Origin of the sequence: Leptospira ognonensis (genome assembly GCF_004770745.1) — a bacterium.
Classification (GTDB): domain Bacteria; phylum Spirochaetota; class Leptospiria; order Leptospirales; family Leptospiraceae; genus Leptospira_A; species Leptospira_A ognonensis.
On sequence record NZ_RQGD01000002.1, the window covers coordinates 115,343 to 169,374 of the forward strand.

Here is a 54,032-nt window from a genome sequence, read left to right on the forward strand (position 1 = left end):
TTTTGATCGCCTCATATTCAGATTTAATCGCCATCGTGTAAAGTGCAGCTTGGATCCCATGACCAGTCGCGTCGGCAAGGAAGAATCGAATGATCCCACTATCGAGTTCAAAAACATCATAAAAATCTCCACCAACTTCATCTTTGGGAAGGAAATGCAAATGGAATTTGATTTTTGGTATTTTTAGATCTGTTGTAGGTAGGATTTTTTGTTGGATCTTTTTTGCTAGCTGAAGGTCTTTTCGTAATCTTTGTAACGTGGAATTTAATTGGGAGGTTCGATCCAAAACCATAAACTCTAAATTTTCTGTCAGTGCCTTTAGAGATTCATTTGAGATTTTTAAACTTTCCGCCAATTCTTCTGCTCTCGTAAAGGAACTTGCAATTCGACTCGATAAAATGAGTGACTGAAAGAAAATAAATATCAAAAGTCCATAAGGTGTTAATGAAACGCGTTGGTCATTGATATTTAAACTATGGCTGATGATATCATAAGATACGAATACGGCTAGAATGATCAGACCCATCAGAAACAATTTTGAATTCGGTCTACTATTCGATACGGCTTTGGCATTCACACGGATGACATAAGCAATCGTAAAAAAAGCAACAAATTGAAAACCGGATAAGAGAATCGTGAAAATCGCAACAGGTAGAAATAGAGTGAGAACAAATAACAATGATATGTATAAAATCCATTTTATTAGTTTTTGATTAGCATCTAACGGAAACAAGTTTCCTATAAAAAGTATAAATATCGGAATGGCAAGGTAGTAGGCGGCAAATTCAATTCTAAATGCTAACTGCCAAGGAAAATTAGGATATAAATCAAATATGTAACGGTTGCCAGTAAAAGCAATCCGGAGTCCTAGAAAAATGCAGAGAAGTGCAAAGTATAAAATGGACTTCTCTTTTCTGCGGTAAAAATAAAGTCCCCAGTGATAAAATCCTATGATAAGTACCGCACCTAATAAAAATAATTCCCGTGCCGTTGTAATCAGACGCTCTCTATCAATGGCATATTTATTGCCAATCATAGGAATGCCCCAAAATCCGCCGAAATTATTTTCGAAGTTGGAAATATGAAAAACGATTTCTATGATTTGTGAATCAGGAATTAAAGTGAAATATTTAACCTGTATTTTGGGAATGTCATCAAAGCGATTGATCCCAGGTTTGCCTTGACCTCCAAGTAACACACCATTGGCGAACATGCGATACGAGGAAGCTACGTCTGGAACATAGATTCTTAGTTCTTGGCCTACTGTCTCCTGATTCAAAAGGATAAAACCACGAAGCGTAACATGTCCGGTCCTCGGAATTTTTTTACCTTTAATTTCCATCCCTTGCCAGGACTCGGGAACATTTAAATATCCTGAGAGCTCTTTTTTCCCTTGAAAGGGCGGATAGTGAAAGTCGTTATAAAAAAATTCCCATTCACCTCGCATCTCAACAACACTTTGTTCGGTAAATTGCAATTGAGAAAGATCAAGAACTCCTTTTTTGAAATTCACTCTTTCTTCGGGAACAATATCGACCTCACTGCACGTGTTTATGCATGCAAGTGAAACCAATAAGGTAAAGAAAAATCGAGTTAAGGAATGGGATCTCATAGGCGAATCTTATCGTCTAGAATCCTACAAGACACTAATTCCGTCCAGAATAACCTATTACATCCATGAAAGCAGAAACTGAAAATACAGCTTTCCCTGGTCCTGGATCGCCGTAGCCTGGAGGGGTGGGAAGCTGATAGGTTTCAAATGTTTCCTTCCATGCTCGAAGAAGTTCACAAAAATAAACGAGTGGGGGGCCTGCTTGTTGTCCAAGAGTCGTAAATGGTTCCGGGCACCACGCTGTGAATCGTGGAACAATTCCTTTCGACATAAAAAAATCTAACCCTTGTTTTGTTGAATCAATAGCTTCTTTTACTGTTTTGAATCCGTAGGGTTCTGATAGCTCTACGCCACCCACAAAATTTGGGATCACGTGACTCGGACCAAAAACTTCTGCGGAATCGACTACGCGACGAATCCAATTGTCCCAACCGATAAAACTTGCTTTGCCTGGACAAATTTTCTCAAAAAGATTTTTATCCCAAACTTCATAATTTGGATGATAGATGGCAATGCCTGAGTCTTTGAACTTTTGACAGTCCTCTTTCTCAAAGGCTTGGGCGACAAGTTTTCCCATCCAACGATTGGGGAAGGCACTCTCAATGGCCTGTGGGTATTGCAAATAGAAATCAACTTCCGATTTTTTCTTAAGCGAAGTTAAAACCGATCCGCCTGTGATTGTATAAACTTTCGCTATTTCATCCTCGGCGGCAATCCATGACATCACTTCTAAAATGTCTTCGACGTCTTTGACACCCGTGTAAGGTCGTCCAGCGCCTTTCTGTTGTCTGTAATTATGATTGATATCGCAGTAGGCACATTCCTCGTCTTTTCCAAAGTACTGGCAATTGCGAAAGACGGTGAGATAGATGAGGTAGCCCCATTCAATCACGGGAGCGATTTCGCCCGGAAGTTTTCCGCTTTTTGTTTTGTGGCGATACCAACTCGGAATGGGTGGGTACTCTGCCTGCCCAATTTCGGTTTCTTCTAAATAGAGAGTCGGGACGCCCTCTTTTGATTTCATTTTATAAGGAGAATGTGGGTTATTCCGGGTAGAGATGACTGTCTTTAGCAATCCGAAGTGTCCGCCGGAGATTTTAATTTCCTCTGGTGCCTTCGTATCTGCGCCATCTTTCAGATCCGCGAGGGGGATATGGTCAAAAGAGAAGATAAAGTAATCTTTTGCCTTATAATTTCCGACACCGAGGAAGGACTCGGGTAAAAAATGAATGCCTTGCCTCAGAATGTCCTGCTTTACGATGGCTTCCATCGGTAGGTCTTTGTAAATTCTTTCTAGAGATTCTAAAATGGCAACGCTTGAGGGTGGACGTTCTTCCAATGTAGTATTTTCCGCCATTGCTGATCCTTTCCTGTTTCTGCCTAATTAGACAAATTTAGATTGCCTACCTCTCCTGTTTGCTAGAATTTTGCTTGTTATCCATTTTTTTTCTCAATCTCAAAAAAAAATACAAATCGCTGGTGATTTCAACGATCCGATTTGTTTACTAAGATAACGAAAGTTGAATTTCACTAAGGGATAGGAAGATATGAAAGCATCGAAATTAGCCATTACTAGTGCTCTAGTTGCCGTTCTCGGCCTTACAGTTTGTAAGAAGCCAGACGTTGACGTGAGCGAAAACTCAAAAAAATCAAATGAACTCTCTGCAGTTGTCGTTTTTGCTGTGGGCGATTCTAGCATCCAACATGCTGATAGCACACAAGAAAAAGCACAATTGGGAACCGCCCTAAAAGCTGGGGACCATGTTGTGACAGGTGACAATGGAAAAGTGGATGTTCAGTTTCCTGATGGATCGAGCATTCGTATCTCTCCAAAATCCGTAATTGATTTCAGTAAATTATCGCAAAACAATGCTGGTACGACAGAAACACAAATCGCACTCGTATCTGGAAAAGTATTCGCGAAGGTCAACAAGGCAAAAAAAGAAGACAACTTTACAGTTGTAACGCCAACAGCCATTGCGGGTGTGCGTGGAACTTCTTTTATCGTAGAGTCTGAAAAAGGAAAACCATCCTCTGTGAAGGTTGTGGATGGAGCAGTTGCTTTCTCAAACCGAGTTCCAGCTCTTGAAAACCTTTCCGAAGAAGAAATCAAAGGCAATGCAGATTTACAAAAACTCCAAGAATCTGTCAGTGCAAGTTCTGTCGTTCTTGAAAAAAACCAAGAATCGACTCAATCTGTTAAAGCACTTGAACTTTCCAAAATCGAAAATGTGAAATCAATCGATTTCGAAAAAGCAAACAAAGTTGCTACAGCTGAGAAACCAGCCGTTGAAGTGGCACATCTAACTAAAACAGAAGAGCAAGAAATCAAAACGATTATTTCTGTTGATAAAAAGACAGCAGAACAAATCGCATCTCTCGGCGAAGGCGGAACACTCGACGAAGCTAAGAAAAAAGAAATCGAGAAACAAAGAGCTGAAATCGAAAAATCAGTAGCAAAACAACAAGACGAAGAAAAGAAAAAATTCGAAGCAAGTCTTGCCTCTGAACCAAAAGATTTCAAAACTAAAAAAGACATCGTAAACTACTACGAAAGAATTGAAAAGATCGTTCTTGTAGATGGGAAAACTGTAATTGGTGCCATCATCAACCAAGAAAACGGTAAGTTGATTGTTCACACAGAAAATGGTGTGAAAAACATAGATATGGAAAATGTAGAAGAAGTCATTTACGACCTCCAAACAAAATCTAAATTCTAAACTAAAAAACCCTTACGTAGAAAAGAAGCTCAGTCTTGATTGACTGGGCTTTTTTTATGCCCTCTTACTCGATTTGATTTTTTGATTGGTAATCATTCCATAATACACGTATGGTGCTGATAAGCGGGGTGGCTTCGATCACTAATAGGTTTGAGTTTTGTTTGATGAGAAGTGTAGATTTCCCGAAGCGATCCATCTCTCCCCATTCCACTTCCATGCCGGGGATTTTTTTTAACCCGCCGATAATGAGTTGTTTGACTTCGAAATCAGTGAGTGTTTCCTGTACTTCGCTTAGATCGGATAGAATCGAAAGAAAAAAAGTTTTAGCTATTTCCTCCTGCCATTCTTTGTCCGCTTCCATTGTCACTCGACATACTCATCGGCATGATAAGAGGATCGCACGAGAGGACTTGAAGCAACGACCTTAAACCCTAGAGAATAGGAGAATTCTTTCCAATGCGCAAAATCTTCAGGTTTTATATATTCCTGAACAGGGTAGTGGGTAGGAGTGGGCTGGAGATACTGACCAATCGTTAACATGCGTACACCGGCTCGAAAAAGATCTCTCAAACATTCTTCCACATCCTCAGCGTTTTCACCGAGCCCCAAGATGATGCCACTCTTTGTTTTAAAGCCCTGCCCGGCAATCTCACGGAGTACCTCTAAGGATCTTTCGTAATTTTTTGAAGGAGCAACGGTAGGGAAGAGGCGCCGTACGGTTTCAATGTTATGGTTTATGATATTTGGTTTGGCGGCAAAAATCAAATCCAAGGACTCTCGTTTCGCCTTAAAGTCAGGGATGAGTACTTCTATGATACAGTCGCGCCGGGAACGGATTTGACGGATCGTCTCCGCAAAGTGAAAAGCTCCACCGTCTTTCAAATCATCTCGGTTGACAGCCGTCAAGACGACATGTTTTAATTCCAATTCGGCAACAGATTCGGCGACCCGCTTTGGCTCCTCCATGTCCAGGGCAGCTGGTTTCCCAAACGCAACATCGCAGTAATGGCACCTTCTGGTACATATATCTCCCGCGAGCATGTAGGTGGCCGTCCGACGGTTCCAACAATGATTGAGGTTCGGACAGGAAGCGGATTCGCAGACGGTATTGAGCTTCTTGCCTGCAACTTCGCTACGGACTTTCGAAAGCGCATCTTCTTCCAAGGGAAAGCGTACAGGCACCTTCATCCAATCAGGGTGGGCAGGAATGGGGTGAATTTCCTGGGTTCGGGCCTTTTTTTTAAGGGGATTCATTTCTCGTTTAGACTTTTTTTTAAGAGGTAGGTTTGTAAAATGGAAAAAGATGAGAATCAATCAATTTCTAGCGCGAGCAGGTGTGGGATCGAGAAGGAAAGTCGAGGAGATAGTCCTGGCAGGAAGAGTCAAGGTGAACGGATCGACATTAACGGACCTTTCTTACCGTGTCGAAGACAAAGATGAGGTGCGCCTTGATGGCAAAAGGATAGAAATCAAGATTGATCTCGACTTACACAAAATCATCGCATTTCATAAGCCAGTCGGCTATCTCGCCTCCCATGAAGATAAGCACAACGATCATGTCATCTTTGACTTGCTCCCGAAAGAATACCAAAAATACAATTATGCTGGAAGGCTCGATCTTGACTCAAGAGGACTTATGTTTTTATCCTCAGATGGGGACTTTATCCAAAGGATCACGCATCCCAGCAAAAAAATTGAAAAAGAATATATTGTTACATTAAATAAAAATATCGATTGGAAACCAATTGCCGATGAGTTTATGTTAGGTGTTAGGGAAGGTGGCGAAACATTAAGAGCAAATTTTGTATCGCCAGCTTTTCCGAAATCCTTAAAGGCAGAAGAACAAACGAATCATTTACGAGTTGTTTTAGGTGAAGGGAAAAAACGCCAAATTCGCAGAATGTTTCATTCTAAAAATCTAAGTGTCATTGATCTATTTAGGGTACGTATCGGCGATTTTAGTTTAGAAAGAAAGCCCATCGATGAAGGTAAATTCATCGGTGTGAAAGAAGAGCAGATCATTAAAAAGTAAAGTGTTTGTAAAGAGAAGGAATTTGTTTAAGATTGTGCGAGGAGTAACCGTCATTGTTATCTAAAAGATTTTTGTTCTATCCGCTGTTTTTATTTGCGGCCATCCTTCTTTTGGATAAGGTCTTTCTGCTACCGCTCTTTCATAAGGAGTTTTTACAGGCGGGAAATTCCGTCTTTTATCATCATAGAAAAGTTCTCAAGGAAAGGCTTGTCTCTGATATAAATCTAAAAGATAAAAAATTGGCAGTGGTTTTTGGAGACTCTCGTTCTTACCCTTTTTCAGAGAAGGGAATCCCAAAAGACAAGCAGAAAGATTGGACACTTTATAATTTTAGCGGACCGCAAGGCATTCCCATGTACTCTTACTTTACCTTAAGAGACATTTTAAACAAGGGCGTTCGTCCAAATTTTGTCATTCTCTCGTTAAGCCCGGAGGCCTTCGACGATTCCAAAGGGTTTATCAATTCTCCCTTTCTGAGATTGGCCTGCGATGACCAATGTCTAAATGAGGTGTGGGGGCATTTGGGATGGAAGGATAAATACGAATTCTTGCTCGATCGCCTATTCTCGATTCGATCTGTCGAATTGAATTTTGGACTCTTCATGAACCGACTGAAACGAGGAAAGTTGAGTGAATACAAAGCCTCGAACAATCCCGAATACCAAGTCATCAATTACGGTAAGGGTGAGTATTTGATGTATGCGACTACTGCCAATCCGATTGAAAAACTGGAGAAGGATACACGTCGAGTGAGTGCGATCTATATGAAGTCCTATACACTTGGAGACTCACAGATCGCGTATGTAAAATCTTTTTTGGCACTCACGAGGGAACATCAAATTCCGACGCTTGTCATTTGGCCAAAGGTATATCCAAAGTATTATACCAATTATATTAAATTTGATTTAAAACATGTTTGGTGGGAAAAAATAATTACCTTAGCAAAAGAGGCGGGTGCTTCAACCATTGATATGAATGAGTCCGATACATGCGATCTCTTTAACGACGCATCACATCAATCTGTTTATTGTTTCATTGACCAGATGACGATGATATGGAAAACATTTGCCATCAGATCGAATTAAAAAATTCCCCGGGAAATGGAAGCTCCCCTTTCGATACTCATACATTACATCCGCCTGGATGTGCAACGGCTCTCATTGGAGTCACAGGTGGGGTTGGGTATGATTTTATCTTAATGCCAGTGTTAGTGGGTGTTTTGATACTCTTATTAAATGCAATGATCGTAAATAATTTTGTCCACCATCGAAAATATCCGAAAGTTTGGTTTTAGGTCATTTGGTGTTCGAAAGTAGATAGGAAAGACCCAAGGTCTCAGTGTTACCAATACCTTGGGTAAATGCGGGTGATTGGATTACCAGGTCAATTTTTTAGAATCCTCTATGAATTTTGCGAGACCACTATCTGTTAGTGGGTGTTTGAAAAGCATTTCAAAGACTCCATAAGGAATGGTCACACAATCAGCACCTCTAAGTGCTACTTCTTTGAAGTGAATGGGGTGACGAACCGAAGCAGCTAAGATTTGTGTTTCGTATCCATAGTTGTCATAAATCTCTCGAATTTCGGAGATAAGTTCAAGTCCATCATAACCCACATCGTCTAACCGGCCAATGAAGGGGGAAATGAATGTAGCTCCTGCTTTTGCAGCAAGGAGTGCTTGGTTTGCGGTAAAACAAAGGGTTACGTTTGTGGAAATACCTTTCGAGGTAAACTCGACGACTGCTTTGATCCCTTCTGGAATCAGCGGAACTTTGATCACTACATTTTCGGCAATAGCAGCTAGTTCTAAGCCTTCTTTGATCATCGTCTTCGCATCTGTTGCAAGAACTTCCGCGCTCACAGGGCCTTTTACAAAACTACAAATTTCTTTGATGACTTCAGTAAATTTTCTACCTGATTTGGCAATGATGGAAGGGTTGGTGGTGATACCGTCTAGAAGGCCCATCTCGTGGACCTTTTTGATTTCGGCGATGTCGGCAGTGTCTAGAAATAAATTCATAGACACAGGGTGACTATGGGATTAAATCCCGCAAGGTTTTTGTTTCCTGAACACTAAAGAATTCTTTATAATCTTTTCCTATCATATCCCGAATTGTTGCGGAAAAGTAGTCGATTCTACGAGTATAAGGATTTCTCTTGTAACCTTCTCGCCATTGTACAGCATAACCGCCTCTAGGTGGATTGTCTCGCTTGTCAACAAGCTCCCAGATAGATGCTCCTGAGACCTTGTCATCTCCGATACTCTCTTTTTTGGGCTTTCCGTATTTCTTTTCTAATTTTTCTTTGATTTTCTCAGATGGCACAAGATTGAAATTGACTCCCACAGAAAACAGGATGCCACTTTCACGGTATTCTGTTTGTCCTGCAATGCTCGGGTCAGACTCGGCTCCGCCTGTTTTGGGTCTGACTTCTTTTAGAAGATCAGGGGTTTTGTAGAAGCGGTAGAGATAAAAAATACCGTTTCTTTTGATGAGAAGTTGCGCATCTTTTTTTTCATTTACGATCTGGATTTCCTCCTTGGCTTCGGGATTCGTTGCCATAGACAGAAATTTTTCACGTATCGATTCGAAGGTCATCCCCCACGAGGCTTCAGCAAATCCATCTAAGCTTGTGACCCCTTGGTCAACCTGAGCAAAGAGAAGAGACGGTGTCAGAGAAAGAGCAGCGAGGAGTAAGAGGAACTTCTTCATAGTAATTTTATCGGAAAAAAACCAAAAATCCAAAATCCATTATTTCGGATCTTCGAAATCATCCAGAGATGGCGGCTCGTCTCCGAGCCCCCCTTCTTCAATATCATCCCAATCCCCAAGGCCTGTAGGCTCGGCCGAAAAGGTATCGTCTGTGTCATTTAGGAAGGGATCCTCGTCGGTAAAGTTAGAGTTCTTGTTTTTCGCGGGCGAGGGTGGACTGTCAGGTTCTGCATAGATGTCCTCATCCCAGTTTGGAACAAATTTCTCCTTGGGTCCAATGTGAATCCCAAAAAAAGCTCTTCCCTGCCAGAAATAACAAAGAGGCAATACCACTACCACTCCTGAAAGCAGGACAAACAAAAAATAGAACTCATGATAGAGTCCCCATGAAGCAAGGCTTGCTGACCAAGCACCGAGTCCTAGTCCAGAAAGTACGGCTCGTCCTGCATCAAAAAATTGTTTTAAAGGGCCAGGTGAGGAAAATCCTTCTTTTAAAAATGGAAATCCAAAAAGAAACACAACAAAAAGTAGGGGAGCGTTAAAAAAATAATTACCTGGCGCATCCGTGTAATGCGGGGTTCCCACAGCGCCACCGAGTAAGGACCAAAGCCATGCTAGTAGTGCAAATCCGAAAAAAAGTCCCCCGCCAATCACGAGCTCACCACCTGATGTGAGCACACCCATAAAAATCTTTAACACGGGATCAAGTATTTCCGTAATCTCTTCTCTATCGTAGACGTCCTTCTTATGGAAAAAAAGTAAGTCCGCATAATAGCTAATCACCGCCGTTAAGGCGGTCGTAAAAATTAGAAAAAAGAGAAAGAGAGCAAACTCCATCTTTAGTGTCTAAAATGTCTCATGCCCGTGAAAACCATAATCAGCCCATGCTCATCTGCTGCCGCAATGACCTCTTCGTCACGAATGGATCCACCTGGTTGTATGATGGCCTTTGCTCCTACTTTTGCAACCGCATCGATGCCATCGCGGAACGGAAAGAAGGCGTCGCTGCCGACATAGGAGCCGACAACAGATAGACCAACTTTTTGTGCTTTTACGGCACCGAGTTCCACAGAATCAATCCGTGACATTTGGCCGGCACCGATTCCCAGTGTTGAGTTTTGGTCTGTATACACAATCGCGTTCGACTTGATAAACTTTACGCAGTTCCAGGCAAAAAGTAAGCCTTCCAAATCTTCTTCCGAAGGTTTTAGTTTAGAGACAACTTTTAGATCTTTTTTACTCACGAGATCAAAGTCTCTGTTTTGAATGAGCAGTCCATGGTGGAGGGATCTCAAATCCATTTCTTCTAAGGCTTCGCTAAATTTTGCAATGGGAATCAATCGAATGTTTTGTTTTTTAGAAAATACTTCCAAAGCTTCGTTTGTGAAACCTTCTGCGATCACACCTTCAACAAAGTTCTTTGTAATCTCTTCTGCTGCCGTTTTATCTACAATCCCGTGGATTCCTATGATTCCGCCGAAGGCCGAAATGGGATCTGTTTTGCGAGCAAGTTCAAAGGATTCAAGCACGGTTTCACCAAACGCAATCCCACATGGATTTAGATGTTTTACGATAGAAACTGCATTTTTGGGAAGCAAAGATGCAACATGAAATGCCGCATCAAAATCTAACATATTATTGAATGATAGTTCTTTCCCTTGCAAAGCTTCAAATTCAGATTTAGCAAATATGGGTTCATAAAAGGCTGCATCTTGGTGAGGGTTCTCTCCGTACCTCAATTTCTGTTTTTTCGTAAACGCAAATGAAATTTTTTCGGGGAATTTGATCCCTAGTTTTTGGTTGAAGTAAGTGGAAATGGCAGTGTCGTAGCTTGCCGTTTCAGCAAAAACTTTCGTGGCATATTGAAATGAAGTTTCTGGAGAAATCTTGCCTTTGTTTTGATTCCACTCTTCCATAAACGGAACGTAATCACGTGGATCTGTTATGACGACCACGTTCTTATTATTTTTGGCCGCAGAACGAAGCATAGATGGACCGCCAATATCGATGTTTTCAATCGCATCTTCAAGTGTACAGTCTGGCTTCAAAACTGTTTTTACAAAAGGATAAAGATTCACTATGACAAGCTGAATGGGAACAATTTGGTTTTGTTCCATTTGTTTGACGTGATCGGGATTGGTAGTATCTCCAAGGAGTCCTCCATGGATTTTTGGATGGAGAGTTTTCACTCGACCGTGTAAAATTTCTGGAAAACCGGTGAAGTCTTCTACTTTTTGAACAGGGATTCCAGCCTTGGAAAGTGCGTCATAAGTGCCCCCCGTGGACAATATCTCAACGCCATTCTTTTGCAGAAAGGCACAAACATCTGCGATTCCTGTCTTATCCGAAACGGATACAAGTGCTCTTTTAATTTCTATCATTTTAGGATTTCAACCTTTCTTCCCTTGATTTTTAATTTATTCTCACAAAATAGCTGTATGGCGGTCGGAAGCAGTTTATGTTCTTCCGCTAGGATTGCCCGAGAGAGTTCAATTACTCCCCACTCAGGTTTAATTTCAATGGATTTTTGTAGGATGACTGGACCTGTGTCCACTCCCTCTTCGATAAAATGGACAGTACACCCAGTCACTTTGGCCCCATACTCTAGAGCCTGCTTTTGTGCATCCAGACCAGGAAATGCTGGTAGGAGGGAAGGATGGATGTTCAAAATTTTAAAAGCGAAGGCCTTTACAAATTCTGGTTTCAAAATGCGCATATATCCACAGGCAACGACAAGGTCTGGAGCTAGCTCGCGGGCTTTTTGGAGAAAGGCATCGTGGTAACCGACTTTATCTGTGAAATCTGCATAGGAGACAAGGTAGATCGGGATTTTTAGTTTTTTAGCAATCTCTATAGCTTTCGCTTTCGGATTGTCCGTTAAAAGCCCCAAAATCTCCATCGGGAGCTTTTTTTTTCTCAGTGTTTCTACTGCTTTCTCAAAATTTGAGCCCCTACCAGAGGCAAGAAAGAGGATTCGCTTCGATTTTTTCTTAAATCCGATTGCCAGCAGCTTTCTCATTGGATAATCTAAGATTATTCCATTTGATCATTAAGCAAGTATCCTTTTTGGTCGATGGGTATAGTCAGGAGAAAAAAATGTCACTTGCGAGAAAGACCGGCGGTTATTCCGGTTACAACGAATACAAGGCGAATGAGATTTCTACTGTTAGCCAAGTGAAACTGATCGTTATGCTCTTTGATGGTGCGATACGCTTTTTGGGCGTGGCTATGGAAAATATGACCCCTCGCAAATATGATGTGGTCAACAATCATATTATCAAGACACAAGATATCATCACTGAACTATTACTCTCCTTGAATATGGAAGAGGGGCAAGAAATTGCAAATAACCTCCTTTCGATTTACATCTATTTAAAGAAACGACTGCTCGAAGCAAACATGAAAAAAGATAAAAAGATCATTGCAGAGTGTGTCAAAATTCTTACCGAATTAAAATCTTCTTGGGAAGACTTGGATAAAAAAGAGGGCACACAGAATCAGAATGCCCCTGGCCGTTCTACGGGAATCTCCATTTCAGGTTAATCACATTGACTATGAACCCAGTGACATCTTATTATCTTAAAAAAATCAAACTCCTCGAGGAACTCCTCCAAAACTTAAAACAAGAAGAATCCTTACTTAGTTATGGGGATGCAGACTCGGCAGTAAAAATAGAATTCAAAAATGAACCCATTTTAAAGAAATTAGAAACTCTCGATAGAGAATCTCTTGAAACAAATAACACTATGGGAGTTACGAGTGAGGAAATTGCACTCTCCGAAAAAGTGTTCCTTCTTTTGGATGAGGCAAGAGTGGTGCAAATTAGGGTACAGAGTAAGCTCGAAACCGAGATGAATTCGGCAAAAAAGGAACTTTGGGAGTTCCGGATCAAACGTAAATTAAAAAGCCATTTTTTACAAAATTCAGGTCTCTCTTGGATCAAAAACTACTGCTAAATGAAGCTCTCTCTTTTTTACATCTTACAGAGAGTAGCACCGAACAGGATTTAAAGACTACTTACCATCAACTTGCAAAAAAGTACCATCCCGATTCGGGTGAGTTTGACTCGGATATTTTATTTCATGAATTACAAAAACATCATGAATTTTTAAAATCATATCTCTCTGATCATGGCAGTTTCCGATTTAAGTCAAAAGAAATTCCAGGTCATAATAAAAAGGAACCTAAAAAAGAGGGCAGTGATCCAATTTTTAATTTATACAAGCTCGCCAAAGAAGAAGAAACAAAGGCGATTCTAGATTATTTTGAAAGGACGAAAAACACTCCTTTGCATCTAGATGAATTAAAAAATAAAAACTTAATCGAACTTCGGTTTAAGCTAGAACCAGTCCGTAAAAAATACCAAGAAATCGTATCAGAACATCCCGATAGTATCTGGGCAAAAGACTCAAAAGACTCCTTGCAAAGAATTAGTGTTTGGTGGAGGTAATCCGGTCTTAATAGAATCTTAATCCCTTCTTATTCCCTCCTAATCTCCTAGAAATTGACCCTAATCAAAATGCATGCGATGATTCTTGTATGGATGAACTTTTTTATTTCCCCGTCTATTTCGGATTTCTGATCCTACTTAGTCCTCTCTTCGGTTACTTTATGGCTTATTTATTAAATGCGAAATCGTTGCCTGGCGAAAGCTGGATTCTTAGTTTTTTATTCTCGGGAGCTCCCAAAGAACAAACCTCTAAAGAATACTTAAAGAGTCTTTTTACCTTTCATCTCCTTTTGGGTGTCTTTTCATTTTTGATACTTCGCTTTCAAAATCGTTTGCCACTCAATCCGATTCATCTACCTGGAATGAATTGGGATCTAGCCCTAAATACCTGTATATCATTTCTAACAAATACCAATTGGCAAGCCTATTCAGGGGAGTCCCAACTTTCATATTTTTCCCAAATGGTAGGACTTGCTCCGTTAAATTTCCTGAGTGCTGGTGTCGGACTATCTGTACTCATGTTTGTGGGTCGAGCCATCTCTGCTTCCTCAGAATCCGTTTTTGGAAACTTTTGGCGAGACCTTTATCGGTCCGTATTTTACATCCTGCTGCCTTTATCTGTAATCATAGCATTTTTGTTAGTTGGAGAAGGTGTCGTTCAAACTTTTTTGGATCCAGTTGTAATTAATGGAATTAGCGGAAATGTGCAAACTATTCCCCTTGGACCTGTCGCGTCCCAAGTAGCCATAAAACAGTTAGGTACAAATGGAGGTGGTTTTTATGGAGTCAATAGCGCTCACCCTTTGGAAAATCCGACACCAATCTCTAATTTTATCCAATTGTTTGCGATTCTTCTCCTGCCGGGATCCTGCGTTTTTTTATACGGAAAGCTAGTCGGATCCTTTCGTCATGCTTGGACCATTTTTTTTGTCATGCTTCTTTCGATCACGCTTGCTTTTACAGGGGCGTATCTTTCGGAAAACACAGGAGCCTCGGCTTGGGAGGGAAAAGAAACCCGATTCAATCTGGTTGAATCCACTCTTTGGATGACAGCAACCACAGCTGCTTCTAACGGCTCTGTCAATTCTATGCATGATAGCTTTTCCCCGTTGGCTGGAGGAATCGGACTTTTTCAGATCATGTTAGGTGAGGTGATTTTTGGTGGGGTTGGGGCAGGTATGTATGGGATGTTCTTGTTTTTAATTTTGACCGTGTTTTTGTCGGGACTGATGACTGGAAGGACACCAGAATATCTTGGCAAGAAGATCGGAAAGTTTGAAATCAAGTGGACTCTCGTTGGAATTTTAGCACCAACTTTTTGTATTCTAATCGGCACGGTTGTTAGTATTTTCTTAAAATCCGGCTATTCCGCTCATGGCCCTCACGCGTTATCTCAGATTCTTTATGCATTTAGTTCAGCCTCGAATAATAATGGTTCTGCTTTTGCTGGTTTTTCAGCGGACACCTTATGGGGTAACCTTTCTCTGGGATTTTCCATGCTGATTGGAAGATTTGTTGTGATCGCTTCCGTTATATTTGTCTCATCAAGTTTAGGAAAAAAAATCAAAGCAGAAGCTTCAGAGGGAAATTTCAAAACGGATACTGCCTTATTTGGAATTTTACTTCTCTCTATTTTACTCCTTGTGTGCGGACTTTCCTTTTTTCCAGTCATTGTCCTTGGACCAATATTTGAACATATTCTCATGTTAAATGGAGATCTTTTTTAAACTCATATGAACAAAACGAATCCAATTTTTAATTCCAGTTTAATGATGCAAGCGATGAAATCATCGCTTTTAAAACTATTACCAAAATACGCTTTTTTAAATCCCGTGATGGGTTCAGTCTGGCTGGGAACTTTTGGATTGTTCCTTCAGATGTTATACGATATAGTAAGAAACATACCACTTACTAATGAAACTCCCATCTTTATCTGGTTATTTCTGACGGTTTTATTTGCGAATTTTGCAGAAAGTTTAGCAGAAGGACGAGGGAAGGCACGGGCCGATAGCCTAAAAAAAGCAAAAGTATCGACACTCTGTAATTTAGTAAAAGATGTAGGTGATAATCATTTTCTTCAGAAGTATGCCAATGAATTAGTGTTAGGAGATATCATCTTTGTAAAAGCAGGTGAATTTATACCTGGGGATGGCGAGGTTATTTCAGGGATCGCGAGCGTAGATGAATCCGCGATTACAGGTGAATCTGCTCCGGTGATTCGAGAAAGTGGAGGAGATCGTTCTGCGGTGACTGGTGGTACCAAAGTTTTATCGGATAGTCTTTATATTCGTATCACGGCTGTTCAAGGTTCTAGTTTTATTGATAAAATGATTTCCATGATCGAGGGTGCATCTCGTCAAAAGACTCCGAATGAAGTGGCGCTAGGCATTTTACTTTTTGCTCTCACTTTTCTATTTGGGATTACGGTAGTCTCGCTCATCCCCATAGCAAGATTTGTGGGTGAGGCAACAGGTAACGATTGGAATTTTCCATTCTCTACTTGGCTTGCCTTATTTGTATGCTTGATCCCAACAACGATTGCTGCCCTGTTAAGTGCCATAGGAATCTCTGGAATGGAAAGACTGATTCGATATAATGTGATAGCAAAAAGTGGGAAAGCTGTGGAGGCAGCCGGAGATATCCATGTTCTGCTACTTGACAAAACTGGAACGATCACTCTTGGAAATAGGGAAGCAAGAAATTTTTTCCCCGCGGAAGGCAAAACCGCACAAGAATTAGCAGATGCCGCTCAATTGTCCTCTCTCTCGGATGAAACTCCCGAAGGTAGATCCATCGTTGTACTCGCAAAAGAAAAATTTTCCATACGAGAGCGAATTTTACATGAAGTAGATGTTAGGTGGATTCCTTTTTCAGCCACCACCCGGATGAGCGGCGTCGAAATTTGGCAGAAGGGAATCTTACAAAGAGGTATCAGGAAAGGCTCCATTGATGCCATTCAAAAACATTTAGCTTCCATGAATGCCTTAATCCCGGAACAGATAATTCAGAAAGCGAGTGAGATCGCTCGTAAGGGGAGCACTCCGATTTTGGTTTCAGAGGGTAAGGAAGTGCTTGGAATCATCGAGCTAAAAGATATTGTTAAAGGTGGATTGAAAGAAAGATTTTCATACCTCCGTAGAATGGGAATCAAGACAGTCATGATAACAGGTGATAACCCTCTAACAGCTGCGGCAATAGCTGCCGAAGCCGGCGTAGATGATTTTATTGCCGAAGCAACTCCGGAAAGAAAGTTGAATCGTATCAGAGAAGAACAGGCAAAAGGTTATCTAGTGGCAATGATTGGAGATGGAACTAATGATGCTCCCGCACTTGCCCAGTCGGATGTCGGCGTTGCGATGAACACGGGAACGCAAACTGCCAGAGAGGCTGGCAATATGATCGATTTAGACAGCAATCCGAGTAAATTGATCGAAATTGTAGAAATCGGTAAACAGTTGTTAATGACTAGGGGCGCTCTGACTACGTTCAGTATCGCAAATGATGTCGCAAAGTACTTTGCTATACTGCCAGCCATTTTTGCACCACTCGGTCCGATCAATGTTATGAGATTGTCAAGCCCCGAACACGCCATCCTGTCGGCAGTCATTTTTAATGCCCTTGTCATACCAGCTCTCATTCCGCTGGCACTGCGAGGAGTAAAATACGTTCCGAAATCTGCTGATGCCGCACTTTTACGTAATGTAATTTTATACGGTGGGGGCGGGCTCCTATTCCCTTTTATCGGTATCAAAATCATCGATCTTATATTGTTAGGAATAAATGTATGAATCAGAAAAATAACGTAGGTGATGTGGTCATTGGTATACGATTACTCGCACTTTCCCTTTTTGTATTAGCAGGTATTTATCCGATTCTGATCACACTCTATGCGACTGTTTTTTTCTCGGAAAAGGCAAAAGGTAATATGTTTGGCGAGACTGCTTACGGGATGGCATCCAAAAATATTTCCCAAGATTTCAGCAGCAAGGGGTGGTTTCAAAGTAGACCCAGTTCGTCAAATTACAATACTTTACCAAGTGGTGCATCGAATTTGAGCAGGACCAGTCGAACGCTACATGACCAAGTAATTAAAAGAGAAATATCGCTACAGGCGCAAGGTATCGATCCCAAAAAATGTCCAGAATTACTCTATACCTCGGGATCAGGTATCGATCCGCACATCACACCCATTTGTGCTTTAGAGCAGGCAAACAGGATCGTAACAAAATTTGGAATTTCGAAAGAAGCGCTCGCTACTCTTATCACTCAGAACACCGAATCTTCTTTGCTTGGTATTTTAGGTAGAGACCGCGTAAATGTAGTGAGTCTCAATCTAGACCTCAGGAAATTATTGAATGTCAAATAAAAGTCCAGAAGACTACTTACGTATCGCTGAACAATCCGAAGAAAAAAAGAAAGGAGTTTTGAAAATTTATTTTGGAATGTCGCCAGGAGTAGGTAAGACCTATGCCATGTTATGTGAAGCACAAAGATTAAAAAAAGAAGGTTCCGATGTTCAGATTGGTATCGTTGAAACTCATGGAAGAGAGGAAACGAAAGCCCTACTCAATGGACTCAGAGAAATTTCTTTGAAGGAGATCTTATATAAAGAGATAGTTTGGAAAGAGATGGATGTAGAAGCGGTGATGGCAGCACGGCCAGAGTATGTTCTAGTCGATGAACTTGCGCATTCAAATATACCAGGTTCACTTCATAAGAAAAGATACCAAGATGTTTTTATGCTTCTCGATGCTGGTATCAATGTCCTGTCCACTGTAAACGTCCAACATTTAGAAAGCCAAGTTGACTCCGTGGAAAAAATCATCCAAAGTGCAGTGAAAGAAACAATACCAGATATTATATTGGAACGTGCCGATGAACTTGTTTTAATCGATGTGATACCTGACGAACTCTTAAAAAGATTGGCTGAGGGAAAGATTTATATCGAAGAGAAAATCAATTCTGCAAGAGAAAACTTTTTTAAAAAAGAAAATCTAACATTTCTTCGGGAATTATCTTTAAATTATACAGCCAGGTATGTGGAAAAAAGAATGCCACATGGCAGAGATAAAATTATGGTTGCGATCTCAGCCAGCCCACATTCAAGAAATTTATTGCGTCACGCGAAGAGACTTTCTTTGGAACGAAATGCAGAGTTATTTGCCTTTTTTTCAGAAAAAGAAGAACAGAGAGATCCTAGGTCAGAAGAATTGATTCGGTCTCATATTCGTTTAGCAAAAGAATTAGGTGCTGAAGTGATCCATTCTTATGAATCAGATCCTGTCATTGGAATTATGAATGCTGTACACGGAAAGAGAGTGAATCGGTTAGTCATTGGTGGTTCTGTAAAACCGAATTTTTTAAATTTTTTTCGAAGCAATATTTCAGAAAAATTAACACGGAATCTACGAGATATCGAAATCATCATCTTGCCGACTTCAACAGAAGAATTAAAAAGGGTTGACCTATTTCAGCTGTTAATCCCTTCCTCAAGTTTACGCCAGTATTTGAGTATTTTACTTCTAACCCTCTTGATTACATTACTCAATTTACCTTTGTTGCCTCACATTGGTTATTGGCCCATTTCGATCTTATATCTATTTTACGTTGCTCTCCTCGGAATTTTCTTTAGCCGAGGGCCAGTACTCGTCGCAGCACTTCTATCTGCATTGTTCTGGAATTTTTTATTTATTCCTCCTCGATTTACCTTTTTCATATCCAAGTTAGAAGATGCATTGATGTTTTGTATTTTCATACTCATCGCTCTGATTAATGGGGGTCTTACCTCCAAGTTGAAGCGCAACGAAATGAAATTAAGGTCAAGAGAAGAAAAATTATCGATCTTATATGAATTGACTCGAAATCTCTCAAAAACTTCTCAAAGTAATGAAATCATTCGCATCGGTGAGTCTTTTTTTAAGAAGATTTTTCCTTTCCCTGCAAATTTATTTTTTTATAAACAAGAAATTTTTAGTCCAGAAATTTCCGACGCAAAAAAACTTGCCGTTGCTACAATCGCACTTAAAAGCGGTAAACCCGCTGGCAGGTATACGGAAACACTCTCTCTATCTCCTTCTACTTTTTACCCATTACAATCACCAGGGGGAACAACAGGAGTCATAGAAGTTGAATCTGCTTCCGAGCCAACTCTCGAACAGGAAATTTTATTAAACACCATTGCCAATCAAGTATCTCTTGCCTTGGAAAGAGATACTTTGTCGGAGGAGGCTAAAAAAACATTTCTTCTCAAGGAATCGGAGAAACTTTACAATCTAGTCTTTAATTCCCTTTCACATGAATTGAAAACTCCTCTGACTTCCATTAGAGGTTCCGCCTCTGCACTCTTGGATACAGACATTGTTGAAGATCCCGAGGCGAGAAAAAGCCTATTAGAGGAAATTCAAGAAAGTGCCCTGATCTTAAATTTGCTTTTGGGAAATCTGCTCGATATTAGTCGAATTGAATCGGGATATCTCTCCTTAAAAAAAGAAAAAGTCTATCCAGCCGATATCATTCACGAGGCGATTTCCTATTTAGGAAAGAACAAATCGACGCATGAAATTATTACAGAAACTAATGATTGTAAAATGGAGATTGATTTAGACCGCGTTCTTTTTGCGCATGCCCTCTTTAATTTGCTTTATAATGCCTGTTTGTACACTCCCCCCTCGTCAACAATCTGGATCAAGTTGGTTCAAAAGGAAAATCATCTAATTTGGAGTGTCGAGGACAATGGAAAAGGTTTGCCGAGTGATGCCTCTCGTATTTTTCAAAAATTTTTTAGAGGCGAAGCAACTGGTAAAATTGGAACGGGGCTAGGACTTGCCATCACAAAATCCATTGTTGAGTTACATGGTGGATCCATTTCTGCGATGAATCGCCCAGAGGGGGGAGCAAAATTTGTAATTGAATTACCAATTTCAGATCGTATGGTGTAAGAGACCATGGCAAAAGACTTAATACTCATAGTGGATGACGAAGAAGCAATTCGCAAGATGTTGAGAATTGCATTGGAAGCTAAAGGATATGAGACAAGAACGGCAATCAGTAAAAAAGATGCCATTGAAGCTTGTGCACTTTATAATCCCAAGTTGTTACTGCTTGACCTGCAACTTCCTGATGGAAATGGACTTGATGTCATCCAAGAGGTTAGAACTTTTACGGAAGCGCCTGTCATTATCCTATCTGTGATGAGTGGGGAGGAAGAAAAGATAAAGCTTCTGGACGCGGGAGCTGACGATTATATAACAAAGCCTTTTAGTATGGGTGAATTACTCGCTCGCATACGAACGGCACTTAGGCGAGTTCCTGCGGAGGACGCTCTTCCACCTTGGTCAAATGAAGATTTATCCATAGATTTTTCAAATCACAAAATCACGAAACAAGGGGAACAGATAAGACTTACACCTACCGAGTTTCAAATTTTGACCTTACTCATAAAACATGTTGGAAAAATTCTTACCCATGAATTTCTCATTAAAACGATTTGGGGCGATAATGCACAGAATGAACTTAATAGCCTCAGAGTTCATATCACACAGCTGAGAAAAAAAATCGAAGATAAACCTTCTCGTCCGAAACATCTTTTAACGGAACCAGGGATCGGTTATCTTTGGAATTAGATATTTTGTAGGGGATTGGTAATCTCCCCTACAAAAAGATATTGGTTACGGACTAGGAGGAGCTACCGCATCTCCACCAACAAGGCCAAGAGAGATCTCAGGAATCCAACTGATGAGTATGAGCCCGATGAGGAACAAACCGACGATAGGTGCGACGGATTGGATGACCTTTCCTAACGGCTGTTTGAAGATTCCCGAAGCTACGAAGAGGTTCACTCCCACAGGCGGTGTCAAGTAACCGATCTCAAGGTTCACGATCATGATGATTCCAAAATGTACTGGGTTGATACCATAGTTGATGGCCATCGGCGCAAGTAGTGGCGCAAGAACTAGGATCGCACTCATGATGTCCATAAACATACCTACGATGAGGAGCAAGATGTTTACACCGATAAGAAAGGTTACCGGGCTTGAAATCATCGTCGACATTTTCGCTACCAAATTTTGAGGAATCTCATTCTCGATCATAAACTTGTTCAGACTCACGGCGAGAATTAATATCAGAAAGAGAACACCCAACATTTCGGCACTCTCAGCCATGATTTTAGGGATTTTAGGAAAGCTTAGTTCTTTATGGATAAAAACTTCCACTACGATGGCATAAAAAACCGCAATCGCAGCAGATTCAGTGGCAGTGAAAAACCCAGAGTAGATACCGCCGAGAATCACGACTGGCATCATAAGAGCGAGAAATCCTTCCTTCCAAGAGGCAATCACTTCTTTCCAGTCCCACTTCCCTCGACCCACTTTACCTGCTCGGAAAACGGAATAAATCATAAGTAAACTCATAAGCAAAATGCCAGGACCGATCCCTGCGATAAAAAGATCCGTCACAGAAACACCTACCATAATCGCATAAACAATCATGGGAATGCTAGGAGGGATGATGATTCCCAGAGTTCCACCAGAAGCGAGCAAACCCATCGAAAACTGAGAAGGGTAACCTGCTTTTGTGAGAGATGGATACATGAGTCCACCAATCGCGATGAGAGTCACGGGAGAAGATCCGGAAATCGCAGCAAAGATCCCGCAAGAGAAAACGCCTGCGATGGCAAGTCCTGCAGGGATTGGCGCCGTCATTGCTGCTGCCATGCGTATGAGTCGTCTGGCAATGCTACCATGAGTCATTAAATTTCCTGCAATGATAAACAAAGGAATTGCGAGTAAAATCTCTTTGTCTCCTGCAAAAAATAAATCTCCGATGATGCTGTTTAATTCATGAAACGACTCGAGCGGCGGATCAGGAAGGAAATAATAACAGAATACGGTCACAGCGCCCATGAGGATGATGAGCGGTTGTCTCAGTAAAATGAGGATTAATAATAATCCAAGTATGCCCCAGGAACTCATTTGTTTGCCTGCCCTTTATCAGTATCAGATATTACGTATTCGTCTTTCAATTCCTCTAATGCTTCCGTAGCTTCATCCATATCCGCAGGTCGGAGTGCTGGGAAAAATCCATAGGCTAGATGTCTTAGTCCCATGGAGGTAAAGACATAAGGAAAAATCATTTGTACTTTCCAAAGTGAAATTTCCGTAACGGGATTTACTTCATCAAGTGAGATGCTCTCTTTAACATAGATAAACGAGAGAAATGCTAAAAACAAAAAGAAAGTTGAAACGACAAACTGTTCAATCACCTTGATGTAAGGTAAAATTTTCTTAGGCAAAAGTTTATCTGCGATTTCTGGACGCAAATGTGATCCTTTCGCACTCGCGAGTGCAGATCCAAACAGGCCACCCCATAACATGAAGTAGAGCGAAAGTTTTTGTGCCCAAACGATACCACCACGTCCTAGCCATTCCAGAAGGTCTGAGGCTTCCGTTCCGATGGCGCTAACAATGTATACGCTCCAGCCACCTAAAAAATCAGCAACGCCAGTCTTTGGATATGCATCCGAAGAATCTATGATCCATGATAAAAACTTATCAATGGCTTCTCTTTTGGAGACATCGGCAATCATGACGAGTGTGAGCAGAAGGAAACAAATCCCTCCTGCCCATTTTTCTCCGAAACTCAGGTAGTTTAGAATCCTATCTACGAATTTCATTTATATTTTCCTTACTCTTTTTAACACCTAATCTTTAACCGCCGCAAGCTGCTTTAGCTTTTTGAATTTTATCGTAGATCTGCTTCGCTTCCCCACCGATTTTTCCATTTACTTGCGCAGGAACACCTGCTGCCGCTGCCTTGAATGCTGCAATTTCAGAAGAGGAAGGCTCATACACTTGCACGTCCGCTTTTTTTAAAGTCGCGATCATGTTTTTTTCAATGGATCTCACTGCCTTACGGGCTCCAGGAGCTAGATTATTGCCTTCACCCATCAGCAAAGTTTTTTGTTCCTCATTCAGAGTGTCCCAAAACTTTTTAGAATACACGATAGCTGCGGGCTGGTAGATATGGCGCGTCAAACTGAAATGTTTGATGGCTGTTTGCCACTCTGCTGCAAGAGTAAAGAGAGGTGTGTTGTCAAAACCTTCCACGACACCTGTTTGGAGTGATGGTAATACCTCTGGTATTGCGATCGGGATCCCACTCACGCCCAATGCTTTCCAATAGGCAATATGCACTGGAGACTCTTGGATGCGGATTTTGATTCCTTTTAAATCTCCAGGAGATTTCACAGGATTTGACTTCGTTCCAATGGAACGGTATCCATTCTCTGCCCAGGTAACAAAAATAAGTCCTTTAGCTTCGAATAATCTTTTGAAGTCAGCAAGTAAGTGCGTATCTAAAACACAATCTGCTTGCGCAAAAGAATCAAATAGATACGGCATTTCCAATACGTTTAACTCTTTAACAGTATTTGCAAGAGCACCCGCAGTAAGACCAGCACCTTGTAGTTTTCCCCGAATGACTTGTTGGAGGATTTCGTTTTCTCCACCCATTTGCCCGCCAGGATAGAGTTTCATTTTGATCTGACCCGAGGACTCGGTTTCGATTTTTTTCTTAATTTTGGAAAGCTCATTGGCCCAAGGAGAACCATCGGGTGCGACGGTAGCAAGTTTGACGACTGTTTGTGCAAAAATGCCTCCACTGATAGTGAAGGCAAAAACTGCACCTGTTGTTAATTTAACAAGTGTTTGGAACATGATATCTCCTTTAACTACATTTCATCGAGCAATTTTTTAGCTTTTCGTTGCTCGACGATTTGATCTGATTCTATTTCTGGTAACGACTTCGCATTTCCTTTCAGGACATATTCAAGTTGTGATTTGAATTTTGTTTCATCACCTTTTAGGCGTGATTCAGCATACAAAACTCGAACCGCAAAGTAATTTGGATGTTTTTTAATCGCTTCTTCAAATAGCTTATCTGCAAGTTTCTTATCTCCCGTAGGTGAGAGAGCATTACTTGTCGCATCATAACGAAGAGTGGCTGAATAAAAATATTCTTTGCCCATAGTTTTTTCTAGTTCACGTACTCTGTTTACCATCGCTGTAAACTTACTTCTGTTAGCAAGGATCGTTGTGAATCCTGAAAGTCTTGACCATTTGCCTAGTGAAGCGTATCTCCAATACAAGGCATCAATATCATCAACGTCTAACACATCAAGTGCCTTCTCAACTTCTAAGCCATCTTTTACTACTTTGTCACGAAATTTTGGATTCATGGCAAGGGCAGCTTCACACCAAGATACAGCGGCATCATAAAATTTGATCGATTCTGCTTTTACAGGTGCATCTGTATCGGCATCTCCTGTTAGCTTCAACCAAAGGTGTCCATCTCCCATCAGGTAATTTGCTCTGCAAAGAGTAACCTTCACATCTTGGTACTGTGGATTTTCATTTGAAAACTGTTCCAAAAGAACAATGGCTTGTCTAAGGTCGGCTTCATTGTGTTTGGTTTTGAGTAGCTTTTCTATGTCTGCAGGAAGCTTCGCAGGAGTTTTTGATCTCTCCACTTCCGAGGCGACTATTTTTACTGATCTAGATTTTCCGCAGGCGACTACAGAAACTAGCACGAGAACTGCAATCGCAGCTCGTTTCCAAGTGTACGTTTTGTTCATTCAATTACCATCCGATATATTTTGGGGGAGTAGGCTCCCCTCTCTATTTGTCAAATTTGACATGTTGAGACTTAGACTCGTTTCCAATCATTTAGGAAACGAGATCTCAAAATGTTCTGTGAAAATTTAGTGGAATATGTCGGAAATGCAAGTAAGTTTTATTTTTAAGGCAATATTATGGCATTCGATGGGCCAGAGATGTTCAGTCCGCTCGTTCCTGATCGGATTCTAACAGAAAGTCCTAGGGCTCGTACGGATACGTAGGTTCCCGAAGTGAGCGAAATACGAAATTTACAGTCAATTCCCGAGCCAAGTGTGGGAAGGGAGGTGGAGGGATCGATGAGAAAGACATAATTTCTCGGCTGCACAGGAAGCACAGTCATGGTACCACCACTGATGGAGCAATCCGTTCCTGCATTCAAATCTCCTTGGTTCCGTGCATCATTTTCAGTCGGACCTGCATACAGGCGGTATCCCTGGAAGATGAGTTCTGGGTTGGTCGCTCTCACATCAAGCGTGAAATTGGAATTGCCATTGTTTGTCGCTGAGACAAGTAAAGGAGGGATTTGAACGCTCGCATTGGATGTATAATTTGTGCAGTGAGATAAAGGAAACACCAGAAATAGGATGAGAGAAAATCGGAACATTTCTAACTAAGAATTCTCCGCTTTCTTCTCATTTCTTTTTTTGTTCCAAAGATACCCTAAAAGTACAACGATACCCATGGCCACAATGGAGAGGATGATGGTTTGTCCCTGGCGCACCCAACCCATAAGTTCATCAAAGTTGTGTGCTCCGTAATAACCTAAATAAACCCAAATGGGAACGGAAATAAAAGCAGCAAAACCATCGGTAAATAGAAAGCGTAGAAAGGAAATTTGCCCCGACGTGCCCGCGGTGAAAAAAATAGGCATGCGCAAACCCGGCATAAATCGACCGAAAAAAACGACCCATTTGCCATGTTTTTTGAATTGTTCCTGAACTTTGCCAAATCGTTCGGGATGGAGCACTTTTTTTAAGATGGGGAGCTTGAGGGCTCGTTCTCCGTAGTGGCTTCCGAGCCAAAAGACAAAGCTGTCGCCAATGAGTACTCCCGCCATACCGACAAAAAACATAACATGGACATTTGTATATCCCAGGCCAGAAATGACACCTCCTGCGGTGAGAGAAATGTCCTCAGGAACGGGAAGTCCAAATCCGCAGAGGATGAGAACTCCGAATACGGCAAAATAACCGTATTGCATAAAAAAGGTTACAAGGGTTTGTAGAAAGTCCATGCAGTGATATATACTGTTTTTATGATTTCACAGAAAAAGGAAAGAGAATTTATGCTAAAAGAAAGATCAATCCTTCTCGAAGAAGAAGAAAAATTACTCGCGCCGTATGCTCAGAAAAGCTCGCAAACGGGAATCCGTGAGTTTGCGGAAGCAGAACATCCCTATAGACTTCCATTTCAGCGTGATAAAGATAGGATCATTCATTGCCAAGCATTCAAACGTCTTGAATACAAAACCCAAGTTTTTGTTTATTCTGTCGGAGATCATTACCGTAATCGACTGACTCATACTTTGGAAGTTGCGGGGGTATCGAGAACAGTTGCTAAGGTACTTGGTTTAAATGAGGACTTAACGGAAGCCATAGCGCTTGCACACGACTTAGGTCACTCTCCCTTCGGACATGCGGGACAAGACGCTTTAGCAGAACTGATGCGGTCAAATGGCGGTTTTGAACACAATAAACAGTCGTTACGAGTCGTCCAGAAACTGGAAAGAAAGTATCCAGAATTTCCAGGCTTAAATTTATGTTACGCCACCTTACAAGGAATTATGAAGCATGGTGGCGATTATGAAAAGAGTTTTGCAAACTTAAAAAGACAAGAAGACGGACCATCTCTAGAAGCCCAAATCGTGGATTTTTCTGATGAAATTGCCTATTCTAGCCATGATATCGAAGACGGATTGGAAAAAAAATTCATTAGTCCAGAGGATCTTGTGGACATCCAGCTATGGAGAAGGAATTTCCAAACGGCAAAAAAGACGTATCCAACCGCAAAAGAGGAATTGATACTTCGAACTACATTTCGAAATATACTCAACGAGATCGTCTCAAATCTAATCACAACTACAGGTTCAAAATTAGAACTCCATCAGATAGAAACCGAAGAGGATGTACAAAATGCCTATCGGAAAAAGGTAAAACTTGTTAGCTTTTCAGAATCCATGATCGAGGATATGAAGGAACTGAAACAATTTTTATTAGTTCATTTGTATCGGCATAAGGATGTTGAGAAAATGAGCGACCAAGGAAAGGAGATCATTTATGTTTTATTTGATTACTTTATGAAACATCCAGACAAGATACCAGACTCTTATCTCGAGCGCGAAAATGAGGAAGGAAGGCACAGAATCGTTTGCGATTATATTGCTGGTATGACGGATCGGTATGCGATGGAAAAGTTAAAACAAGAAGGAATCTTATGGTCGCCATATCTGTAAAATTCTTTGACTAGCAGCAATCATTCCATAATTTATAGAATATGTTAGAATTGTACAGCCACCCGAATTCGACTTATACGCATCGCGTAAGAATCGCACTGATTTTTAAATCGATAGATTTTACGATCAATCACGTCGCTTTGGATAAATTAGAAAATCGAAAGAAACCGTTCCTTGCGATCAATCCCTATGCAAAAGTTCCTGTTTTGAAGGATGGAGACTTTATACTCAGTGAATCATCGGCCATCCTTCGCTATCTTGAGGAAGCATACCCTGATACAAAAAAACTCATCCCTCTTGATACCAAGGCTAGAGCCACCATGAACCAATTTGCCAACCAATGTGAAACAGAATTCTGTTTTCCTGGTAGTTTTGTGTATTTTGCGAAAAGATTTATAAAAGAGGAGAAATGGGATGTGCCGCGCATGAAGGAATACTCGAAAAAAATAGGAAGGCACTTGGAGATATTTGATTCGTACCTTGCTGATAAGAGTTATGTGATTGGAAACGAGTTCGGTTTTGTGGAAGTGATGTATGCTCCCTTTATTTTTAATATCGGCTACCTAGATGTGGAAATTCCCATTCATTTTAAGGCTTGGATGGATAGAGTTCTTTCTCACGATTCCGTAAAACAAGTATTAGGCTCGAATTAGATTTCTTCAAAATGGTCAAAGCTAAAGGAATGATTTACATCATCGATTGAAATGATCAATTGATTTTCGTTCGTTGTGAGAATCTTTTTAGGAAATTGATATATATATTTCTTAGATCGAAGGAGATTTACTTGGTTCGAGAATTTTCTTGGCACATTATATAAATTTTCTGTGGAGTCATTTCTCTTAATAGGGACCATTTTCTCGTTTATGTGGTGGTTGCGTTCCCGTTTACCGGAGTTTCGAGAATTGTTTACGACTGTTTTAATCAACAAGTGGTCGTAATCTGCAAGGAAGGATAATTTGCCCTTTTCTCCGTTGAGTAAGATTGTCTCAATTTCAAATAAATCTGGTTTATCTGGATTCTCACTTTCTGTGATCAAAAAATAAACAAATTCCCTTATATTGGGACTTAGCTCGGATTTCTCTGTAAATTGAATTTGATTGTTTTTGTCCTTCGTGATGGCATAAAAACTTTCTTCATCATGAATTCGGAAGATTTGAAACTGTTGTTTCAAAGTTTTCCCCATAGATTTTGGATGAATGTAATTTTTATCTGCGTGAATTTGATTTGATTCTGCAATATTCTTTTCTTCGGTCGATGTACATTTTGAAATAGTGATGGCGAATGCAAAAATAAATGCAAGGTAGCTGATTGTTTTCATAAATTAAGAAATTGATTCTGTAATTTGTTGGACAATTCGCGCCAGTTTTTTTGCCAATCCCTTGACCCGTTCGGGCCAACGATGTTCGTGACAGACATATATGCGGATAATTGTATATTCTTTATTTCACACACACGCGCAATTCCATACAATTCTAAATTCTCAACTCCAAGATCCTTCCAATCCTCCGAAGGAGGTGTAATGATATTGAGTAAGGTCAATGTACTCGGTGCATTGCAAATTGCTGTCGGATGGATCGCTAATGGTTGTAGGAAATCGATTGCGTTTCGATTGACAAAAATTTGTTTTGTTTGGCCGAGTGCGGCTGATATTTCTTTATTATGTGCGCTTGTGACGCTCACGAAATCACCTATCGAAAAGCGAGACCATGGGTAAGCACCACAAGAACCAAAAAAAATCACAGATTCAACTTCGGGATAGGTGAATAGATAAGATTGTAAAGAGAGAGCTGCCTCTAAATTTCCGATGCCTAAGCTTTGGATATGTAGGAATTTTTTAGAGGCGATGAGTAGGTCGATCTCTCCTACAAAAGCAGAGCAGAGGAGTGTCTTCGAATTATCTTCCAACCAAACCCTTGCCCTCATCATACCCATGCATCAGATTCAGATTTTGGAGAGCTTGGCCTGCAGCCCCTTTCCCCAAGTTATCCAATGCGGAAACAATCACTAACGTGTTTCCTCTCATTCGGAAACCGATATCAAGAAAGTTTGTGTTTTGCACATTACGTAGCTCCACAGCCTCTGGCGTCGGTAGGAGTCGTAAGAAAGTTTCTCCCGCCATGCTCTTCTGGTACTGCGTTAAAATCTCTGATTCTGAGACATCTTCCTTGAAGTTGATATAAATCGTGCTGAGAATCCCTCGGTAAACGGGGAGTAGGTGAGGAGTGAAAATCAGTTCTAATGGTTCGCTACCAGTTGCCATATATTCTGAGATTTCTGGCTCATGTTGGTGTGAGAGGATTTTGTAGGCTCGAAAGTTTTCATATACATGGGTAAAAGCGAAGGTAATTTCTTCGGTTCTACCGCCAGCTCCGCTCACACCCGATTTCGAGTCGATGATGACAGGCCCTGCAATCTTTTTTCTTAGGTCTCCCAAAAGTGCCACGGGAAGGATGGCAGAGGTAGAAAAACAGCCCGGATTAGAGACAAATTTTGCGCCCTTAATTTTTAAACGAAAGAGCTCAGGGATACCAAAAACAACCTGCTCCATCAAATCAAAAGCTGTGTGCTGAAACTTATAAACAGCCTCAAATTTTGCCTTATCATGCAAACGAAATGTTCCGGATAGATCGATGACTCGATGTCCCTTTTTTAAAAGTTTAGGAGCCATGTCGAGAGAGGCTTCATTCGGAGTGGCAAGAACGACAGTGCAATCTTTCGGAATTTCTGAATCATGTTTGGCAAAAGTGAGATTCGGCAAGTAAGCTTCGCTTGGAAAAACTTCCCGTAGGGTTTTTCCGTTTACTTGATTCGATGTTATGTGAATTATTTCAAATCCGTCGTGATGGGATAAAAGTTTTAATAGCTCTCTTCCCGTTAGCCCACCTCCACCAATGATCGCGAGTTTCTCTGTCATTCCAATGTCCTTGTTTGATAATAAAGGACTCTGTAGTCACTTTGTCAATGAAAGCTTGCTTTATTTTTTTAGTTCATAGGTGTCACCTATAGAAAGTATCTCTGCTTTATTTCCAAGGGGTGCTAATGCTTCTTGAATCGTCTCTAATTCAGATTCCATCGTGCGATAGAATGTTCCGTAATGCATCGGAATCATTTTTTTTGCACCTAAATCTAAAAACGTATCTACGGATTCGATTGGATTGATATGGACTGGATTATTTGGACCCTTGCTTGGTCCAACGGGAAGAAAAGCAATGTCAATCTGGAACTTTTTACCTATCTCTTTAAATTGTGCTTTTTGGTAACCAGTATCACCTGCAAAATATAAAGTGATTCCTTTGTATTCAATCACGTAACCAGTGTAAGGATCGTGGTCCCATAAATTATCAACTAGCCAACGCCCACCGAAATGTCTTGCAGGAACAGCTGTTATTTTTATTTGATTTGAATCTACTTCTTGCCAGGGTTCCATTTCTACTTTTTTCGCTTCATGCAAGTTCGGAACATAAACTCCAGCACCTTTCGGAACAAGAACTTTACCTTTAACTTTTAATCCTTCAAGAGTGTTTTGGTCCAAATGGTCGAAATGGGTATGCGAAATAAGCACACAGTCGAGTTCGGGAACATCGCCAAGTGAAATCGGAGTGCCAATGTGTCTTTTGACAATCAGGCCAATGCTATCAGAAAAATTTGGGTCTGTTAAAATCCATTTGTCATAAACCTGAATGAGAAGTGTTGCATGGCCAATCCAATGCACTTTTACTTGGCTTGGGTCAAAGCCAGAAAGATTTAAGACTTTTGTCGGCCTTTCGATCGTTCGAAACAAAGAACAATGGTTCAGCGAAAGGAGGATAAGAATGAAAAGAAAGATGGGTCTCAAGGAATTCATGTTTAGGGATTAGACCCATGCATTATCAAAAAGTTCCAGGGAAAGAGTTTCGATTTTGCTTGCCATTTTTTAAATTTGACTCTATATATTGAGAAGTTCATGACCTCTCACCGTAACAGAAATGCACTCCTCTCTCAATACATAACCGTTAAAGATTTATTTAAGAACCTTCCACATGCGGTGATCCGAGAAATGATGGATTGTACAGTAAGAGAATATTTACCGAGTGGATCTGTATTATTTTCGGAAGGCGACTTGGGAATGGATTTATACATTCTGGCACAAGGCAGACTTCGTTATGAGAAGACAAGTCCGGATGGAAAAACAGACCTGGGAGAATTCCAAAAATTAGATATTTTAGGAGAGTTGAGTTTGTTTACTGGAGAGCCGCGATCTGCTACGGTTGTTGCGATTCGAGATTCAGAAATCATTCGTGTTCCGAGAGATCTTGCTCTAAATATCTTAACGAATCATCCCCAAGCATTACTTCAAGTAACAAGAATTATAGCGGAGCGATTGGCGCGGGCAAGAAATCGAGATCAGAATCAGAGAGTAAATTCTTCCAGTTTTTGTTTTATACCAACAAGTCCTGATATGAATTTGGATGAATTGATCCAAGCGGTTGAGCTCTCGGCAGGACAATTTGGAAATTATAAAATTATAACCTCGAAAGATTTTTATGATCAATTTCCGAACCTTGGAGAAGATACAGACCTAGAACACAATATCTTAGATTGGTTTCAAAAATTAGAAAACAACCACCAAAACATTTTTTATGTAGGAACTTACGAGGAAGCCGCTTGTTCAAAGAGGTTTGTGAGACAATCTGACCGAGTCATTTTGGTTCAGGATAGTAGTTTACCACCAAACAAAAGCCCTATGGAAGCGTATCTTGATAAAACACGGCAAAAGAATCGAAACATAGATCTTTTGTTATATCATGCTAAGTTTGATTCTCTGCCAAAAAATACCTCCGCTCACTTACGAACTCGATCTGTTTCTAGGCATTACCATGTTCATATCCCAACGAAACAAACGATTGATCGTTTATTAAGAGGTATCTTAGGTAAGTCCATAGGGCTTGCCCTTGGTGGTGGAGGTGCGAAAGGTTTTGCCCATCTTGGCATATTGCGGAGCATCGAAGAAAGTAGGGTTCCGATAGATATGGTATCGGGAACGAGCGCTGGTTCCATCTTTGCTGCCCTGATTTCCATGGGCTATGATTCAGAACGAAGCAAAATCCAAGCAAAAAAACTTTGGGTGGACCGAGACTTACTGAATGAATACACGATTCCTGTTCTTTCTCTTGTCGCGGGAAAAAAGTATACAGAAGCGATTCGAGATTTTTTCGGAGAGATACAGATTGAGGACTTATGGATTCCGTACTATGCGGTCTCGACGGATCTTTCCAATTCCGAAAGCCATATTCACTCCGATGGATCGCTTTGGAAAGCCATACGTGCAAGCACATCGCTGCCAGGGATCGTCCCTCCTTTCATTGAAGAGGGAGTTGTGTTTGTCGATGGGGGAGTCATGGATAATGTTCCAGGACTTTTATTAAAAGAAAAGGGAGCAGGGCCTGTTATAAGTGTCGATGTGTTTGGCGACATCTACCCTGACCAAGATAAGGAACTCACGAATTATTTTGATAAATCCAGTCCTGGAGTTTTGGACCATCCCATTGTCCAACTTACGAATTTGATTAACTTTAAAAATATTTTTCAACCGAAATTTCCACCTATTGGAGATATCATCATTCGGTCCATTCTGGTTTCCAGTCGGGAACGAATCCGACAAACGGAAAAGGTGTCGGAGTTGTTTTTACAAATCCCAACAAACAACTTTGGAGTTCTGGAATGGTTCAGTTATGAAAAATTGATTGAATTAGGATACATCTGTTCGAAAAGCAAAATCCAAAACTTTAAAAAAGAGTATTTTCGAGATATTTAATATAGGTAAGGTTTTTTTATGATACAAACATTTAAAATTATATTGATCCACCTCTGCTTGGTTTTTTCTTTTTCTATCTTGTATGGCCAGGATTTAGAAATATTAAAAACTACAGATTATAGCAACCAACAGAAGTTACTGATCAAACACGAAGTTCGAAAACGATTAGGTGACGAGGCAAATGAAAAGGAGGTACGTGATCTGACTTTGGCACTGATTCCATGGGCCATGATGGAAGGCTTAGAGCCCAGTGAATTTGCGCGAGACATCTATTTGTTCACTCAGGCACGAAAGGCAGGAATCAGTTTCACTTCGGTGGAAGATTTAATTCCTGTGCTTTCAAAATTCAAAGGAGATGAAAATGATTTTGTTTTGCTCGCTCTTGCTATGCACGAGTCGGAAAAGGCAGAACTCCCTTTACATCTAAGGGATAAATTCCTATCTGGTGTCATTTCTAAACATTGGGAAGGTCTACGCATTTTGACAGGTATGCGCATACTTATTTTATCCCGCAGTGAAAAAAAGAATTCAGAGGAGATGCTAGATTCCATCCTAAAGGGTCTTTCCCTGCCTCAAAACTCAAAAAACAAAGATCTACTTTTATCTGCATATCGTGAGCTCACCTTGGATTTCCAATCTAAAAAAGCAAGTGAGGCGAAAGCTAAAATCGAAACAGACCTGCAGGCCTTGCAAGGGAAAGAAAAAACAAAGATCGCAAAACAAGTGCTTATTTCAAAAAGAAATTTAGGGGAAGAGTTTTCTTCTTTTGGAGCTTTAGAAATCAAAGAGCGTCCAAAATTAGAATGGAGTCTAGAGGACTTGCAGGGTCCAGGCCCAGGAGAAGCGGTCGAAAGTAGTGATTGGCGAATGCTATCTGCAAAGGCAATGAAGGAAACGGTAAAAGGTTGGATTGGAACTCGGTATGTATATGGTGCCTCATCAAAAGCCGGGACAGATTGTTCTGGTTTTACCCGCTCTGTTCTCACTGATAAAGGGATTGCCGTTCCAAATCAGATGGTACCAAGATCCGCAAGAGACCAGGCAAAAATTGGAAGTGCGACATCAAAAAGTCAGCTTGCACTTGGTGATCTCGTTTTTTTTTCCGCATCTCCAAACCAATCTAAAATAACACACGTTGGACTATCAATGGGTGAGGGAAATTTCGTTCATGCCTCTAGCAGTAAAGGTGTGATCATACAAAGTTTAAATGAGAAGTGGTGGACCGACAGGTTTACTAGTGCTCGAAGGATATTCGTTAAGGTGGGAAAATAATGGGAAAAAAAGCATTAGTATTGTCAGGTGGTGGCGCTAGAGGTGCCTACCAAGCCGGAGTTTATAGATGTCTGGAAGAAATGAAATGGTCACCGGATATCATTTGTGGAACTTCCGTCGGTGCGATCAACGCGTGTGCTATGGGTTCAGGACTTAATAGCCAAGAACTCATCAATCTATGGTTAGATCTCGATGAAAAGAAAGTAATGAAATATTCATTTAAAAACACAATACGGGAGCTGTTTAGAAAGGCATATGCACCTCTTGCTGATACAGCGCCATTACATCATTTGATTAGAGAAAAACTAAATTTCAAAACCTTAAATGAAAGCCAAGTCAAGGTGGTGATATCGGCAGTAAATATTCTAACTTCAGAACTTCGTTTTTTTGAAAATCCTGATCTCAAAATAGAACACATTCTCGCATCCAGTGCCATTCCTTTATTTTTTCCGTGGCAAATGATCGAAGGAGCGCCTTATTGGGATGGTGGGGTCATGGCAAATACACCTATTTTACCTGCCATCACAAGGGGAGCGGAAGAGATACTTGTGATTTTACTTTCGCCCGTTGGTGCAGACGTGATGATGCAAGCACCGACAAACAAGACAGAGGCGTTAGAAAGGCTGTATGAGTTATATCTTCTGGGTTCTTATAAGAACATTGAGCAGGGGATCGAATTCCAAAAAGAAATGAGTCGCCCTAAATCTCCGATAGAACATTTTCTCGGTTATTTTACCCAACAATTCCAGAATGTAAATATCAGAGTCATCGCTCCCAAAGAGATGCTAGGGCTTGGAAGTTTCTTGAATTTCACAAGAGAACAGGCTGAAACTTTAATTGTGAGAGGATACAAGGACGCACTCATCCATTTTCAGGAATAAGTGCTTCTCTAAGCTTAAACTAAAGAAATGTTCATTTAGGTTTTACGAAGATCCAGTTAGAAGTAGAAGAGGGATCATAATACAAATGAATCATAACGTTGGTCGGTTTCATCTTATAAGTGAAAACGTAACTAAAAGTTACATCCATTTCTTTTTTTGCCATCCCCTCTTTGAATTTACCAAAGAAAAGACGGTTGTTGGTGCAAATGGCGATCTCTGTGAAAAAATTTTTACCTACAGCTTTTTCGATTGGGACATTGGCAAGTTCGGATTCGAATTTGTTATAAAGTAGGATTTTACCACTCTCATCGACTTTAACAACTCCAAAGTTCAAAGCATCTGCACTTGCTTGGTTTAAGCTTCCGAGTTTCGTTAAAAAGGTAGGTTCGATAAAACTTGTCATGTATCTCTCTTCTCCAACATCTATTTGGAATTTGAATCTTTCTAAGTATTTGACGTCCAGAGTCGAAAATAATACTATAAAAAACGTCCAATTAGCATAGTGATAATAAAAAAATGATACAAAGAACTGAACTTAAGGACTTAACATACCTAAAGAGATTGGATATGGGTTTTTTTCTTTCCCTTCTTCTCTCAATCCTGCCTGGGACGATTCTTTTGATTGTATTTCCAAACTCTGCATCGAATCCGACGTTGATTCTTTCTTTTGCTTCTCTAAGTCTGATGATGGCATGCTATTTCCAATATAAGAAGAGGAAGATCTATAGAAAATTTGAAAGTATAGGAAACAAAAGACCTGCGTTGGCTCGTCTCCTTGCAAGTGTCAGTGAGGACTTAGAAGGATACTCAAATTTAGTCACGGTCAACTTAGAAGGATTAGGCGAAATGATTTCCCTTGTTCGGAAACATCTCTCCGAACTCAATGAGAAAATCGAGACGATGGGTCAAGATTTAGGCAGAGTGTATACCGTTGTCTCCAATCTCGCATCACAAGAAGTTCTGCTTATGGAAGCTGTCGGAAAAACCTCTGATGAAATCGGAGTGATGTTCGAGATCGTCAATGCAGTCATCGACGAAATCCAAGGCCGAAACAAAACTATGGAGGAACTCGTTCAAAAGAGTCGGGATGGACGTGAAAAAGTGATCAATACAAGCGATACCATCCAACGCATTTCAGAATCCTCAGGAGGGATTTTAAAACTCATCGACTTTATCAATAGCGTATCCAAAGAAACAAATTTACTCGCGATCAATGCTTCTATCGAGGCGACACATTCTGGCTCAGAAGGTAAAGGTTTTACGGTGATTGCAGAAGAGATCCGAAAGCTAGCTACGCAAACGGCACAAAACTCTCGTGAAATCACGAAACTCCTTCGCAGCAATATCTCAGATTTTGCTCTGGCAAGCAGTGCGACAAAGGACTCAGGTGCCGCCTTTGAATTCATTGCACATGAAATTCATGTGGTCCATGGAACGATTGCAGAAGTTGTACAATCCATCTCCGAATTGAAAACAAGGGGAAATCATATACTTGAAAAATCAAGATCTTTGGATGAAATTGCGACAAGGGTAAAAGATACATCGGGCGAGGTATATGGTGAAATCATTACGATCAATGGAAATCTAGAAGAAACGCAAACACTCTCCGATAAGATTCAACATGAATGCACGGAGATGAATGACTCAAAAGATTGGCTGTTTCGGCTCACCAAACAAATGCAAGGCAAGATGTCTGAGATGAGAAAAGAAACGGATGACTATTTAAAAAACGAAAAAGATTTAAATACCTAAATTTTTTTCGATTGTTTTTAATTCCTCTTTTAAGCTTCGGTCTACGTCGAGGCCCCTCACGCCTACAAATGCCTGGTGTGTAGAGAGATCGATTCCCTTCAAATGTCCTGCTTGAAAGATAGAATAACCCAAAATCGAGAGAATCGAAGTTAAGCTATCGAGAGTTCGGCGGTTTCTGAGAACTGATATGGCACCCATAGGGACAATGTCTTGGTTCCCTCCATTGGAAGAGAGAGATTGCACTGATCCAGGCATTGAATCTCTTCGGATTTCGGCAGTTAGGTGGGTGGCCAGTAGTCCCAACCCAGATAGACCCGCATATTTTCCTGGTTCTGGGGAAAGCATCAGATTGAATTCTTTGTTTTCTGAGGGAGTGTAAAGGTATTGGATGAACCGTTCTGACCAGGTGGCAAGGACAGCCAATGAGTTTTGCAATCTGTCCGCAGCAAAACTTACATGTGATGCATAAAAATTTCCGCCCTCTACATATCGATTTTCGCTTTCAATGAAAACAGGATTATCGGAAAGGGAATTCAACTCATTTTCCACCGTTTCGCGAATACTTATGATCTCATCCATGATAGAACCGAGGATATGAGGGAGACATCGGATCGAATAGATATCTTGTACGCGCTCACCTGGTTGTTTACTTTTAGAATTCGCCTTGGCAATGGAATAGAGTTCCTTTGCAATAAGAACCGGTCCTTTATGAAGTTTTGTTTCATGCAAAGCGGGAAGAAAGGCATCAGCATAAACGGCATGAAAACGAAATAAAATTTTCAGAAACTCAATCGTATGAGAAAGTAAATGAGAGGACAGTTCCACCTGTAAAGAAAGCAGCGCCGTCGTGAAACTAGTTCCGTTCGTGAGTGAGAGTGCTTCTTTGGGAGCTAGTTCCAATGGCAATCCCTCGATCTTGGAAGTTTTTCCATTCTTCAAGGTGGGTCCAAAGGATTTATTTTTTCCTGTCCATTCACTTTCTCCAATGAGGGCAAGTGCAATGGCAGCGAGTGGTATCAAATCTCCAGAGGCTGAAAGTGAACCTCTTTCTGGAATCAGTGGTATACAATCAAGTCTGAGGAGCTCGGAAAGAAGAGCAAGGGTATTTGTGGAAATGCCGCTTCCGCCTTGGCATAAAGAGTGAATTCTTGCAGCGAGAACTGCCCTTGCTTCTTCGTGTCTGAGGGAATGTTTATCACTGGCGACACTCAAATGATAAACAAGAGATAATTGATTTTCCAATCTATCTTCGTTATTCTGAAATGCATGTGGACCAAATCCCGTATCTATGCCGTAGATCAGGGATCTCTCCTCGCTTTCTAGATACTGGAGAAGAGCTCTTCGACTGATTGCGAGCCGCTCTAGATCGATCGTAGAAAATGGATAGTTTTCACCTTTTGCGATCTGATTTAGTTTTCTGGTTGTTAAGGAAAATGTCAAATTTCGTCACCCTGTTCTTAGTCTGGTTCCTATAAAAATTCATCTTAATTTCTAATCAATTGATCTTTCATTTCGTCTAAAATTCAAGTATGGAAGAATTGAAAGAGAGTTTTGAAAACCAGCTGATTTATCTTTATGACGAGAAGACACATTTTGAGAACCAACTTGGTTTTTCTGATCCCAAAGAGATTGTTAGTAAGTTTAAAGAATTAGAAAATGAATTAAATTATTTGTATGGTATCAAAGAGCGATACCGAAAAGTTCCTTCCACTGAATTGAAGATCACTTCCATCAAAAATGTATTTGTAGAAAAATCAAGATTGAAAGGATCATTGTGAATGTCTGAGCAACTCGTTCAAAAACTTCAAAAACAAGCAGAATTCTACGCAAAAGGTGAGATGCGTTTTGTGAAGGACGATGTCTTACAGAAACTACAGGTATCCACCGCAGAAGAGATCGACTTACTTGACTTTGGCGTCATATGCGTGGATGATAAGGGCGTCATCAAGATGTTTAACAAGTATGAGGGGGAAAAAGCAAATATTGATGCCAAGTCAACAATTGGTAAAAATTTTTTTACAGAAATTGCTCCTTGTACAAACAACCAAATCTTTTACGGAAGTTTTAAAAAAGGGGTAGAAGAAAGGAAAATGGATTTGATTTTTCCTTACACATTTACTTACAAAATGAAACCTACACCTGTGAAAATTCATTTATACCGTGGCCCAGCAAGACCGACAAATTGGATATTTGTAAAATGGAATTAATAAAATCAGTAGATTTAGAAACAATAGAGTCCGTGTTAACCGATCCTGCTTTTAAAGAGGATATTGCACACAACTTGCAGTCTTGGAGAGAGGACTATTCGGTTACCGATGAAGACTACAAAGAAACGAAAGCATGGATCGAGAAAATCATCTCTGACTTTCTCGAGCTAGCACGAGATTTAGAAGTGGATTCTGAATTAAGTGTCACTTTATTCACAAAATACATAGAGTTAAAATGTTTTTGGAAACAGTTAAATACGCAAATCCAATATCAAAATTTTAAGACTGGTTCGGCGAATACAGTTCTCATAGGAAAAGCATCGCTCACCACATTCTTTCTCATTGCGATTGAGCCACTCATCAGCGAGACAGATTTAATGGAGATCCAAGAGTTTTTAACAAAGCCTATCAAGGAATTTATAAGAATCGAATCCTCGATTGATCTGTCGCTTGAATCGGATGAGTTAGCACTGATGGAAGCCCAGCTAGACACTTTGTATGCAGATAAAGAATATTTGCAGAAACATATGGGCATGACCAATTCAGATGAGATCGTGGAAGCCTTTGCAAATTTAGAAGCACAAATCCGCGACATTAGAGATGAGTTTTCTGATTCTGTAATGTTAGATAATCGTATTTCCTTTATTGGAAGAAGGAAAATTTCCATACAAAAATCGATCTAGTTTTTTTGTTAGCTGGCTATCTCGTATGATAGTGCAGCTAATAAAGTCATTTGGATTTTTGCTGATTGATTTTAAATGTGCTATTTCTTCGTATGTTGATTCTTTACATACCAAATGGTTGATTTCGTAGTCATCAAACAATTGTTTGATTCTATTTCTATCCTCATCATCTGCTAAAAAAATTTCACGAGCGCTAAAATAAGAGGGGAAAAAATCAAAATAAAAGCCTGCTTCGGTTGACCAATCCAAAGTGGAGAGAACAGATTCGTTGTTTCCAGAAATGGCGAGGCGAGAAAGTACGATCTTAAGTTCCTCATCCGAGATTCTGCTCGAGACCTTCTTTCCAAAAAAAAGAACACGATCTTGGTAGTCAGACCTTGCCTCAGGTTGACAAGCTCCTTGCTCAAACAGTTCGAGTTCGGAATTTACCCTCCAGGTTGTCGCCTCCGAATCTACAGAAATGGAGCAAAAATAGTTACTGGTGGGTAGGAACTTTAACTCCGAATGGTCACAGAAAATGACAGTCAAGTTTTCCCAAAAGGCAGCGAGTACGAGTATGACCCAAGCGGGAGAGGGACGCAGGGATATCACAACGGCCTGTCCCTTTTTTGCCCCGGCATTACGGAAATGGTCTTTCCAGATTTTTAAATAACTCCATTGGGCAGCGGCAGAGAGATTCTGAGTGGGAGTGGAGAGTAAGGGTAAGGGTTTCTGGGGAAGTAAGGAATAGAGAAGATCTTTCCAATTTAGAGTTGGCATGGTATATGGATTAGACGCTTCAGTTTACTTATAATTCTCACCATATCTTGGAGCTAATTTCCTAGTTGAAACAAAAAATACAAGAATTGAAGATCAATATATATGGTAGCAACAATCATCATCGCATTTTTCTTTTCCACTTTTACCCTTGTATCCTCGAATATGATCTTCGGAAGTTCTGATGATTTCGAATCTCCTCAGACAAGCCCCAAGCAGGCAGTACTGATCGTAAATCTCAAAGATCCAAAAGGTGGAAGGAACGCGTATCGGTATCAGCTTGGCATTAAAAAGATTTTAGTGCCCTATGTTCCTAGGGTTGGGATACCAATTTATGCTCTAGACCAATCAGATGATACCTGGCTGACTGCACATTATGGAAAGGATTTTTTAACAAACCCCAATCTTCCACCTGAAATAAAAGAAGCACCTAAACGATATTTAATGAATGATTGTGCCTATAAATTTTTGATCCCCGCAGATCAAAGGTTAACCTTAAATATGGAGTTTGTTCGGTCAGAGATCAAACCGAAAGATATAGGAGATTTTCGTGCCGTAAAAGAAATCTTACCGACAGTTAACAAAATCATAGAAATAGGCATTAGCTTAGATACAGATGGAAAATTTTCAAATGAATCGGTTACAATCAGTGAGGCTAAGAGTGCCGACCTTGGCGTCTGTCCGAAGTAAAGTTACGTTTCCAAGTAAAATCTGCTTTATTTTAGCTTAGTCTTTTACAATTTATCAATTACGCAAAGGAATTTTTAGTTTATATGATTTTGAATCGATACAGCCGTGTTCTAACCCAAGATGAATCCCTTCCTGCTTCGCAAGCAATGATCATCGGTTCTGGTGTGCCCTACGAAGATTTAAACAAGCCTTTTGTAGGAATCGGTAGCACGGGTTTTGATGGCAATCCTTGCAATATGCACCTGACGACCCTTGCTGCTTTACAAAAAAAAAGTGTTCTCGATACAAAACAAATGGTAGGTCTGCTTTTTAATACGATTGGAGTGAGTGATGGTATCACCAATGGAAACGATGGTATGCGATATTCCTTGCCCTCAAGGGAAATCATTGCAGATTCCATCGAGACCATGGCAGGGGCTCATTTTCATGATGGAATCATTTTCACTGCAGGTTGTGATAAGAATATGCCAGGAGCGATCATGGCAATGGCTAGGCTCAATCGTCCCGCTATTATGGTTTATGGTGGTACCATCGGTGGAGGGAATTATAAGGGTGAAAAATTAAACATTGTTTCTGCCTTCGAAGCGTATGGAAAAAAGATAAACGGCAAAATTTCCGAAGAGGATTTTAAAGAAGTAATTAAGAATTCTTGTCCGGGACCTGGTGCCTGCGGGGGAATGTATACTGCCAATACCATGGCGACAGCGATTGAAGTCATGGGTATGAGTCTGCCATACAGTTCTTCCTCCCCAGCGCGTAGCGAGGAAAAAAAGAAAGAGTGTATGAACATTGGAAAACATATTTATAACCTTCTTGAAAAGGATATTAAGCCTTCAGATATCATTACACCTGCGTCAATCCTCAATGCCCTTCGTGTGGTAACGATTCTTGGCGGTTCGACAAATGCAGCACTTCATATGATTGCCATTGCCAGGACTATGGGAATTCCCTTGGATTTAGCTCAATTACAAAAGATTACTGATACGACTCCGCTACTGGCTGATATGAAGCCCAGTGGTAAGTATTTAATGGAAGACTTGCACGCGCTTGGTGGAACACCGGCGGTCATGAAATTTATGTTAGAAGAAGGGATGATTGATGGAAATTGTTTGACTGTTACGGGAAAAACGATTGCAGAAAATCTAAAAGACCTTCCAGGGTTACCGAAAGATCAGGATCTTCTCAGACCTGTTAGCAATCCGATCAAAAAAGAAGGGCATATCCAAGTGTTATACGGAAACATTGCCAAAAAAGGTGCGGTGGCAAAAATCACTGGTCACGAAGGTGAAAAATTTGAGGGAACTGCGATTTGTTTTGATTCGGAAGTTGCTGCAAACGAAGGGATTCGTGAGGGGAAGGTAAAACCCGGAAACGTTGTAGTGATTCGTTATGTGGGACCGAAGGGTGGACCAGGAATGCCTGAAATGTTGAAACCTACTTCTGCCATTATTGGGGCAGGGCTAGGTGATAAGGTGGCACTTATCACGGATGGAAGATTCTCTGGTGGAAGTCACGGCTTTGTAGTTGGGCATATTACCCCTGAAGCCATGGAAGGTGGAGAACTGGCTTTGGTGAAAGATGGAGATACGATTCTCATCGATGCGATTAAAAATCAAATAGAAGTGAAAGTGACACCAGAAGAATTAGAGCTTCGAAAGAAAAATTGGGTCAAGCCACCTTACAGAGTTACTTCGGGTTATCTTTGGAAATACATTCAATTGGTCCAAGATGCAAGTACTGGGTGTTTGACGGATCTCTAGACGAAAAGAAAGATTTCATTTTTCGGAACGGAGATTAGCATTTTATATTGGGCAATGGCAAAACATTGCCTCAAGATTTAAGAAAAGAAGAGAGAGGATAATATTTTGGATCGACCGTTTAAAGTTTTAGGTATACAACAAGTTGCTATTGGCGGGGAGTCAAAACAAAAGCTTTCCAAGTTTTGGGTTGATGTGATGGGACTGACAAAAGTTTCAGACTATCGAAGCGAAAAGGAAAACGTAGATGAGGACATATTGTCCATGGGACATGGACCGTTCAAAGTTGAAATTGATCTTATGGAACCCGTGGATCCGACAAAAAGCCCCAAAGTGCACGATCCCAAATTGAATCATATCGGGCTATGGATCGACGATCTTGCGAAAGCTGTCGAATGGCTCACCAAACAAGGAGTACGTTTCACGCCAGGCGGGATACGTAAAGGAGCCGCAGGCTATGACGTCTGTTTCATCCACCCAAAAGGCAATGAGGAATTTCCTCTGTCAAGCGAGGGCGTTCTCGTAGAACTCGTGCAAGCACCTGCCGACGTCATTAAGGCTTTGAGTTAACTTTAAAAAGAAATAATGCTTGGTTAGAAACAACCAAGCAATCGTCGTAACTGCCTAAATGCTTGTTTTGGAACGATTCTCCTCTTTGGAGAATGCTGTCCAGAGGAGATAGAAGACAATCGCGAGACTTGTGAGTATGACAAACTGAGCAAGATGAAAAACAGTCGCGAATACAAATCCCTCGCCACTTTCTCTACCCAGAAGTAAAAATCCGGAGATCACTGACGCATGAAATACGCCAATGCCAGAAGGCGCAGAAGGAATCGCAACACCCATCGCACCAACAAACATGAGAAGCAAAGTTTCTGTGTAATGTAGCTCAATCCCGATAAGCTGGGATACGAGCCAATAACTCAAAGCATAACCAAACAACCATGTTGGAAAGGAATAGAAGACGGGCCGTAACAATTTCCTGCCCTTCAAAAATTCACTGAATTCGACTAAATGGTGATCCATTTTGTGGATATAAAAATCTTCCTTTTTTAGCATTCTAAATAGCAATCGAAAGAAATTTCTGAGGGGTTCTAAAAATACGCGTAACGCAAAAAGACCGCCAAACATAGCTAATAAAACAAATGCAGAAAGATAAAGAAGGCTTAGATTTTTGTTTTCTCCGAGTCCTAACAGAAATAGAGCGGATGCGCCGATGATCACGATCGTTGCTAAATCCATCACCTTCTCTAAAAAAATTTTAGAAACTAAATTCGGTATCGTGAGGCCTGAGTCTTTTTTGTTGATCACGAGGCGCATGACATCACCACCCCGAGCTGGCAAAACCATATTTAAACCTACACCGATAACTGAGGAGGCGTAAGCACTCGCAAAACTAATCTTTCTGTCGAGTAGGTAATACCATCTCAAAGTAAAAGGAAGGAATGCAAATAGATTCGAAAAGATGAGAAAAAATAAGAATTTCCAATCAAGTTTTCCTTTTAATCTTTCAAATTCCTTCAAATCAAAATTTTGTAATAATAAATAGATTGCTACAGCAGAAATGGAAGATCCAAGAAGCCATTTTTTCATGATCAGATTCCTATTTTTATCCTGGAGGCCATGTCAAATGTCTTCCACCTAGCAAATGAAAGTGAATGTGGTGAACACTTTGACCTCCAAATTCTCCCGTATTATTGACAACGCGGTAACCTTTTTCACTCATTCCGAACTCTCGGGCCAGGGAGGAAATTTTTAAGAAAATGTTTCCAAGTATGGCGCCATCTGCGACTTCAAGTTCATTGAGACTTTTTATATGTTTTTTCGGTATGAGGAGCAGATGTAAGGGGGCGACTGGAGTAATGTCATGAAAAACAAAAATTTCATCATCTTCATATACCTTTTTGGATGGGATGGAACCATTGGCAATTTTACAAAATAAACAATTTTCTGACATCTACCTTACCTCTGAAATACTAAACTCGCCGCACCTAGGCTTCCAGCTAAATTTCCACCCACTCCTATGATCAGTCTCTCGTTTAAAACAGGAAAAATTCTAGTTCGGATGAGTGATTCGAGATTTTCACCAAACAGGTCCCATGCGTGCGTGATCCCACCTACAAAAATCAGTGCTTCGGGATTCAATAAATGTATGGCATTGCGAACGGTTTCAGCCATCGCAACCGTGCCAAAATTTAAAATGTCAATGGCTATTTGGTTTTCCTTGCGAACTTCTGTAAAAAAAGATTCTGCATCTTTCAACTGCACTTTCGTTTTTTCAAAGAAACGATTCAGGAATCCTTTGGTAGAAAAATATGCTTCAAGACATCCTTTTTGTCCACATCCGCAGAGTGCTCCATCGATAACGACCGTCATGTGTCCGATTTCGATTCCATTCCCCTTATAACCAAGATACAACTTTCCCTGTTCTACGAATCCTCCACCAACACCAGTTCCAAGAGTTAGTATGAGTTGGGACGAAAGATTTTTAAAAGCTCCGAAAGTTGCTTCACCTAATGCGGCACAATTGGCATCATTTTCATAAAATACGGGAAGGTGAAACTTTGTTTCGAGATGTTCCTTCAATTTTACATTCTGTAATGATGGCATATTGGCGCTTTTGATGAGAATGCCTAACTCGTTGTCCAGAGGACCTGGGGAACCTATTCCTATCCCTGCAATGGGATAAAGTTCATGTAAGGTAATAATCGCAGAATCGATGCTTGCAAGAAAACTCTCGTTTGTGAGTGGAGAAGGGTTCGGAACATTGAGGAGTTTGTATTCTTTGCCCAGGCGATCAAACACGCCGGTTTTAATGGAGCCGCCTCCGATATCAATGCCAATGGCTAGGGCTTCTTTCATTTTCCCTTGATCACCTGATCAAATTTTCCTGCTCTCATTCCGTAAATCGTTTGTGCATCAAAAGCAAGTTTCATATCATGTGTGACTAAAATAATGGAGAGATTCTTTTTATTGTATTCGTTTAACAGCATCTGTACGAGCAAACTATTATCAGGATCAAGGTCACCCGATGGCTCATCAGCAAAAAGGATGGAAGGTTCATTGATGAGGGATCTGGCGATCGCTGTCTTCTGGATTTGCCCCCCTGATAACTGTCTTGGTAACATGAATTGGATGGATTCTAGTTTTAGGTGTTCAAGGAGGTAATTGCATTTTCTCTGGTACTCTGCATTTGAAAATTTGCGGGTGAAAATTCCCGGCAGCAGAATATTTTCTCTGACGTTTAAATTTCCTACAAGCTCCGAAAATTGAAAGACAAGGCCGAGTTCCCTCGCTCTGATCTCATACAATTCCCTTTTGGAAATCTGACTCAATCTTTGGTTGTCATATAGAATGTCGCCTGCTGTGGCTGTGAGCATGCCAGTCATAAGCGAGAGAAGGGTAGTTTTACCAGATCCCGAAGGTCCGATGATTGCGACATAATCTCCTTGGTTCACATCAAAAGAAATGGAGTCTACGGCAACTTCATTTCCATAGGTCTTCGTTAGATTGTGGACCCGGAGAAGCATCAGCGCTGCCTCCGAATGGCCCGGTAAGGGTCAATAAAAGTGGTTAGACCAACGGTCGGAAAGGAGACGGAAAAACAGATGAGGACGACAAATGCCAGGCCAATGAAGAAGGTTTGAATCTCTTTGGCTAGATCAAACGTGCTTGGCTGGGTGAAACCTAGTCCTAGGCTAAATCCAATCAAAGCAGAAGGAACCAGCAGAAGGAGGATTACGAGACTATGCAACCAAATACAGCCCAAACGATTCCCACCTACAGCCATCATAACACCTATATCTCCCAACCTTTGGATGCTGTGAAATAAGGCTAAACTCATGAGAGAGAAGAGGCTCGTATAAAAAAGAATCTGTGGAGTTTGGTCAAAGGAAACGATACTAGATAGAGAGATACCGCCATAAAGATGGATATGAATGCGAACCGACTGAAAGAAAAAGGTGGAAAGGATGATACCGCACATACCATAGGACAGGGTATACAAACGGTCTCTGACGAGAATCCTCCAGGCGAAGGAAAAGTAGGAAAGTGGTGTCACTATAGAGTCATTTTTGCACCAATCCTCATTTTTACAAACGTTAATTAACGCAAAGGGAAGTAAGCGAATTTGATATTTTTCATCGTTGTGGGAGCGGGGGTCATCATTCTAGGATTTCTCGTAACCTTTATTATCACACAAAACCGAGATGGTTACGCAAAGGCACTCACCCTTGCGGCGATGGGAAACTTTTTGGATGCCCGTGCCATCGTTCGTGATAAACTCGAAGAAGATCATCAGAATCCTTATGGACATTATGTAATGGCCAAAATCTATTCGATGGAAAATGATCCATTGAATGAAGCCAAACATTTGGAAATCATCAAAAAAAACAATCGTTATACGAAAGATATTGATCCGGTCATGGTATCGAACCGAATTGCTGATATCTATTACAACAAAGATTTTTATGAAGAATCCTTTTTCCATTATTTAGATACATTACAGTTTGATCGATCAAATGCAATCGCATGCATGCGCCTCGGCTTTATGGCTCTTGGTCAAAAAGAGTTTCGAATCGCTGATAATTTTTTTTCCAGACTGCCTGAAGAGAAAATAAATACATCCATCTATCATATTGCACGCGGAGTGATCTCTGGCGTTACTGGTGGTGGAAAAGAAGGGGAATATTTCGAGAACGCGTATAAGCTAGAAAAATCGGCAGTTTGCGGATTTCTATATGCTCTGGCACTTTCAAGGGAAAACAAACACAAAGAAGCGGTAAAAATTGCTACGGCGATTGTCGATCAGGTTGATGACGAATACGTGCGTTATACGATCTTTCAATTTCTCATGACCGAAGCAATATTAATGCTAAACTTTCCAGATGCTTTTAAGTATTCTCGTCTATGTATGGAAATGGCAAAGCTAAACGGGTGGGTGAGTGAGATTACTGAGAGTAATATTCACTTCTCAATGATTTGTATCTATATGGGAAGATATGAGGATGCTTCAGAACATCTAATTGAGGCAGAGGCAAGTAGGTTGGATGATCCAGAAATCATCAACTTAGCAAATTTAAAATACAAACTCGAAAGAGGACTTGGCAATATAGATTCCCTGGCACTTGACTATGATCTCACAAAAGAGCTCAATCTGCTCTCTTTAAGCTTGTTTCCAAATTCTAGATATTTTGAACTAAGCGGGATGCGATCCTCAAAACCATTTAATATCAAAGGTCTTGTTGATGAAAATGGAAATAAAACGGCAAAAAAACTAGATCTAGTTGGCGTTGATAAATTCGAAAAGTTCATTGCGATGACAGGTACTCAGTTTAAAAATCAGGCGACCAGAATGATACTTAAGTTAGGTTTTAGGGTAACCAAAGAACTGGTAAATACGGATGGAGACGGAGTAAACTATTTGTGTTCTTCTAAAGAAAATGTTGATTTGAAGGCCATCTTTCGAATTCGAAAGTGGAAAGATGCCAAAGTTTCCGATATTTTCCTTCGCGAGATGGTGCAGCAGATGGGAGAGAACCAAGCAATGAAAGGCTATATCATTGGCAATTTTGATCTAACCGAAGCTGGTCGGAAAATACTTTCTCAACACGACGATCAATTCGAAATCATCAACGGAGACAGACTTGAAGACTTGCTTGATAAAACAATGTAATTTAATATCCGTTATATTCTGTTTTAGCACATCACTTAGTTTTGATTGCAAATCCATGAGTGTGTCTAACAAGGATTTACCCATAAATGAAAAAATCACTCTCGCTACTTGCCCTATTTCCTTGGAACTTGGAAAAGTATATGGCAATTACGGGAAAAAAGTAGATACCGATGCGATATTAAGCCAGCTACGCTTGTTACTGGATGATATCTGTTTGGGAAATTTAGATCATCTTCCGGCGATGGTATTCGGAGAACTGGGTTTGTTTATCGATGCAAAGGGTCATTGGACAAAGGAAGAAGTTATTCGTGATATAGCATCCAAAGATGGTTACTTTTCGACGTATTTTTTTAATCAAGATTTATTGGATCAAAAAAAAACAAGCCAGGGAAATCTTACCATTCAGACAGCTCTTCGCAGTTCAAATGGGATCTTAGTAGATTTTTTTTTTGATTCTTCTTCTGAATCAGAATTACAATTAAAATTTAAGGAAAATCAAGCAAATGCTCGTTATCTGATCAATCCTGTATTTGCGAAAATAGAAGGAAAATGGATGTTGCTTCGAATGTTATAGAATTTTTACTTAGTGATAACTTTTCGAACAATTTCACCTGCTTCTAAATCAGGTGTAACCTTGCGGATCAAATCAACTTCACGATTCGCCGTTTTCTCATCATAACCGAGCTGGATCAAGGCAAGGATTGCCAAATCCGTTTGTGCATTTGTGATGGAATATTCTTTTTTATCTTCTCTTAAAAAGGATTCTAATTTCTTAAGATTTTGTTTGATCTCAAAAAGAATCTTTTCTGAAGTTTTCCCTTTGACCTTTGGAATCTTTTCAAGTGTTTTTCTGTCATCCGCTTGGGCAATTTGATAAAGTTCATCCGCTTGAAAAAAGGAGAGTATTTTTAAAGCTGTTAGCTCACCAATTCCATGCAAAGATTTAATCAGCTTAAAAAGTTCTCGATCTTTATTCGTTGAGAAACCAAATAGCTTTTGGTTTCTATCCGTAATCGAATGGTAGACGTAGATAAATGTTTCCTTTCCGACAGTCTCGCGTAATTGCAAGTGTAAAGGAAATGGAATCATGACTTCATAACCGACACCGGATACTTCAATGAGTAGGGAATCGAGATCTAGACGAAGCAGATTTCCACGTAAACTCCCGATCATTTATTGATATCCCAAATTGTAGGATCCTGTCTGTTCTGCCAAAGTTCTTTTGCTTTGGCGGACCATTTAGTCACTTCCTGCACCGGAACTTTAGGGTTTGTTTTTGATTCCGCAGTTAATTCAGCTTTAGACATGTCCAAAACTTTTATATATTCGCCCGCTTTCGTTTCATCACCGATTTTCACACAGCAAACAACGATTAAATAACAAACTTCGAATTCATAGGCCTTTTCTGGGAAATCCGAAAGACGAAACACTTCTTCAAGGTCGGCAATGGCCTTTTTTAATAGTTCATCATCAACCGGCAAATTGTATTTCAATTTTAGACAGTACAGGCGAATGTACCTATGGGCTCGTTTGATCAGTGAATAAGGAATTTTAGCATGAATCTCAACCGTTGCCTTATAAATCGAGAGATTAACACTCATTATGATGGCTTCCTGCGTTCTTGGGTGATGGAAATTTTCAGGTAAGAGATTGCCAAGGTTAAACTGCGCCTTGATCTGTTTCGAATTTGCCTCCCAATAATTACGGACTTTTTTATCAGTTGTAGATTGTTTATCTCCTAAAGAACCATGAAAATTAAAATCGCTACGACTGGCGCCATTAAAAAAACAAATGGGACAGACAGTAAACTGAAGCTCATTAAAATCAATAAGGGAATATTTTGGATTTTCGTCATAAATCGGAACTTCGAAAATATTGTGACGAATGGGAAGTGTTTTCGCTTTCAGCGCGTAGTTCTTGACTTCGGTAAACTTACAAATAGGACACTCCACATCCTGTTGGATGATCGGACTAAGTATCTTTTCTTCTTCGTTTGTTTCTGCCACCAAATTACCTCAAACCTAGATTCTACTGCTTTCTTTCATTACTTTCTGAAGAATCTCGAATTCAAGAAATAAATTAGTATGTGGGAGAAACAAATTCGGAAACACTGTGAATCGAAAGGAGCAGGAATTTGCAGGCTAATGATGAGCTTTGTCCACTCTGCAGTGGCAGATCGAAATTTTTTTTTCAGACCCGTAATCGCTCCTATTTTCAATGTTTACATTGTAGCGCAGTATTCATGAATTCTAGTGACCATCTTTCCTTGGATGCGGAAAGGAATCGATATCTTACTCATAACAATGATGTGCATGATAAAAAATACCAAGAATTTGTTTCTCCACTTGTCAATTCTATCCGCTCCCATTTTAGTGCGGATGCTCTTGGTCTGGACTTTGGTGCCGGAACTGGTCCCGTTTCAACCAAGCTCCTAGAGGATAACGGATATATGGTGAAAAAGTATGATCCTTTTTTTTGGCAGGAAATAGGTCTTTTAAAAAATACTTACGATTATATCTTAGCCTGCGAAGTAATTGAACATTTTCGATTGCCAAAAGTAGAATTCGCACTTCTTAGATCTTTACTGAAGAAGGGCGGAATCCTATTTTGTATGAGTTCGATTTATTCAGAATCCATTGATTTTGAAAACTGGTATTATAAAAATGATCCAACCCATGTATTTTTTTATCATAAAAAATCGATAGAATGGATTCGAGAAAGTTTTCATTTCCAGGAAGCCGTGATTGAAGAAAATCTGATTCGTTTTATAACCTAGTAAAATTTAAGTTTAGAATGGATGCAACATCGGTGTCCAATTAAGAAATTTTTAGAGAACCTCGAAATCCTCTTACTGCATAATAAGATTCAGCACCATTATGATAAAAGAAAACTCGATTGTATCTAAAGTCTCCAAAAATAGCTCCACCTAATTTACGTACCTCGATGGGTGTTTTTAGCCAACTCGATGTTTTCGTATCAAAATTTCCAAGTCTTTGTAACTCAAGATATTCCTCCTCATCAAGCAATTCGATTCCCATTGTTTTCGCTGCTTCTATGGCGCTTCCCTTTGGTTTGTTCTCTTTCCTACCATCTAAAGCTGCTTTATCATAACATAAACTTCTCCGATCTTTGGGAGTTTCTAGGGAGCAATCAAAGAATACTATCTCTCCTATCTTTTTTTCAAAACGAACCACATCAGGCTCTCCACCTGATTTTTCCATTTCATTTAATGCATGCAATTGGTGCGGGTTTTTCTCTAACTTGGAAAGCACTAAATTCCAATCTAATCCTTTATGGCGATTCATGTTCTTCTCGAATCTGGTTTTCAAGGTGGATAGCAATTGGTCTTGGAAAGGTAAAGATTTTTTATCAGATTTCATGGTAGATAAGAGCCATTATTCATAACGCAGACGTGTGCTTGCAATTTAATTTTGAAGGAGAAGTGACTCAAGAAAGATGGAGCAAACCCGCAGCTTTTAGATACACAAATTCCATCAGGGATTCATAATCAATTGGAATTCAAATTTGATTTTCAGGCTCCTAATTATGATTTAATCTCTTCCAATCAAGAAATGAGGTCTTAGGACATTTTTATATAACCTGGTGTCTTCTCAATCAATTTGATCCATCTTAAAACAAACGGGTAGGATTCTAAATCAAAACCGCCCTCAGGAGCGACATGCGTATATGCATATAGGGAAATATCTGCGACCGTTATTGAGGTTCCTATCAGAAACGGAGTCCGTGCAAGCTGCTCTTCCATCACTTTCAAAGCTTTGTGTCCGCCGGCTTGCTTTGACTCATATTCTGTTTTTCTATCGCTAGGAATTCCTAAATATTTATTTATATATCTTGCCACGGCTATGAAAGGCTCATGGCTGTACTGTTCAAAAAATTGCCATTGTTGGGTTTTATATTTTTCAAACTTATCCGTAGGCATAAGATCGCTGTCTTCTGATAAATAGTTTATAATTGCATTTGATTCTGATAAAGTTCTTCCATCATCTAGTTCAAGCACAGGAATTTTGCCGTTAGGATTTTTCTTGAGAAACTCGGAAGTTCTCGATTCTCCTTTTAATACGTCGACGTCGATCCATTCAATTTTTTTATCGAGAAAAGAAGAAATTAAAAGAATCTTGTAACAATTTCCAGATAATTTATCGCCGTAAACTTTCATACAAAAATCTATATTCCTAAATAACCAAAAAAATAAAATTACACCCGATTGATAAAATGGTCAACAAACTTCGGTCAGAGTTCACGCCTCATGATAAGCTTTTTCAAGTAAATGAATCTCAAGTTTGATCATCTGCATCATGGCATCCATTACAGCTTGAACTTTTTTCGGATCATTGTCGTTAATAAGCTCCATGAATCGAGTAGGAACGATTTGCCATGTAATACCGAATTGATCGGTAATCCATCCGCATTGTAATGGTTTTGCCCCAGCAGAGATAAACTGATTCCAATACTTGTCGATTTCATCTTGGGTTTCACAATGAACAAAAAGAGAAAATCCATTCGAGAATTGGAAGTAGGGGCCTCCATTGTATGCCATAAATAATTGTCCGCCGATTGTGAATTCGGCAGAAGTGATCGGACCCTCGTTACCAGTTTTTGCAATATTTTTTATTTCGGAGTCCGGGAATAAGGAAGTATAGAACTTTATCGCACTTTCAAGTTGATCATTGAACATTAGGAAAGGTGTAATTTTAGACATAAAGTTTCTCCTGTCGATTTTTTATCACGATTCCATAAAGGATTCATTTGTCATTTTGTTTGGCAACACCAAATTGCGCAGAACGAAATGAGATATGTGAAGTTAGATGAGCTATACGTTATTATTTCAGGGTTACTCGTTTTTTAAATTTTTTGAAATAATCGCAATGTGAGTATCGATGCTATGGTCATTAT

General features: G+C 40.3%; 59 protein-coding genes (1 of these 59 cut by a window edge). 27 read left to right on the top strand and 32 right to left on the bottom strand.

Going from position 1 to position 54,032, the window contains the following annotated elements:
• Both EHQ58_RS00665 and EHQ58_RS00670 read right to left on the bottom strand, forming a co-directional pair.
• Positions 1-1,513: the 5' portion of a PP2C family protein-serine/threonine phosphatase gene (locus EHQ58_RS00665; protein WP_246047002.1), read on the bottom strand. The gene continues 479 nt to the left of window position 1, outside the view; the window shows 1,513 of its 1,992 coding nt (coding positions 1-1,513); the start codon lies at positions 1,511-1,513; its stop codon lies beyond the left edge, outside the window.
• A gap of 133 nt (positions 1,514-1,646) precedes the next feature.
• Complete coding sequence (locus tag EHQ58_RS00670) at positions 1,647-2,969, bottom strand: radical SAM protein (protein WP_135621406.1); 1,323 nt, start codon at positions 2,967-2,969, stop codon at positions 1,647-1,649.
• A 190-nt stretch (positions 2,970-3,159) separates the two neighbouring features.
• On the opposite strand from EHQ58_RS00670, the gene EHQ58_RS00675 reads away from it, so the two are divergent.
• On the top strand, positions 3,160-4,332 hold the full coding sequence (locus EHQ58_RS00675; RefSeq protein ID WP_135621407.1) for a lipoprotein LipL45: 1,173 nt from the start codon (positions 3,160-3,162) through the stop codon (positions 4,330-4,332).
• A 64-nt stretch (positions 4,333-4,396) separates the two neighbouring features.
• Here the strand turns inward: EHQ58_RS00675 and EHQ58_RS00680 are convergent, their stop codons facing one another.
• On the bottom strand, positions 4,397-4,693 hold the full coding sequence (locus EHQ58_RS00680; RefSeq protein ID WP_135621408.1) for a hypothetical protein: 297 nt from the start codon (positions 4,691-4,693) through the stop codon (positions 4,397-4,399).
• Positions 4,694-4,695: 2 nt separating this feature from the next.
• Positions 4,696-5,586: a lipoyl synthase gene (gene lipA / locus EHQ58_RS00685; protein ID WP_135621409.1), complete on the bottom strand. Its 891-nt coding sequence runs from the start codon at positions 5,584-5,586 to the stop codon at positions 4,696-4,698.
• A gap of 49 nt (positions 5,587-5,635) precedes the next feature.
• Here lipA and EHQ58_RS00690 point away from each other — a divergent pair, with 49 nt between their 5' ends.
• The 3 genes from EHQ58_RS00690 to EHQ58_RS00700 are packed head-to-tail and all read left to right on the top strand — an operon-like array spanning position 5,636 to position 7,658.
• Positions 5,636-6,364, top strand: a complete 729-nt coding sequence (locus EHQ58_RS00690; RefSeq protein ID WP_135621410.1) for a pseudouridine synthase — start codon at positions 5,636-5,638, stop codon at positions 6,362-6,364.
• 53 nt (positions 6,365-6,417) lie between these two features.
• Positions 6,418-7,449 (top strand): DUF1574 domain-containing protein, encoded by a 1,032-nt coding sequence (locus tag EHQ58_RS00695; protein WP_135621411.1) that lies wholly within the window; start codon positions 6,418-6,420, stop codon positions 7,447-7,449.
• The gene (locus tag EHQ58_RS00700; protein WP_246047004.1) at positions 7,419-7,658 is read left to right on the top strand and encodes an HPP family protein; all 240 of its coding nucleotides are present in this window, start codon (positions 7,419-7,421) and stop codon (positions 7,656-7,658) included. The genes EHQ58_RS00695 and EHQ58_RS00700 overlap by 31 nt, the downstream gene beginning before the upstream one ends.
• Before the next feature lie 81 nt (positions 7,659-7,739).
• Here EHQ58_RS00700 and fsa read toward each other — a convergent pair whose 3' ends face one another.
• The 5 genes from fsa to purN are packed head-to-tail and all read right to left on the bottom strand — an operon-like array spanning position 7,740 to position 12,082.
• The gene (gene fsa, locus EHQ58_RS00705; protein ID WP_135621412.1) at positions 7,740-8,384 is read right to left on the bottom strand and encodes a fructose-6-phosphate aldolase; all 645 of its coding nucleotides are present in this window, start codon (positions 8,382-8,384) and stop codon (positions 7,740-7,742) included.
• A 13-nt stretch (positions 8,385-8,397) separates the two neighbouring features.
• Positions 8,398-9,075: a hypothetical protein gene (locus EHQ58_RS00710; protein WP_135621413.1), complete on the bottom strand. Its 678-nt coding sequence runs from the start codon at positions 9,073-9,075 to the stop codon at positions 8,398-8,400.
• A 39-nt stretch (positions 9,076-9,114) separates the two neighbouring features.
• Positions 9,115-9,912 (bottom strand): hypothetical protein, encoded by a 798-nt coding sequence (locus EHQ58_RS00715; protein ID WP_135621414.1) that lies wholly within the window; start codon positions 9,910-9,912, stop codon positions 9,115-9,117.
• Positions 9,913-9,914: 2 nt separating this feature from the next.
• Entirely contained in the window at positions 9,915-11,456 is a 1,542-nt protein-coding gene (gene purH, locus EHQ58_RS00720) for a bifunctional phosphoribosylaminoimidazolecarboxamide formyltransferase/IMP cyclohydrolase (RefSeq protein WP_135621415.1), read from the bottom strand.
• Positions 11,453-12,082 (bottom strand): phosphoribosylglycinamide formyltransferase, encoded by a 630-nt coding sequence (gene purN, locus EHQ58_RS00725; RefSeq protein ID WP_425460463.1) that lies wholly within the window; start codon positions 12,080-12,082, stop codon positions 11,453-11,455. The genes purH and purN overlap by 4 nt, the downstream gene beginning before the upstream one ends.
• An 89-nt stretch (positions 12,083-12,171) precedes the next feature.
• On the opposite strand from purN, the gene fliS reads away from it, so the two are divergent.
• The 8 genes from fliS to EHQ58_RS00765 all read left to right on the top strand — a co-directional run bounded on the left by fliS (position 12,172) and on the right by EHQ58_RS00765 (position 21,147).
• Positions 12,172-12,618 carry a flagellar export chaperone FliS gene (gene fliS, locus EHQ58_RS00730; RefSeq protein ID WP_135621417.1) on the top strand — a complete coding sequence of 149 codons (447 nt, stop codon included), beginning with the start codon at positions 12,172-12,174 and terminating at the stop codon, positions 12,616-12,618.
• An 11-nt stretch (positions 12,619-12,629) separates the two neighbouring features.
• Complete coding sequence (locus EHQ58_RS00735) at positions 12,630-13,031, top strand: flagellar protein FlgN (protein ID WP_135621418.1); 402 nt, start codon at positions 12,630-12,632, stop codon at positions 13,029-13,031.
• A complete protein-coding gene (locus EHQ58_RS00740; protein ID WP_135621419.1) occupies positions 13,010-13,525 on the top strand; it encodes a DnaJ domain-containing protein in 516 nt (171 codons plus the stop codon). The genes EHQ58_RS00735 and EHQ58_RS00740 overlap by 22 nt, the downstream gene beginning before the upstream one ends.
• Before the next feature lie 89 nt (positions 13,526-13,614).
• Positions 13,615-15,252: a potassium-transporting ATPase subunit KdpA gene (kdpA, locus tag EHQ58_RS00745; protein WP_135621420.1), complete on the top strand. Its 1,638-nt coding sequence runs from the start codon at positions 13,615-13,617 to the stop codon at positions 15,250-15,252.
• Between the two features lie 6 nt (positions 15,253-15,258).
• Positions 15,259-17,313, top strand: a complete 2,055-nt coding sequence (gene kdpB, locus EHQ58_RS00750) for a potassium-transporting ATPase subunit KdpB (protein WP_135621421.1) — start codon at positions 15,259-15,261, stop codon at positions 17,311-17,313.
• The gene (locus tag EHQ58_RS00755; protein ID WP_135621422.1) at positions 17,310-17,891 is read left to right on the top strand and encodes a potassium-transporting ATPase subunit C; all 582 of its coding nucleotides are present in this window, start codon (positions 17,310-17,312) and stop codon (positions 17,889-17,891) included. The genes kdpB and EHQ58_RS00755 overlap by 4 nt, the downstream gene beginning before the upstream one ends.
• A complete protein-coding gene (locus EHQ58_RS00760) occupies positions 17,881-20,463 on the top strand; it encodes an ATP-binding protein (RefSeq protein ID WP_135621423.1) in 2,583 nt (860 codons plus the stop codon). Before EHQ58_RS00755 ends, EHQ58_RS00760 begins: the two co-directional genes overlap by 11 nt.
• 6 nt (positions 20,464-20,469) lie before the next feature.
• The gene (locus tag EHQ58_RS00765) at positions 20,470-21,147 is read left to right on the top strand and encodes a response regulator (RefSeq protein WP_135621424.1); all 678 of its coding nucleotides are present in this window, start codon (positions 20,470-20,472) and stop codon (positions 21,145-21,147) included.
• A 45-nt stretch (positions 21,148-21,192) separates the two neighbouring features.
• On the opposite strand, the gene EHQ58_RS00770 is transcribed toward EHQ58_RS00765, so the two are convergent.
• The 6 genes from EHQ58_RS00770 to EHQ58_RS00795 form a co-directional block, all read right to left on the bottom strand.
• The gene (locus EHQ58_RS00770; RefSeq protein WP_135621425.1) at positions 21,193-22,497 is read right to left on the bottom strand and encodes a TRAP transporter large permease; all 1,305 of its coding nucleotides are present in this window, start codon (positions 22,495-22,497) and stop codon (positions 21,193-21,195) included.
• On the bottom strand, positions 22,494-23,198 hold the full coding sequence (locus tag EHQ58_RS00775) for a TRAP transporter small permease (RefSeq protein ID WP_135621426.1): 705 nt from the start codon (positions 23,196-23,198) through the stop codon (positions 22,494-22,496). Before EHQ58_RS00775 ends, EHQ58_RS00770 begins: the two co-directional genes overlap by 4 nt.
• A 34-nt stretch (positions 23,199-23,232) precedes the next feature.
• Positions 23,233-24,240, bottom strand: a complete 1,008-nt coding sequence (gene dctP, locus EHQ58_RS00780; RefSeq protein WP_135621427.1) for a TRAP transporter substrate-binding protein DctP — start codon at positions 24,238-24,240, stop codon at positions 23,233-23,235.
• 14 nt (positions 24,241-24,254) lie between these two features.
• Positions 24,255-25,157 carry a TRAP transporter TatT component family protein gene (locus tag EHQ58_RS00785; protein WP_135621428.1) on the bottom strand — a complete coding sequence of 301 codons (903 nt, stop codon included), beginning with the start codon at positions 25,155-25,157 and terminating at the stop codon, positions 24,255-24,257.
• Positions 25,158-25,321: 164 nt separating this feature from the next.
• Complete coding sequence (locus tag EHQ58_RS00790) at positions 25,322-25,804, bottom strand: LIC11661 family lipoprotein (RefSeq protein WP_135621429.1); 483 nt, start codon at positions 25,802-25,804, stop codon at positions 25,322-25,324.
• A gap of 6 nt (positions 25,805-25,810) precedes the next feature.
• Entirely contained in the window at positions 25,811-26,434 is a 624-nt protein-coding gene (locus EHQ58_RS00795; protein ID WP_135621430.1) for a DedA family protein, read from the bottom strand.
• Between the two features lie 51 nt (positions 26,435-26,485).
• On the opposite strand from EHQ58_RS00795, the gene EHQ58_RS00800 reads away from it, so the two are divergent.
• A complete protein-coding gene (locus tag EHQ58_RS00800) occupies positions 26,486-27,652 on the top strand; it encodes a deoxyguanosinetriphosphate triphosphohydrolase (protein WP_135621431.1) in 1,167 nt (388 codons plus the stop codon).
• A 41-nt stretch (positions 27,653-27,693) separates the two neighbouring features.
• Positions 27,694-28,305, top strand: coding sequence for a glutathione S-transferase family protein (locus EHQ58_RS00805; RefSeq protein WP_135621432.1), 612 nt, complete (start codon positions 27,694-27,696; stop codon positions 28,303-28,305).
• On the opposite strand, the gene EHQ58_RS00810 is transcribed toward EHQ58_RS00805, so the two are convergent.
• From EHQ58_RS00810 to EHQ58_RS00825, 4 genes are read right to left on the bottom strand one after another with little or no spacing between them, the layout of a single operon-like run.
• Positions 28,302-28,970 (bottom strand): hypothetical protein, encoded by a 669-nt coding sequence (locus EHQ58_RS00810; RefSeq protein ID WP_135621433.1) that lies wholly within the window; start codon positions 28,968-28,970, stop codon positions 28,302-28,304. The genes EHQ58_RS00805 and EHQ58_RS00810 overlap by 4 nt on opposite strands.
• Entirely contained in the window at positions 28,967-29,557 is a 591-nt protein-coding gene (locus EHQ58_RS00815) for a nucleoside phosphorylase-I family protein (RefSeq protein ID WP_246047006.1), read from the bottom strand. Before EHQ58_RS00815 ends, EHQ58_RS00810 begins: the two co-directional genes overlap by 4 nt.
• Positions 29,547-30,566: an N-acetyl-gamma-glutamyl-phosphate reductase gene (gene argC, locus EHQ58_RS00820; RefSeq protein ID WP_135621435.1), complete on the bottom strand. Its 1,020-nt coding sequence runs from the start codon at positions 30,564-30,566 to the stop codon at positions 29,547-29,549. The genes EHQ58_RS00815 and argC overlap by 11 nt, the downstream gene beginning before the upstream one ends.
• Before the next feature lie 60 nt (positions 30,567-30,626).
• Positions 30,627-31,496 carry an MBL fold metallo-hydrolase gene (locus EHQ58_RS00825; protein ID WP_135621436.1) on the bottom strand — a complete coding sequence of 290 codons (870 nt, stop codon included), beginning with the start codon at positions 31,494-31,496 and terminating at the stop codon, positions 30,627-30,629.
• A gap of 99 nt (positions 31,497-31,595) precedes the next feature.
• On the opposite strand from EHQ58_RS00825, the gene EHQ58_RS00830 reads away from it, so the two are divergent.
• The 3 genes from EHQ58_RS00830 to EHQ58_RS00840 are packed head-to-tail and all read left to right on the top strand — an operon-like array spanning position 31,596 to position 35,599.
• Positions 31,596-33,446 (top strand): patatin-like phospholipase family protein, encoded by a 1,851-nt coding sequence (locus EHQ58_RS00830; protein ID WP_135621437.1) that lies wholly within the window; start codon positions 31,596-31,598, stop codon positions 33,444-33,446.
• A gap of 18 nt (positions 33,447-33,464) precedes the next feature.
• Positions 33,465-34,718, top strand: coding sequence for a C40 family peptidase (locus EHQ58_RS00835; protein ID WP_135621438.1), 1,254 nt, complete (start codon positions 33,465-33,467; stop codon positions 34,716-34,718).
• Positions 34,718-35,599, top strand: a complete 882-nt coding sequence (locus EHQ58_RS00840; protein WP_135621439.1) for a patatin-like phospholipase family protein — start codon at positions 34,718-34,720, stop codon at positions 35,597-35,599. Before EHQ58_RS00835 ends, EHQ58_RS00840 begins: the two co-directional genes overlap by 1 nt.
• 31 nt (positions 35,600-35,630) lie before the next feature.
• Here EHQ58_RS00840 and EHQ58_RS00845 read toward each other — a convergent pair whose 3' ends face one another.
• Positions 35,631-36,002 (bottom strand): PAS domain-containing protein, encoded by a 372-nt coding sequence (locus EHQ58_RS00845; RefSeq protein WP_135621440.1) that lies wholly within the window; start codon positions 36,000-36,002, stop codon positions 35,631-35,633.
• A gap of 113 nt (positions 36,003-36,115) precedes the next feature.
• Here EHQ58_RS00845 and EHQ58_RS00850 point away from each other — a divergent pair, with 113 nt between their 5' ends.
• Positions 36,116-37,351, top strand: coding sequence for a methyl-accepting chemotaxis protein (locus EHQ58_RS00850; protein WP_135621441.1), 1,236 nt, complete (start codon positions 36,116-36,118; stop codon positions 37,349-37,351).
• Here the strand turns inward: EHQ58_RS00850 and EHQ58_RS00855 are convergent.
• Positions 37,340-38,791 carry an aromatic amino acid lyase gene (locus EHQ58_RS00855; protein WP_135621442.1) on the bottom strand — a complete coding sequence of 484 codons (1,452 nt, stop codon included), beginning with the start codon at positions 38,789-38,791 and terminating at the stop codon, positions 37,340-37,342. The genes EHQ58_RS00850 and EHQ58_RS00855 overlap by 12 nt on opposite strands.
• Positions 38,792-38,880: 89 nt before the next feature.
• Here EHQ58_RS00855 and EHQ58_RS00860 point away from each other — a divergent pair, with 89 nt between their 5' ends.
• Genes EHQ58_RS00860 through EHQ58_RS00870 form a run of 3 tightly spaced genes read left to right on the top strand, consistent with a single transcriptional unit; the run spans position 38,881 to position 40,241 of the window.
• Positions 38,881-39,129 (top strand): hypothetical protein, encoded by a 249-nt coding sequence (locus EHQ58_RS00860; protein ID WP_135621443.1) that lies wholly within the window; start codon positions 38,881-38,883, stop codon positions 39,127-39,129.
• Positions 39,130-39,558 (top strand): PAS domain-containing protein, encoded by a 429-nt coding sequence (locus tag EHQ58_RS00865; RefSeq protein ID WP_135621444.1) that lies wholly within the window; start codon positions 39,130-39,132, stop codon positions 39,556-39,558.
• Positions 39,549-40,241 (top strand): hypothetical protein, encoded by a 693-nt coding sequence (locus tag EHQ58_RS00870; protein WP_135621445.1) that lies wholly within the window; start codon positions 39,549-39,551, stop codon positions 40,239-40,241. The genes EHQ58_RS00865 and EHQ58_RS00870 overlap by 10 nt, the downstream gene beginning before the upstream one ends.
• On the opposite strand, the gene EHQ58_RS00875 is transcribed toward EHQ58_RS00870, so the two are convergent.
• Entirely contained in the window at positions 40,182-41,000 is an 819-nt protein-coding gene (locus tag EHQ58_RS00875; protein ID WP_135621446.1) for a hypothetical protein, read from the bottom strand. The two genes, EHQ58_RS00870 and EHQ58_RS00875, sit on opposite strands and share 60 nt — an antisense overlap.
• A gap of 102 nt (positions 41,001-41,102) precedes the next feature.
• Between EHQ58_RS00875 and EHQ58_RS00880 the strand changes: the two genes are divergently transcribed.
• From EHQ58_RS00880 to EHQ58_RS00890, 3 genes are all read left to right on the top strand, one after another.
• Entirely contained in the window at positions 41,103-41,687 is a 585-nt protein-coding gene (locus EHQ58_RS00880; protein WP_135621447.1) for a hypothetical protein, read from the top strand.
• An 83-nt stretch (positions 41,688-41,770) separates the two neighbouring features.
• Entirely contained in the window at positions 41,771-43,447 is a 1,677-nt protein-coding gene (ilvD, locus tag EHQ58_RS00885) for a dihydroxy-acid dehydratase (protein WP_135621448.1), read from the top strand.
• A gap of 105 nt (positions 43,448-43,552) precedes the next feature.
• The gene (locus tag EHQ58_RS00890; protein ID WP_135621449.1) at positions 43,553-44,014 is read left to right on the top strand and encodes a VOC family protein; all 462 of its coding nucleotides are present in this window, start codon (positions 43,553-43,555) and stop codon (positions 44,012-44,014) included.
• Positions 44,015-44,068: 54 nt separating this feature from the next.
• Here EHQ58_RS00890 and EHQ58_RS00895 read toward each other — a convergent pair whose 3' ends face one another.
• Genes EHQ58_RS00895 through EHQ58_RS00915 form a run of 5 tightly spaced genes read right to left on the bottom strand, consistent with a single transcriptional unit; the run spans position 44,069 to position 47,504 of the window.
• On the bottom strand, positions 44,069-45,037 hold the full coding sequence (locus EHQ58_RS00895) for a lysylphosphatidylglycerol synthase transmembrane domain-containing protein (RefSeq protein ID WP_135621450.1): 969 nt from the start codon (positions 45,035-45,037) through the stop codon (positions 44,069-44,071).
• Between the two features lie 16 nt (positions 45,038-45,053).
• The gene (locus tag EHQ58_RS00900) at positions 45,054-45,401 is read right to left on the bottom strand and encodes a histidine triad nucleotide-binding protein (RefSeq protein WP_135621451.1); all 348 of its coding nucleotides are present in this window, start codon (positions 45,399-45,401) and stop codon (positions 45,054-45,056) included.
• A 5-nt stretch (positions 45,402-45,406) separates the two neighbouring features.
• Positions 45,407-46,306: an ROK family protein gene (locus EHQ58_RS00905; protein ID WP_135621452.1), complete on the bottom strand. Its 900-nt coding sequence runs from the start codon at positions 46,304-46,306 to the stop codon at positions 45,407-45,409.
• Positions 46,303-46,974: an ABC transporter ATP-binding protein gene (locus EHQ58_RS00910; protein WP_135621453.1), complete on the bottom strand. Its 672-nt coding sequence runs from the start codon at positions 46,972-46,974 to the stop codon at positions 46,303-46,305. The genes EHQ58_RS00905 and EHQ58_RS00910 overlap by 4 nt, the downstream gene beginning before the upstream one ends.
• A complete protein-coding gene (locus EHQ58_RS00915) occupies positions 46,974-47,504 on the bottom strand; it encodes an ABC transporter permease (protein WP_135621454.1) in 531 nt (176 codons plus the stop codon). Before EHQ58_RS00915 ends, EHQ58_RS00910 begins: the two co-directional genes overlap by 1 nt.
• 69 nt (positions 47,505-47,573) lie before the next feature.
• Here EHQ58_RS00915 and EHQ58_RS00920 point away from each other — a divergent pair, with 69 nt between their 5' ends.
• Complete coding sequence (locus tag EHQ58_RS00920; RefSeq protein WP_135621455.1) at positions 47,574-49,118, top strand: restriction endonuclease; 1,545 nt, start codon at positions 47,574-47,576, stop codon at positions 49,116-49,118.
• A gap of 55 nt (positions 49,119-49,173) precedes the next feature.
• A complete protein-coding gene (locus tag EHQ58_RS00925) occupies positions 49,174-49,692 on the top strand; it encodes a hypothetical protein (RefSeq protein ID WP_135621456.1) in 519 nt (172 codons plus the stop codon).
• A gap of 5 nt (positions 49,693-49,697) precedes the next feature.
• Here the strand turns inward: EHQ58_RS00925 and ruvA are convergent, their stop codons facing one another.
• Positions 49,698-50,291 carry a Holliday junction branch migration protein RuvA gene (gene ruvA, locus EHQ58_RS00930; RefSeq protein ID WP_135621457.1) on the bottom strand — a complete coding sequence of 198 codons (594 nt, stop codon included), beginning with the start codon at positions 50,289-50,291 and terminating at the stop codon, positions 49,698-49,700.
• Complete coding sequence (locus EHQ58_RS00935) at positions 50,288-51,124, bottom strand: DUF2225 domain-containing protein (protein ID WP_167883492.1); 837 nt, start codon at positions 51,122-51,124, stop codon at positions 50,288-50,290. The genes ruvA and EHQ58_RS00935 overlap by 4 nt, the downstream gene beginning before the upstream one ends.
• 236 nt (positions 51,125-51,360) lie before the next feature.
• Here EHQ58_RS00935 and EHQ58_RS00940 point away from each other — a divergent pair, with 236 nt between their 5' ends.
• Complete coding sequence (locus EHQ58_RS00940) at positions 51,361-51,894, top strand: class I SAM-dependent methyltransferase (RefSeq protein ID WP_135621459.1); 534 nt, start codon at positions 51,361-51,363, stop codon at positions 51,892-51,894.
• Between the two features lie 40 nt (positions 51,895-51,934).
• Here the strand turns inward: EHQ58_RS00940 and EHQ58_RS00945 are convergent, their stop codons facing one another.
• The 3 genes from EHQ58_RS00945 to EHQ58_RS00955 all read right to left on the bottom strand — a co-directional run bounded on the left by EHQ58_RS00945 (position 51,935) and on the right by EHQ58_RS00955 (position 53,838).
• Positions 51,935-52,498, bottom strand: a complete 564-nt coding sequence (locus EHQ58_RS00945) for a DUF4256 domain-containing protein (RefSeq protein ID WP_135621460.1) — start codon at positions 52,496-52,498, stop codon at positions 51,935-51,937.
• 200 nt (positions 52,499-52,698) lie between these two features.
• On the bottom strand, positions 52,699-53,295 hold the full coding sequence (locus tag EHQ58_RS00950) for a glutathione S-transferase family protein (protein ID WP_135621461.1): 597 nt from the start codon (positions 53,293-53,295) through the stop codon (positions 52,699-52,701).
• Positions 53,296-53,376: 81 nt separating this feature from the next.
• Positions 53,377-53,838: a VOC family protein gene (locus tag EHQ58_RS00955; RefSeq protein ID WP_135621462.1), complete on the bottom strand. Its 462-nt coding sequence runs from the start codon at positions 53,836-53,838 to the stop codon at positions 53,377-53,379.
• Between the last annotated feature and the right edge of the window lie 194 nt (positions 53,839-54,032).

Excerpts from the sequence above, each read along its gene's own strand:
- kdpA (WP_135621420.1), top strand. The coding sequence starts at position 13,615 with ATGGATGAACTTTTTTATTTCCCCGTCTATTTCGGATTTCTGATCCTA.
- EHQ58_RS00940 (WP_135621459.1), top strand. The coding sequence starts at position 51,361 with ATGAATTCTAGTGACCATCTTTCCTTGGATGCGGAAAGGAATCGATAT.
- EHQ58_RS00810 (WP_135621433.1), bottom strand. The coding sequence starts at position 28,970 with ATGAAAACAATCAGCTACCTTGCATTTATTTTTGCATTCGCCATCACT.
- EHQ58_RS00805 (WP_135621432.1), top strand. The coding sequence starts at position 27,694 with ATGTTAGAATTGTACAGCCACCCGAATTCGACTTATACGCATCGCGTA.
- EHQ58_RS00910 (WP_135621453.1), bottom strand. The coding sequence starts at position 46,974 with ATGCTTCTCCGGGTCCACAATCTAACGAAGACCTATGGAAATGAAGTT.
- EHQ58_RS00945 (WP_135621460.1), bottom strand. The coding sequence starts at position 52,498 with ATGAAATCTGATAAAAAATCTTTACCTTTCCAAGACCAATTGCTATCC.
- EHQ58_RS00845 (WP_135621440.1), bottom strand. The coding sequence starts at position 36,002 with ATGACAAGTTTTATCGAACCTACCTTTTTAACGAAACTCGGAAGCTTA.
- EHQ58_RS00900 (WP_135621451.1), bottom strand. The coding sequence starts at position 45,401 with ATGTCAGAAAATTGTTTATTTTGTAAAATTGCCAATGGTTCCATCCCA.
- EHQ58_RS00835 (WP_135621438.1), top strand. The coding sequence starts at position 33,465 with ATGATACAAACATTTAAAATTATATTGATCCACCTCTGCTTGGTTTTT.
- EHQ58_RS00710 (WP_135621413.1), bottom strand. The coding sequence starts at position 9,075 with ATGAAGAAGTTCCTCTTACTCCTCGCTGCTCTTTCTCTGACACCGTCT.
- EHQ58_RS00825 (WP_135621436.1), bottom strand. The coding sequence starts at position 31,496 with ATGAATTCCTTGAGACCCATCTTTCTTTTCATTCTTATCCTCCTTTCG.
- EHQ58_RS00770 (WP_135621425.1), bottom strand. The coding sequence starts at position 22,497 with ATGAGTTCCTGGGGCATACTTGGATTATTATTAATCCTCATTTTACTG.
- lipA (WP_135621409.1), bottom strand. The coding sequence starts at position 5,586 with ATGAATCCCCTTAAAAAAAAGGCCCGAACCCAGGAAATTCACCCCATT.
- EHQ58_RS00760 (WP_135621423.1), top strand. The coding sequence starts at position 17,881 with ATGTCAAATAAAAGTCCAGAAGACTACTTACGTATCGCTGAACAATCC.
- EHQ58_RS00800 (WP_135621431.1), top strand. The coding sequence starts at position 26,486 with ATGCTAAAAGAAAGATCAATCCTTCTCGAAGAAGAAGAAAAATTACTC.
- EHQ58_RS00880 (WP_135621447.1), top strand. The coding sequence starts at position 41,103 with ATGGTAGCAACAATCATCATCGCATTTTTCTTTTCCACTTTTACCCTT.
- EHQ58_RS00865 (WP_135621444.1), top strand. The coding sequence starts at position 39,130 with ATGTCTGAGCAACTCGTTCAAAAACTTCAAAAACAAGCAGAATTCTAC.
- EHQ58_RS00785 (WP_135621428.1), bottom strand. The coding sequence starts at position 25,157 with ATGAACAAAACGTACACTTGGAAACGAGCTGCGATTGCAGTTCTCGTG.
- dctP (WP_135621427.1), bottom strand. The coding sequence starts at position 24,240 with ATGTTCCAAACACTTGTTAAATTAACAACAGGTGCAGTTTTTGCCTTC.
- EHQ58_RS00950 (WP_135621461.1), bottom strand. The coding sequence starts at position 53,295 with ATGAAAGTTTACGGCGATAAATTATCTGGAAATTGTTACAAGATTCTT.
- EHQ58_RS00680 (WP_135621408.1), bottom strand. The coding sequence starts at position 4,693 with ATGGAAGCGGACAAAGAATGGCAGGAGGAAATAGCTAAAACTTTTTTT.
- EHQ58_RS00755 (WP_135621422.1), top strand. The coding sequence starts at position 17,310 with ATGAATCAGAAAAATAACGTAGGTGATGTGGTCATTGGTATACGATTA.
- EHQ58_RS00840 (WP_135621439.1), top strand. The coding sequence starts at position 34,718 with ATGGGAAAAAAAGCATTAGTATTGTCAGGTGGTGGCGCTAGAGGTGCC.
- EHQ58_RS00925 (WP_135621456.1), top strand. The coding sequence starts at position 49,174 with ATGAGTGTGTCTAACAAGGATTTACCCATAAATGAAAAAATCACTCTC.
- EHQ58_RS00895 (WP_135621450.1), bottom strand. The coding sequence starts at position 45,037 with ATGAAAAAATGGCTTCTTGGATCTTCCATTTCTGCTGTAGCAATCTAT.
- EHQ58_RS00955 (WP_135621462.1), bottom strand. The coding sequence starts at position 53,838 with ATGTCTAAAATTACACCTTTCCTAATGTTCAATGATCAACTTGAAAGT.
- EHQ58_RS00675 (WP_135621407.1), top strand. The coding sequence starts at position 3,160 with ATGAAAGCATCGAAATTAGCCATTACTAGTGCTCTAGTTGCCGTTCTC.
- purH (WP_135621415.1), bottom strand. The coding sequence starts at position 11,456 with ATGATAGAAATTAAAAGAGCACTTGTATCCGTTTCGGATAAGACAGGA.
- EHQ58_RS00700 (WP_246047004.1), top strand. The coding sequence starts at position 7,419 with ATGGAAAACATTTGCCATCAGATCGAATTAAAAAATTCCCCGGGAAAT.
- EHQ58_RS00870 (WP_135621445.1), top strand. The coding sequence starts at position 39,549 with ATGGAATTAATAAAATCAGTAGATTTAGAAACAATAGAGTCCGTGTTA.
- kdpB (WP_135621421.1), top strand. The coding sequence starts at position 15,259 with ATGAACAAAACGAATCCAATTTTTAATTCCAGTTTAATGATGCAAGCG.
- EHQ58_RS00690 (WP_135621410.1), top strand. The coding sequence starts at position 5,636 with ATGAGAATCAATCAATTTCTAGCGCGAGCAGGTGTGGGATCGAGAAGG.
- fsa (WP_135621412.1), bottom strand. The coding sequence starts at position 8,384 with ATGAATTTATTTCTAGACACTGCCGACATCGCCGAAATCAAAAAGGTC.
- EHQ58_RS00775 (WP_135621426.1), bottom strand. The coding sequence starts at position 23,198 with ATGAAATTCGTAGATAGGATTCTAAACTACCTGAGTTTCGGAGAAAAA.
- fliS (WP_135621417.1), top strand. The coding sequence starts at position 12,172 with ATGTCACTTGCGAGAAAGACCGGCGGTTATTCCGGTTACAACGAATAC.
- EHQ58_RS00875 (WP_135621446.1), bottom strand. The coding sequence starts at position 41,000 with ATGCCAACTCTAAATTGGAAAGATCTTCTCTATTCCTTACTTCCCCAG.
- EHQ58_RS00860 (WP_135621443.1), top strand. The coding sequence starts at position 38,881 with ATGGAAGAATTGAAAGAGAGTTTTGAAAACCAGCTGATTTATCTTTAT.
- EHQ58_RS00670 (WP_135621406.1), bottom strand. The coding sequence starts at position 2,969 with ATGGCGGAAAATACTACATTGGAAGAACGTCCACCCTCAAGCGTTGCC.
- EHQ58_RS00765 (WP_135621424.1), top strand. The coding sequence starts at position 20,470 with ATGGCAAAAGACTTAATACTCATAGTGGATGACGAAGAAGCAATTCGC.
- EHQ58_RS00850 (WP_135621441.1), top strand. The coding sequence starts at position 36,116 with ATGATACAAAGAACTGAACTTAAGGACTTAACATACCTAAAGAGATTG.
- EHQ58_RS00735 (WP_135621418.1), top strand. The coding sequence starts at position 12,630 with ATGAACCCAGTGACATCTTATTATCTTAAAAAAATCAAACTCCTCGAG.
- ilvD (WP_135621448.1), top strand. The coding sequence starts at position 41,771 with ATGATTTTGAATCGATACAGCCGTGTTCTAACCCAAGATGAATCCCTT.
- EHQ58_RS00905 (WP_135621452.1), bottom strand. The coding sequence starts at position 46,306 with ATGAAAGAAGCCCTAGCCATTGGCATTGATATCGGAGGCGGCTCCATT.
- EHQ58_RS00790 (WP_135621429.1), bottom strand. The coding sequence starts at position 25,804 with ATGTTCCGATTTTCTCTCATCCTATTTCTGGTGTTTCCTTTATCTCAC.
- EHQ58_RS00830 (WP_135621437.1), top strand. The coding sequence starts at position 31,596 with ATGACCTCTCACCGTAACAGAAATGCACTCCTCTCTCAATACATAACC.
- EHQ58_RS00715 (WP_135621414.1), bottom strand. The coding sequence starts at position 9,912 with ATGGAGTTTGCTCTCTTTCTCTTTTTTCTAATTTTTACGACCGCCTTA.
- EHQ58_RS00795 (WP_135621430.1), bottom strand. The coding sequence starts at position 26,434 with ATGGACTTTCTACAAACCCTTGTAACCTTTTTTATGCAATACGGTTAT.
- argC (WP_135621435.1), bottom strand. The coding sequence starts at position 30,566 with ATGACAGAGAAACTCGCGATCATTGGTGGAGGTGGGCTAACGGGAAGA.
- ruvA (WP_135621457.1), bottom strand. The coding sequence starts at position 50,291 with ATGATCGGGAGTTTACGTGGAAATCTGCTTCGTCTAGATCTCGATTCC.